This is a genomic window from Salipiger mucosus DSM 16094 (assembly GCF_000442255.1).
Lineage (GTDB): Bacteria > Pseudomonadota > Alphaproteobacteria > Rhodobacterales > Rhodobacteraceae > Salipiger > Salipiger mucosus.
The window spans coordinates 145044-198912 of the sequence record NZ_KE557277.1; the positions used below are offsets into that span (position 1 = coordinate 145044).

Here is a 53869-nt window from a genome sequence, read left to right on the forward strand (position 1 = left end):
CGATCAAGAGCTCCATCGGGCTGGGCCAGCTTCTGTGGATGGGCATCGGCGACACGCTGCGCGTGAGCCTCTCGGCCGATCCGGTCGAGGAGATCAAGGTCGGCTACGAGATCCTCAAATCGCTCGGTCTGCGCCACCGCGGCGTGAACATCATCTCCTGCCCCTCCTGCGCGCGGCAGGGCTTCGACGTGATCAAGACCGTCGAGAAACTCGAGGAGCGCCTGGAACACATAAAGACCCCGATGAGCCTTTCGATCATCGGCTGCGTGGTGAACGGTCCGGGCGAGGCGCTGATGACCGACGTGGGTTTTACCGGAGGGGGCGCCGGCAGCGGCATGGTCTACCTGGCGGGCAAGGCCAGCCACAAGATGTCGAACGACCAGATGATCGACCACATCGTCGAAGAGGTCGAGAAGAAGGCTGCCGAGCTCGAGGCCGACAACGGCCAAGCGCCGCAGGCTGCGGAGTGACCGAATGGCGGACGGGCTGAGGCCTGTCCCGTCCGCGCTTTCCGAGGCGCGCGGCCAATACGATTTCCGACCGCTCAAGCAGGTCGAGGCGGTGCATCCGCGTGACACGGGCTGGCGTTTCGGTCTGCTCGCCGTGATCTCCGTCATGGTCTTCTTCGCATACGGTGACCCGACTTTGCTGTGGTGGTTCGCCGTCTTCCTCGCGTCGTCGGGACTGCATTTCGCGGTTGTGCACAACCTGCCGGACCACGGGTCCTACCGCCTCCTTGCGCTGCCGCTGGGCAGTCTCATGCTGTCGGGCTGCGTCTACCTCTTCGCCGGGCTTTACCTCTGGGCCAGCCCGGACGTCGTCTTCAAGCTGATGTCGCTGTTTCTGCTGGTGGTGACGGGACTGAACGCGCTGGTGCGGCGCTCGCATCACCGGCCGCTTCTGCTGGCCGACATGGGGCTGATCGCGGTCGGCATCGGTGCGCGCATCTCGATCCTCTGGCTCGAAGCGCCCTGGCAGACCGACACGCTTGCGCTGTCGACGGTCCTTGTCGTGGTCGGGGCCTACTTCCTGCAGGTCGCGCTGGATGTGGCTGCCATGCGGGCCCGGCTCGACATCGCGCGACGGACCGAGGCGGCACGCGAGCGGCAGAAGGCCATGTCGCAGTTCACCGGAGGCGTGGCGCATGACTTCAACAACCTGCTGACCGCGGTGCTGGGCAACGTCGAGCTGGCGCGCCTGTCCGAGGCCCCGGGAGAACGCGACGAACTCATGGACGAGGCAGAGCGCGCCGCGCGACGCGGGGCCGAGCTCACGGGACGGCTGCTTGTCCTGTCGAGCGTGGCGCGGCTTTCGCCGGAACCCGTGCGGTCCGAACAGCTGCTTGCATCGCTGGACGGGGCCGCGCGCTCCATGCTGCCCGCGGGGGGCGCGCGACTGGCGATTGATGCCCCGGCGGAACTGCCGCAGGTTTGCGTCGATCCTGGGCGCTTCGAGACCGCAATGCTGGAACTGGTCGGCAATGCGGCGGCCGCCATGCCGCCAGAGGGCGGCGAGATTGTCATTCACTGCCGGGAAAGCACGTCGCGCGGGGTGCGCTACGTCCGCTTCGAGGTGCGCGATACTGGAAGGGGGATCGCCCCTGAGATCCAGGCCCGCGTCTTCGATCCCTATTTCACGACGCATCCTGTCGGGCAGGGCTCGGGTCTCGGGCTCGCCACCGTGCGCGGTTTCGTCGAACAGTCGGGCGGCCGGATCGAACTGGACTCGGCGCCGGGGCAGGGCACCACCTTGCGGATCGACCTGCCGGTCTTTGCCCAGGCCTAGGTCGCCGGTCCGGCGCAGGACGCGCGGACCGGCCTGCCATGCGGGCCCGGGGCGGGCTCAGCTTTCCGAGCGCGCCTGCTCGACCATCTCGCGCATCGCCTCGAGCGGGACGTAGCCGCGCACCATCTCGCCGCCCAGCACGAAGCTCGGCGTGCCATTGATCTGCATCTGGCTCGCCAGCTGCCGCGTTTCCTGGATGCGGCGCGTGATCTCCTCGTCGCCCATCCGGGCAAGGATCGCGTCCGCGTCGAGGCCCAGCGTCTCGGCAAGGCGCCGCAGCACCGGCTCGGAGGGGTTCTGCTCCAGCGTCATGAGCGCGTCGTGAACCTGTCCGTAGGCCTCGTCGCCTTCCTCCATCATCGTGGCGATGGCGAAGCGCGAGGAGGTGACCGAGGCCTCGCCGAGGATCGGGAACTCCTTGAGGACGAAGCGGATGTTTCCGTCGCTCTCGATCAGCTCGTTGACCTCGGGGAAGGCCTTGCGGCAGTAGCCGCAGCGATAGTCCGAGAATTCGACGATGGTCACGTCCCCATCCGGATTGCCGCCGACCCAGGAATAGCCGTCGCGGAAGAGCGCGTCGGCGTTGTCGGCCACGAGCTGATCGTCGGCCTGCGCCTGCTGTTCCGCCTGCCGCGCCTCGAGCTGGCTGACCGCCTCCATGATGACCTCGGGATTGTCGAGCAGGTAGGACCGGACCTCGGCCCGGAAGGCCTCGCGCTGCTCCGGCGTCATCTCGGCCGGGTCGAAGTCCTGCGCCATGGCGGCGCCCGCGGCCAGTCCCATCGTCAGGGCAAGTGCGGTGAGGCGGGTCGGTCGGGTAAGCATGTGCTGTTCCTTGTCTTGGGTTGGGGGCGCATCCGTGGCGCCCCGGCGTTATCGTTGCTTCTCGGCGCGCTCGGCCTCGGCCAGCACGTCCTGCGCGCGGCGCCAGGGCGCCGAGCCGCGCGGCAGCAGGCCGATGGCCCGACGGGCGTGGATGGCGGCATCCTCGAGCCTGCCCTGCAGGGCGTAGCGCTGCGCTGTGGCTTCCGATGCCATACCGTTGTTGCCGGTCCTTGCATAGGCGACCGAGAGGTCGCGCAGCAGCCGCGCATCACGCCAGTCGCGGCCGCGCGCCTCCTCGAGGGTCTTCAGAGCGGCGGAATACTGCCCCGCGGCCAGCTGCGCGCGGCCGAGCCCGCCCAGGATCTGCGGATTGCGCGGAGCGAGGCTGCGGGCGTTGGCGTAGACCTTGACCGCGACGTCGGCGCGGCGGGATTCCAGCAGGATCTCGCCCTTGAGGTCGCGGTAGAACGCGTCGCGGGGGCGGGCGGCGATGGCGGCGTCGATGGCGTGCATCGCGCCCGCGAGGTCCGACTGCCGGTGCCGCGCCACCGCCTCGCGCATCTGCGCGATGTCCGGCGTGACGCTGCGGTCGAGCCGGCGCAGCGTCCAGGCCGGGGCGCGCAGGAACGCGGTGAGCTTGCCCTTCGCCCGGCCGAACCAGTAGTCCGCCGTGGCATCGTTGTCCTCCGGCATGCCGGAGGCCGCGACCAGGCCGCGCAAACGGCGCAGGCGGTCGCTGGTCAGGGGATGCGTGCGGACGTAGGCATCCTGGCGGCGCGCGCCCAGAGCCTCCTGTCCGCGGAAGATTTCCTGCACCTCGACGGCCCCGCGCGGGTCGATGCCCGCCCGCGTCAGGTAGCGCACCGACGAGATGTCGGCCGAGCTTTCCTCGGCCCGCGTGTGGCCCATGAAATTGCCCATGATCGAGCTTTGCGTGCCCAGCATCACGCCTGCCACGGCGTCGCCGCGCCCGGTAGCGGCCCCGGTGGCGACGGCGAGCACCGCGCCAAGTGCGGTCGCGGTGCGCGCCGCGCGCATGTTGCCCAGACGCCGCGAGATGTGCCCGCCGGCGATATGCGCGGCCTCGTGGGCGATGACGGCCTGCAGCGCCTTGGCGCTGTCGACCTTCATGATCATGCCGGAATGGATGAAGACGTGCTGCGTGTCGACGATGAAGGCGTTGAGCGAGGTGTCGTCGACCACCAGGATGCGCACCGATCCGGGGTTCAGGCCTGCCGCGCGCAGCACCGGTTCGGCCAGCTGGCCAAGCGCATGCTCGATGCCCGCGTCCCGCAACAGCGTGACGGCGCGGGCCGGGGTGACGAACAAAAAGGCAGCGGCCAGGAGAGCGGCCAAAAGCCGGGCGGCGAACATTGACCCTCCTCAGTCTGCCCCGTAAGCCCCTAGGCTTAGCCACCATGGGAGAGCCGTATGCGAAACTCAAGCCGGGGCGAAGTCGATCCCTTCATTGTGATGGATGTGATGGAGGCCGCGCGGCTGGCCGAGGAAGAAGGGCGTCACATCGTCCACATGGAAGTGGGACAGCCGGCAACATCGGCCCCCCTCTCGGCCCGGCGCTCGCTGATGACCGCGATGGAGAACGACGCACTGGGCTACACGGTCGCGCTGGGGATCCCGGCGCTCCGCGAGCGCATCGCGCAGCACTACGGCGAATGGTACGACATCGACCTCGACCCCGGGCGGGTGATGGTCACGCAGGGCTCGACCGGGGCCTTCATCCTGGCCTTCACGGCGCTGCTGGACGCGGGGCAGACCATGGCGCTGGGGGCGCCGGGCTATCCGTCCTACCGCCAGATCCTCAAGGCACTGGACATCAAGGCGGCCGAAATACCGACCAGCGAGAAGAACGGCTACCAGCTGGTGCCAGATGACCTGAAGGGCGTGGACTACGACGGCATGCTGATCGCCTCGCCGGCCAATCCGACCGGCACGATGCTGGGGAAGGACGGCCTCGGCGCGCTGATCGGTGACGCGCAGGAGCGCGGCGCGGCCTTCATCTCGGACGAGATCTACCACGGCATCGAGTACGAGAAACGCGCGGTCAGCGCGCTCGAGATTTCGGACGATGTCTGCGTTATCAACTCGTTTTCCAAGTATTTCTCGATGACCGGCTGGCGCGTGGGCTGGATGGTCGTACCCGATGCGCAGGTCCGCCAGCTTGAGCGTCTCGCGCAGAACCTCTTCATCTGCGCACCGCACGCGGCGCAGATCACCGCGCTGGCGGCGATGGACGCGCGCGAGGAACTCGACGCCAACGTCGAGGTCTACCGCCGCAACCGCGAGCTGATGCTGGCGGGCCTGCCGGAAGCCGGTTTCGACCGCATCGCGCCGCCGGACGGCGCGTTTTACGTCTATGCCGACGTGAGCGATATCACCGATGACAGCCGCGCCTTCGCGCGCCGGATCCTCGACGAGGCGGGGGTCGCCGTGACGCCCGGGCTGGACTTCGACCCGGGCCGCGGCTCGCAGACGCTGCGGTTCTCCTACGCCACCTCGACCGAGGACATCGAACTGGGGCTCGAGCGGCTCAAGACCTTCATGGCGCGGCGCTGAGGCGCCGGGCCGTCGCTGCCGCAGGGCAGGCGGCTGGTGCATGGCAAGGGCCCGCATGCTAGCGTGCCTCAAAACAACGACTCGCGTGGCAGGCGCATGAGCAGGCTCATTCATTGGATCGCGGCGGCGTGGCTCGCCGCTACGGCCGTTTCCGCGCAGGAAATGGGCGGCCTCGCGCGCCTGGTCGACGGCGAGCTGCGCGATGCGGGCGAGGGGGCCGAGCTGTCGCTCTCGCTCAGCCAGGGGGTGCCGTGGCGCGCCTACACGCTGACCGAGCCCGCGCGCCTGGTGGTCGATTTCCGCGAAGTGGACTGGGACGGTGCCGATCCCGACGCGATGGACCTGGCCGAGGGGGTCTCGGCGCTGCGCGTGGGCGCCTTCCGCGAGGGCTGGTCGCGGCTGGTGGCGGAACTCGCCCGGCCGATGGTCATCGACGAGGCGGGTATGCGCGTCGACGAGGCCTCGGGCGGTGCGGCGTTGCACATGCGTCTTGCAACGGCGGACCCGCAGGAGATGGCCCGCCGCTCGGGCGCGCCACGCGATCCGGGCTGGGATCTGCCCGCGCCGAAACTCAGCGCCGCCGACACGGCGCGCGACCCGGCGGCACCGCTGAAGATCATGCTCGACCCCGGCCACGGCGGCATCGACCCGGGCGCACAGCGCGAGGGGGTCCGCGAGAGCGACATCATGCTGACCCTCGCACGCGAACTGCGCGACGTGCTGCGCCGGGCCGGCTACGACGTGACGCTGAGCCGCGACGCCGACGTCTTCGTCTCCCTGGAGGCGCGCGTGGCCCGCGCGCACGAGGCCGGGGCAGACCTCTTCGTCTCGCTGCATGCCGATGCGATCGAGGAGGGGGCCGCGCACGGCGCCACGGTCTACACGCTGGCCGAAGAGGCGAGCGACGCGGCCTCGGCGGCACTGGCCGAGCGGCACGACCGCGACCAGATCCTCGCGGGGCTGGACCTGAGCGCGACCGACGACCGGGTGGCAGACGTGCTGCTGGACCTCGCAAGGCTCGACAACGCCCCGCGCAGCCGCGCGCTGGCGCGCGAGCTGGTCGGCGGTATCCGAAACGCGGTGGGCACGGTGCACAAGCGCCCGCTGCGCCACGCGGGCTTTTCCGTGCTCAAGGCCGCCGACATCCCCTCGGTGCTGATCGAGGTCGGCTTCCTGTCGACCGAACGCGACCTGGAGCTTCTCCAGGACGCCGCATGGCGCGCCAGCATGGCCGCAGGTATCCGCGACGGGATCGCGGCCTGGGCGCTGGAGGATGCGGCACTCGCCCGGTTGCGGCGGCAGTAGCCCGCCGCCTCACGGGGGCTTGTGTTTTGACCCGTGCCCACGCGCGGTATATGGGGGAGGCCAACCTCAAGGGACGTCCATCGTGACTCGGTTCATTCTTTCCTTCTTCGGAGCCATCTTCAGCGTCGCCACGCTGGGGGTCATGATGGTCGCGCTGAGCATCGGCGCGGTCTTCTGGATCTATGGCCGCGACCTGCCGAGCCACGAGAGCCTTGCGCAGTACACGCCGCCGACGATCAGCCGCATCTACAGCCAGGAAGGCCGGATCATCGACGAGTTCGCGCAGGAGCGCCGTCTCTTCACGCCGGCGGACCAGATCCCCGACCTCGTGAAGCAGGCCTTCATCTCGGCCGAGGACAAGAACTTCTACCAGCACCAGGGCTACGATCTGCGCGGCATCGCCGCCGCCGGCTTCGAGGCCGTCCGCTCGCGCGGACAGAACGTGCGCGGTGCCTCGACCATCACGCAGCAGGTGATGAAGAACTTCCTGCTCTCGGGCGACCGCCGGGCCGAGCGCAAGATCAAGGAAATCATCCTCGCCTCGCGCCTTGAGGAGACGCTGTCGAAGGACAAGATCCTCGAGCTCTACCTCAACGAGATCTTCCTCGGGCAGAACTCCTACGGCGTCACCGCCGCCGCGCAGGTCTATTTCAACAAGACGCTCACGGAGCTTGCCCCGCACGAGGCGGCCTTCCTCGCCTCGATGCCCAAGGCGCCCTCCGACTTCCACCCGGTGCGCAACGCCGACCGCCTTCTGGCGCGGCGCAACTACGTGCTGCGCGAGATGGAAGAGAACGGCTACATCGACGAGGCGACCTTCAAGCAGGAGCTCTCGCAGCCGCTGCGCTCGGTGCAGGGGGGCGACTTCGAGCCCTACCAGAACTCGCTGCCGCCGCGTGACTATTTCACCGACGAGATCCGCCGCCAGCTGACGCAGGACTTCGGCGAGGGGGAGTTCTTCTCCGGGGGCCTTTCGGTGCGCGCAACGCTCGACCCCGAGATGCAGGAAGAGGCCGCCGAGAGCCTGCGCATTGCGCTCGAGCAATACGACCGTGGCCTCGGCCGCTGGCACGGCACCGGAAAGTCGATCCCGCAGGAGGCGCTGGTCTCGGAAGAGGCCTGGCGCGAGGCGCTCTCCGACGTGCGCGTGGCGCGCGACGTGATGCTCGAGAGCCAGTGGCGCCCGGCGGTGGTGCTCGAGGTCGGCGACCAGCAGATGCGGTTGGGGATCGAGGGTGTGCCCGTGGACGATCCGCGCGGCAACACCGTGCCGCGCGACGACATCTCCTGGGTGCGCGGCAGCTTCCGCGACAACTTCGAGCCCGGCGACGTCGTGCACGTGCGCGAGATGATCACCGACAGCGACGGCAGCTTCATCCGCTGGACCCTGCGGCAGGTGCCCAAGGTGCAGGGCGGCTTCATGGCGATGGACGTCAACACCGGCCGCGTGCTGGCCATGCAGGGCGGCTTTTCCTACCAGAACTCGGTCTTCAACCGCGCGACCCAGGCGCAGCGCCAGCCGGGCTCGTCCTTCAAGCCCTTCGTCTACGCATCGGCGCTGGATTCGGGGTACGCGCCTTCGACGATCGTCATCGACGCACCGATCGAGATCGACACCCCGCAGGGTGTCTGGCGGCCCAAGAACTCGTCCAACACCTACTACGGCCCGACGCCGCTGCGCACCGGGATCGAGCAGTCGCGGAACCTCATGACGATCCGCCTCGCGCAGGAGATCGGCATGGACACCGTCGGCCGCTACGCCGAGCGCTTCGGGGTCTACGACAACATGGGCCGGGTGCTGGCCAACGCGCTCGGCGCGGACGAGACGACGCTCTTCAAGATGATCTCGGCCTACGCCATGTTCGCCAACGGGGGCGAGCGGGTCGAGCCCACGCTGGTCGACCGGGTGCAGGACCGTTACGGCCGCACGGTCTACAACCACGAGGCCGAGCGCGGCAACGAGCGGGTCTGCATCAACTGTGACGACCCGAACCTGCCGCCGGGGCAGGGGCCGACGATCCGCAACAACCGCGACCGGATCATGGACGGGGTGACCGCCTACCAGCTCACCTCGATGATGCAGGGCGTGGTGAAGCGCGGCACCGCCTCGGGCGTGGTCGACCTGCCGGTGCCCACGGCGGGCAAGACCGGCACCACCAACGACGCCAAGGATGTCTGGTTCATCGGCTTCACCTCGAACATCGTGGCCGGCTGCTACATCGGCTACGACAATCCGCGCCCGCTGGGCCGCGGCGCCTACGGCGCCTCGATGTGCGGCCCGGTGTTCCAGCGCTTCATGACCAAGGCGGTGCAGAAGTTCGGCGGCGGGCCCTTCAAGGTGCCCGAGGCCTGCCAGTTCATCAAGATCGACCGCTTCACCGGCGCGCGCCTGTCCGACAGTGCCTCGGGGCCCAACGTGGTGTCGGAATGCTTCCGCCTCGGCGAGGAGCCCATGTTCGGCGTGCAGCTCGACGGCGGCTGGGCGATGTCGGGCAACTTCGACGTGATCCAGCCGGACGGCTCGACACGCTCGCGTGAGGTCACCACCTCTACGGGGCGCAAGGCCACTGTGGGGCCGAAGGCGAGCTTCGGTACGCTCAGCTCGGGCGGCTTGTACTGATCGCGCGGGCGGAGGGGCTCTGCCCCTCTGCGGCTGCGCCGCATTCACCCCGGGATATTTGTGGCCAGAAGATGCTTGGTGGCACGGGCTCTGCCTGCCGTCACGCATTGCGTTGTTGCGCGGAGCATGCCTGCTGGGGTGATGCGCGGTGTCGTCCCCGGAAACGCTTGCCATTTCCCGCTGACGCGTTTTCCTGGGGCAATGGTCAAGCTGGTTCTCTTGCACAAGGCCGACTCGATCTACGAGGATGAGCCTGACGTCGTTTACGATTTTCCGCGCTCCTACCTGAAGGCGGTCCGCGAGGGCGTCGGTGACTGGGCGATCTACTACGAGCCCGTGAAGGCCGGCCCGCGCGGCTATTTCGCGGTGGCGAAGATCGAGAGCGTGGAAGCCAAGCCCGGCGAGGAGGGGCGGTTCCTGGCCATGATCGAGCCGGGAAGTTTCCTGCCGTTCGACAGCGAGGTGCCGCGCCTCCTGGAGGGGCGGCCGCTGGAATCGGCTTTGAGCGAGACGGATGGCACACCGAAGACCGGCGGTGCGGTTCAGCGCGCCGTGCGGCGGCTGCCCGAAGCGGAGTTCGCCCGCATCGTCGGACTGGGCCTGCCGCAGGACCTCGAGCGGCGCGAGGCGACGCGCCATGATCCCACCGCATCGGAGTTCGACGACGAGGGGGTGCCCTTCGAGCGGCCGGTGCTCGAACGGCTCACCCGGCGCCCCTATCGCGACGTGGCCTTTCGCCGGAAGGTACGAGGCCTATGACTACCGCTGTGCCATGTCGGGGCTGCGGTTGCGCAACGGGGGCGGACGCCCGGAGGTCCAGGCGGCACATATCAAGCCGGTGGAGCAAAAGGGCAGCGACTCGGTGCGTAACGGCCTGGCGCTTTCGGGGACCCTGCACTGGATGTTCGATCGGGGCCTGATCTCTGTCGCCGAGGATTGCGAGACCATCCTCGTGTCGCGCAACAAGGTGCTGGGGGAGGTGGTCGACAGGTTGCTCCGGCCGAACCAGCGGCTCTGCCTGCCGCGCGATCCGCGCGACGCGCCGCACCCGGAGAACTTGCGCTGGCATCGCGAGAACGTCTTTGGCCGGGTGCTGACGGACGAGCAAGCTCCCTGGGAGTAGGAGCCGCGGCGGCGCCTCGGTGCGGGCGCGCTTGAAGGGGCGCCGGTGCTGGTTTATGTCCCTCTGACCGACGACCAGACCCCAGGACACTGCCATGCGCGCCGAGACCCAGAACACCGTCGAGAAGATCGAGAAATCGCTGGACCTGCTGGGTCAGCGGCTCGACTGGGAGACGGCGCCGCACCGGCTCGAGGAGTTCAACGCCCGTGTCGAGGACCCCAACCTCTGGGACGACCCGCAGGCGGCGCAGAAGCTCATGCGCGACCGGCAGCAGCTGGTCGATGCCATGGAGACTTACACCTCCATCAAGCAGGAGATGTCCGACCAGGTCGAGCTGATCGAGCTGGGCGAGATGGAGGAAGACGAGGAGGTCGTCTCGGAAGCGGAGAGCGCGCTGAAGGCGTTACAGGAGACCGCGGCCAAGAAGGAGCTCGAGGCGCTGCTCGATGGCGAGGCGGACGGCAACGACACCTTCCTCGAGATCAACGCGGGCGCCGGTGGCACCGAGGCCTGCGACTGGGCCGCGATGCTGCAGCGGATGTACGTCCGCTGGGCGGAAAAGCGCGGCTACGAGGTCGAACTGCAGTCGGAGGAGGCGGGCGCCGAGGCGGGCATCAAGTCGGTGGCCTACAAGATTTCCGGCCCCAACGCCTACGGTTGGCTGAAGTCCGAGAGCGGCGTGCACCGGCTGGTGCGGATCTCGCCTTTCGGGAAGGGCACGCGCGAGACCTCCTTCGCCTCGGTCTGGGTCTACCCGGTGGTGGACGACAACATCGAGATCGAGGTCAACCCGGCCGACATCCGGGTCGACACCTACCGGTCCTCGGGCGCGGGCGGCCAGCACGTGAACACCACCGACTCGGCGGTGCGGATCACCCACGTGCCCACCGGCATCGTCGTGACCAGCTCGGAGAAGTCGCAGCACCAGAACCGCGACATCGCCATGAAGGCGCTGAAATCGCGGCTCTACCAGCAGGAACTCGACAAGCGGCACGCCGCCATCAACGAGGCGCACGAGGCCAAGGGCAGCGCCGGCTGGGGCAACCAGATCCGGTCCTACGTGCTGCAGCCCTACCAGATGGTGAAGGACCTGCGCACCGCGCACGAGACCTCGGACACGCAGGGCGTGCTGGATGGCGATCTCGATCCTTTCATGGCGGCGACGCTCGCGCAGCAGGCCACGGGCAAGTCCCGCGCCGACGCCCGCGACGACGACTGATCCGGGCCGCCCGGCCGCCCGGGACTTGCCAGCCCCCCGCATTCCGGGGATAGGATATGTTCCGGGCAGGCAGAGGGGAGGCCGGGTCATGCCGGAGACGCCGCAACTGGGGGTACCCGCACTGCGGGATGTCGATCTCGCGATCATGAAGGAAGCGCTGCGCCGAGGGCTGGCCGACTGGCGCCGCACGCCGGGGTACGCGCTGGTCTTCGCCGGGGTCTACGTCGCGGCCGGCCTGCTGATGACCTGGATCACCCTCGCGACGGGCCAGAGCTACTGGCTGGTTCTCGCGGCGATCGGCTTTCCGCTGATCGGCCCCTTCGCCGCCGTCGGGTTCTATGATCTCAGCCGGCGTCTGGAATACGGCCGACCACTGGACTGGATGCAGGTCTTCTCGGTGATCCTGCGGCAGTCGCGGCGGCAGCTTCCGTCGATCTGCGCGGTGATCGTGATCGTCTTCCTGTTCTGGTTCTTCATAGCGCACATGATCTTTGCCCTGTTCCTGGGGCTGGCCCCGATGACCAACGTCTCGTCCAGCTTCGAGGTCTACCTCACGCCGAACGGGCTGGCGATGCTGGGCATGGGCACGCTGGTCGGGGCGGGCTTCGCGACGCTGCTCTACATGATCACGGTGCTGGCGCTGCCACTGCTGCTGGACCGCGAGGTGGATTTCGTGACCGCGATGATCACCTCGTTCCAGTACGTGGCGGCTCACCCGCTGCCGATGCTGGGCTGGGGCGCTTTCATCGCGGTGGCGACGCTCGTTTCGATGCTGCCGGCCTTTCTGGGGCTCTTCGTGACCCTGCCGGTGCTGGGGCATGCGACGTGGCACCTCTACGACCTGCTTTCACGGCCCGCGGGCGCCGACCGCGTGCCACAGCCGGCGGCAGCTCAGAAGGTCTGAAGCGAAGCATCGCTCACTGGCCCGTTCAGGCGAAAGGCTGGTCGAGACGCAATTGCTGACGGTGGAAGGGCACGAGCTCTTCGGCGGCGCGAAAGCCGCTCGTGCGCGCAGCGGCGAGAACGCGCCCGGTGTCGTGCCCGAGATGCTCGAAGACCATACGTGTCGCCCGGCGCCCGGTGATGCCTTCCGGGGCAGTGCGCACGCTGTACCCGGCGAAAAAGTGGTTCGAGAGAGTCGAGACTCTCGAGAGGTAGTTGAAGGAGGTCGTGGCGGACTCGCGCCGGCTGACCAGGGCCGCGATGCCTTCGGCCTGGGGCAGAACCACGCCGCGGTATTCCCGGTTGCGCGCATTGGCCGGCATGTCGAGGTGGGCCATGGACTCCTTCGGTTCGAGCCCGCGCAGGAACGTTCGCCCGCCGTCGCGAGTGACAAGCGCGAGACCCACCACGAAGCGGGTTTCGTCGGTAAAGGAGCCGCGAGAGAAGCGGTAGAAGCCGGAAGGAAAATCCTCTTCCGACAGCTCCGTGAGGCTGGGGCCGAGGAAATCGGCGACGTATGGATGCGTCAGCAGGCTGCCCGGCTTGTTGCGGAGATCCTCGACCGGTTCGAGCAGGATGCGCGCATCGACACCGAAGAAAGCGCAGATGCGATGCAGGATGTCGGGCCGGGGAAAGCTCTCGCTCGCGAGGTAGCGGTTGAACTGTGTCCGGTTGATGCCGAGGTCGCGGCAAAGCGCCGAGATCGACACGGCGCTTTGCGAAAGTTGTCGCAGGTTGGCACCGAAGATGCCCCGCAGCTCGGCCGGGTTCGGCTGTGTCTTGCTGCGCTGTCCTGATTGCCTTCGCTGGACCTCGGCTGGCTGTGGCATGGTCTTCATTCGTTCGTTCCGTGCTGTTGAGTCGAACCGACTATGCGGTCTCTTGCGCCTGTCTTCCCCGAGTTGACGCCAGTTAGCATCAGACTTGCTGCGAAGTAGCGACAATTTTGGGCGCATCCGACACAAAACGCAAGCGCCGGAGGCGGTTGCATGGATCGGCCTTGACGCCAAAATGCGTCAAGCTCAGCCAAAGGGAGTGGCGAGGGGGAATACCGATGGCGCGGAAGATGTACGGCGTCGTCCTCTGGATCGACCGGATGGCGCCGAAGGCGGTCATCTGGTGCGAGGATCAGGGCGACCTGGCGCTTTGCGAGGAGGAGGATCTGGCGGGACCTGCGGAGGCCCTTCCGGAAGCCGGCGACCTCGTGGCCTTCGACGTGTCTCAGGAGGCAGGGCTACGGCGCGCTCGCAACCCCGAGCCGCTGATCGCGCGGCGGTTCGACGGTCTTGGCGCTGCACGCCAAGGCTTCCGTCCCGATGCGGTCCGCCCGGCCGCGCAGCCCGCCTGAGCGCGCGCCCGGACGGGCCGGAACAGGCTCAGGTATCGCCGCGCGAGAGGGCGGCGACGCCGGTGCGCGCCACCTGGATGAGCCCGAGCGGGCGCATCAGGTCGGCGAAGGCGTCGATCTTTTCCGGGCTGCCGGTGAGCTGGAAGATGAAGCTCGAGAGCGTGCTGTCGACCACGTTGGCGCGGAAGATGTCGGCGAGGCGCAGCGCCTCGACGCGCTTGTCCCCGGTGCCCGAGACCTTCATCAGCGCCAGTTCCCGCTCGACCGAGCTGCCCTCGGCGGTGAGGTCGTGCACGTCGTGAACCGGCACGATGCGGCCCAGCTGCGCCTTGATCTGCTCGATCACCTGCGGCGTGCCGGTGGTCACGATGGTGATGCGCGACAGGTGCCCCTCGGGGTCGACCTCGGCCACGGTGAGGCTGTCGATGTTGTAGCCGCGGCCCGAGAAGAGGCCGATGACCCGGGCCAGCACGCCGGGTTCGTTCTCCACCAGCACGGTGATCGTGTGGGTTTCCTGCACGTCCGAGAAGGTGGGGCGGAGGTTGTAGGCCGAATGCTTGCTCGAGCCCTTCTTGATCTGTAGCGCCGACATCGGCTGTCCTTTCCGGTGGGATGCGCGGAATTTCCGGGCGAAAATTCCGCGCAGGAAGTTGGAGGCGAGGGCCGCAGAATTCTCTTGCGAGAATTCTGCGCGCGCCATCTCAGACGAGCACCGCGCCCTTGCCGGCGATGGCGTCGGTGGCCTTGGCGTCGCCCAGCAGCATCTTGTTGTGCGGCTCGCCCGACGGGATCATCGGGAAGCAGTTCTCGTGCTTCTCGACGAGGCAGTCGAAGATCACCGGGCCGTCGTGCTCGATCATCTCCATGATCGCGTCGTCCAAGTCCGCCGGGTCCTTGCAGATGATGCCCTTGGCGCCGAAGGCCTCGGCCAGCTTCACGAAGTCGGGCAGGGCCTCGGACCAGGAGTGCGAGTAGCGCTCGCCGTGCAGCAGCTGCTGCCACTGGCGCACCATGCCCAGCCGCTCGTTGTTGAGGATGAACTGCTTGACCGGCAGGCGGAACTGCACCGCGGTGCCCATCTCCTGCATGTTCATGAGCCAGCTCGCCTCGCCTGCGACGTTGATGACCAGCGAGTCCGGGTGCGCCACCTGCACGCCGATCGAGGCCGGGAAGCCGTAGCCCATGGTGCCGAGGCCACCGGAGGTCATCCAACGGTTGGGATCCTCGAAACCGAGGTACTGCGCGGCCCACATCTGGTGCTGACCGACTTCGGTGGTGATGTAGCGGTCGTGCCCCTTGGTCAGGGCCTCGAGCCGCTGCAGCGCGTGCTGCGGCTTGATCGTGGTCTCGGAGGGCTTGAAGCTCAGGCAGTCCTTCTGGCGCCACTCCTCGATCTGGCGCCACCACTTGGCCAGCCCCTCGCGGTTGACCTTGCGGCCGCGCGCCTTCCAGACCTTGAGCACGTCCTCGAGCACGTGGCCAACGTCGCCCACGATGGGGTAGTCGGTCTTGATCACCTTGTTGATCGAGCTCGGGTCGATGTCGATATGCGCCTTCTTCGACTTCGGCGAGAAGGCATCGAGCCGGCCGGTGATCCGGTCGTCGAAGCGCGCGCCGATGTTGATCATCAGGTCGCAGCCATGCATCGCGAGGTTGGCCTCGTAGAGCCCGTGCATCCCCAGCATGCCCAGCCAGTTCTTTCCCGAGGCCGGGTAGGCGCCGAGGCCCATGAGCGTCGAGGTGATCGGCACGCCCGTGGCCTCGACCAGCTCGCGCAGGAGCTGGCTGGCGGCGGGGCCCGAGTTGATCACGCCGCCGCCGGTATAGAACACCGGGCGCTCGGCGGTCTCGATGGCCTCGACCAGCTGGGTGATCGTCTCCATGTCGCCCTTGACCTGCGGCTGGTAGTGACCCAGCGGCGCCTTGGGCTTGGGCGTGTAGGCCGCCGAGGCGAACTGCACGTCCTTGGGAATGTCGACGAGCACCGGGCCGGGACGGCCGGCGGTGGCGACATGGAAGGCCTGGTGGATCGTGGTCGCAAGCTTCTCGGTGTCCTTCACCAGCCAGTTGTGCTTGGTGCAGGGACGGGTGATGCCGACTGTATCGGCCTCCTGGAAGGCGTCCGAGCCGATCATGAAGGTCGGGACCTGTCCCGAGAGGACGATGATCGGGATCGAGTCCATCAGCGCATCCGTCAGCCCGGTGACCGCGTTGGTCGCGCCGGGCCCCGAGGTCACGAGCGCGACGCCCGGCTTGCCGGTGGCGCGGGCATAGCCCTCGGCCGCATGGATCGCGCCCTGTTCGTGGCGCACCAGGATGTGGCGGATGTCGTTCTGCTGAAAGACCTCGTCGTAAATCGGTAGCACGGCGCCGCCGGGGTAGCCGAATACCGTGTCCACACCCTGGTCTCTCAGGGCCTGAACCACCATCTTCGCGCCTGTCATCTGACGTGTCATGCCGTGTCTCCGTTTACGACGTCCGTGTTTCGCGTTGCGCACAAAAAAGCCCCCGAGCTGGTCGGGGGCGCATGGGGTACCGTTATGGTGTCCGGTCTACCGGCCCATGCGCCAAGGTCCTACGATCAGTACAATGCGTGCCACCTGAGGGACTCCTTCGTCTGCGGGGCGGACATTATGACGGCGCCGCCGGGGCGTCAACCTCGCTTGGCCGGAAAAAGCTCCGGAAACCGGGCAAAATCTTTCCGAAAGTTGCTTCCGGCCGCCTCGGGCTGACATTTTCGGAAAGTTGAGTGCTCGTCGTGGGCAGGATCACGCTGTCGCGCGCGACTTCGTGACTTGCGTGAAACATGGCCTCGCGGCAATCTGAACCCGACGGTTCACTTCGGGACAGGAGGACGACATGCCCATTCGCAGACGCAGGACCGGCTTCGGGCTGCCCAAGGCGGCCATCCTCGTGGCGGCCATGGCCGCGGTGCACCTTCTGGGGGCCTGGCAGGCGGCGCATGACTCGGCGTCGGCGCAGGATGCCGCGCCGCAGGTTGTCCCGGCGTCGGCCTCGCAGGAGCATGGCGCGGTGGAGACCGGCTCGCTCATCTGACGGGCGACAGCGGCAATGCGCGCCGGAGGGCCGGGCATTTCCCGCCGACCACAGCTCGCAATCGTGTAGACTTGTCGCAACGGCATGGCAGACGGAGGACCGCGCGTGGTCATTGAGTTCTGGTTTTCCATCGGCAGCACCTACAGCTACCTGACAGTCATGCGTATCGAGGACGTGGCGCAGGAAGCCGGCGCCGAGGTGCGCTGGCGGCCCTTCGACGTGCGGCACGTCATGGTCACGCAGAACAACGTGCCCTTCAAGGACAAGCCCGTGAAGGCCGCCTACATGTGGCGCGACATCGAACGCCGCGCGCCGCGCTACGGTTTGTCGCCGCGACTTCCGGCGCCCTATCCACTGGCGGAGCTGGTCTTCGCGAACCGGGTCGCGACGCTCGGCGCGCAGCAGGGATGGGTCGCGGACTACACCCGCGCCACCTACCGTCGCTGGTTCGAGGCGGGGCAGCCCGCGGGCGAGGAGCCGAACCTGTCCGAGAGCCTGGCCGAGATCGGGCTCGACCCGGAAACGGTGATCCGCGAGGCGGGCACACCGGACATCGAGGCGCGCCTGCAAGAGGCGACCGCCGAGGCAATGGACCTCGGCGTCTTTGGCGCGCCGAGCTTTGTCGTCGGGGAGGAGGTTTTCTGGGGCGACGACCGGCTGGAGGATGCGCTGGACTGGGCGCGCCGGGGCCGCCTGGACCAAGCACGCCACGGCGGAGGCGCGAGGCCGCCTGGCCTCAGCCGTTGACGCCGGTGCCCTGAAGCACGCCGTGTTCCAGCGCGTAGCGCGTCAGCCCGGCGGTCGAGCTGATGCCCAGCTTTCGCTTGATGTTCTTGCGGTGCGTCTCGACCGTGCGCACCGAGATGTCGAGCGCCTGCGCCACCGCCTTGTTCGATTTGCCCTGGGCCAGCTGCAGCAGGATCGTCTGTTCGCGGTTGGTGAGCTGCTCGCGGCCGCCCGAGAGCACGGGCTGGAGCGCGCCCTCGGCGCCGGTGCAAAGGTAGCGCTCGCCCGCCATGACGCTGTCGATGGCGCGCTTGATCTCGTCGGTGGGCACGTCCTTGAGCACGTAGCCGCAGGCGCCGTGGCTGAGCGCGTTGGCGACGTATTCCGGCGAGTCGTGCATCGACAGCACCAGCACCCGCGTGGCCGGGCGGCGTTCGCGGATCATCTCGGTTGCCGAGAGACCGCCCAGCCCGGGCATGTTCAGATCCATCAGCACCACGTCGGGTGCCAGTTCATCGAGCCGGTCGATGATCGCCTGACCGTCCGAGAGCGTCGCCAGCACGTCGAGATCCGGATAGCCCTCGAGGATCGCCTCGATGCCCTCGGCGACGAGTGGGTGGTCGTCGACGACGACGACGCGAGTGGGGGCAGGGTGATCGCTCATGCCTGGGCCTTCGATATCGGTTCGCCGCGCCGCTCCGGCGGCAGCAGGTGCGAAAGCGGGATCTGCGCCTCGATAACGGTGCCCGCGCGCGACGACAAGATCCGCAGCGTGCCGCCGAGCTGTTCCATGCGCTCCTGCATGTTTCGCAGGCCGATGCCCGGACCCGGCGCACCTCCGCCGGCGCTGCGTGCCAGGCCGCAGCCGTTGTCCGAGATCCGCAGGGTCGCGCCCTTCCGGTGCCCGCGCAGGTCGATCTCGACCCGGCTGGCGCCGGAATGCCGCTCGACGTTGGTGAGGGCCTCCTGCGCGATGCGGTAGAGCGCGATGCGCCCCTCCTGGTCCAGCCGGTTGCGGAAGACCACGGTTTCGAAGGCCACCTCGATCCCGGTGCGGGCGCGGAAATCGTCGGTCAGCGCCTTGAGCGCGGGGCCGAGCCCGAGGTCGTCCAGCACGCCCGGTCGCAGGTCGCGGCTGATGCGGCGCACCTCCTGGATCGCGCCCGAGAGGTTCTCGAGCCCGCGGTCCAGCGTCTCGACCGAGCGTGGATCGCCGCGCGTGACGCGGCGGCGCGCGATGTCGAGCGCGTATTTCACGCCCACGAGGATCTGGCTGATGCCGTCGTGCAGCTCGCGCGCGACGCGGCCGCGTTCCTCTTCCTGCGCGTCGAAGACGCGCTGCGTCAGTTCCTTGAGCTTGGCGTCGGCCAGCCGCCGCTCGCGGATGTTGAGGAACAGCCCCGAGAGGAAGACGCTCAGCAGCGCCACGAGGGTGATGGCCCCGATGTAGACAAACGTGCGCCGGATGCGGGACTGCACTTCGGCGCGGCTGGTGGCCACCGTGTCGAGAATGTCGTCGATGAAGACGCCTGTGCCCACCGCCCACTGCCAGTCCTGGAAGCCCAGCACGAAGGTGATCATCCGCGCCTCCTCGCCGGTCGAGGGCTTGGGCCAGAGGTAGGAATGATAGCCCGACCCCTGCCGCGCGATCTCGATCAGGCGGTCGGTGATCGGCGTGCCCTCGCTGTCGGTCATGCCCGACATGTCCTGGTTGATGAGTTCGGTGCGCCGCGGCGAGACGAGGTTGGTGCCGTCGTATTCGTAGACAAAGAAAGACCCGTCGTCGCCGTAGATCATCGCCGCAAGGATCTGGGCGACGCGGGTCTTGGCCTGCTCGTCGTCGGGTGCCGCGCCGCCGTAGATGAAGTAGAAGCCGTTGCGCGCCTGGGTGACGTAGTTTCGCAGCTCCTGCTTCTTGGCCGCGATCAGCTCGCGCTCCAGCCCCTCGATCTCGCGTTCGGCAAGGGCGCGCGACTGGTGCGCGACCAGAACCGCGATCGCGGCGGCCGACAGCACGAGCGGCAGAGCGGCCAGAAGGAACATCTTCTGCCCGTAACTCGGTCGCCATCTGTTCAGCCAGTCGCGCATGCCCCGGAATAGGCCGCGAATCGTGCCGAGGCAAAGCCGAATGCGCCGGCCAAGGGGCGCTGCGGGCAGGCGACGCTGCGGAAACCCGGTGAAAAAGACCCTGATTTCCGTAACTCTGGGTATTCCGTCCCGGCACGCCCGGCACTACGCTGCCGGCACTCAAACGATCCGTGCGGGCTCTGAGGAGACGCTCGCACAATAACACCTAAGGGGAGGATTTTTATGGATCGTCGTTCCTTTTTGAGGGCGTCCACCGCAGGTGGTGCCGCCGCGGCCGCATCCGCTCTGGCCGCTCCGGCCTACGCGCAAGGCCGCCGCACGCTGACGCTCGTCACGACCTGGGGCCGCGGCCTCGCCGGCGTGCATGACAGCGCCCAGTATTGCGCCGACCAGATCACTGCTGCCACCGACGGCCAGTTGACTGTCGAGCTCAAGGCGGCGGGCGAACTCGTGGGCGCCTTCGAAGTCTTCGACGCCGTCTCGGCCGGCCAGGCCGACATGTACCACGGCGTGGACTACTACTTCCTCGGCCAGCACCCGGCGCTGAGCTTCTTCAGCCAGGTGCCCTTCGGCATGAACTTCATGGAATACGCCAACTGGTATTACCACGACGGCGGCATGGAGCTGGCAGACGAACTCTACTCGATCTTCGGCCTCAAGGCTTTCCCCTCGGGCAACACCGGCCCGCAGTCGGGCGGCTGGTTCGCAAGCGAGATCACCTCGCCCGAGGACTTCCAGGGCCTCAAGTTCCGCATGCCGGGGCAGGGTGGCCAGGTGCTGGGCAAGCTGGGCGCATCGGTTCAGAACCTGCCGGGCGCAGAGGTCTACCAGGCGCTGTCCTCCGGCGCGATCGACGGCACCGAGTGGATCGGTCCCTGGGCGGACGAGAAGGCCGGCTTCCAAGAGATCACCAAGACCTACTACACCGCCGGCTTCCACGAGCCCGGGCCGAACCTGAACCTAACCATGAACCTCGAGGTCTACGAGAGCCTGACGCCCGCGCAGCAGGAAATCGTGGCGCAGGTGTCGCGCGCCTCGAACATCTGGACGATGTCGCTGTTCATGGCGAACAACTCGTCGGCGCTTCAGCGCCTGCAGTCGGGCGGCGTTCAGCTGGCCGAGTTCCCCGACAGCGTCTGGGACGCCTTCGGCGCCGCGGCGCAGGAAGTCGTGCAGGAGCCGATGGACGACGACATCTACAAGCGCTGCTACGACAGCTACATGGAATCGCTGCGGTCGTCGGCCCAGTGGATCAGCCGTTCCGAGGGCGCCTTCTCGGCGCAGCGGAACCGCGTCATGGGCATCTGATCCGGCGAAAACAGCAACTTGCAGCGCCCCCGCGACCCGCGGGGGCGTCTGCCTTGAAGGGGGTCGTCCGCAGCGGGGCGGGTCGTGACGCCGCGGTCGACAGGACAGGACGAGGGTTCGGGCCATGGAACAAGAGGCTGCCACGGGCGGCGTAGCCGGTACGATACTGGACGCCGTGATCGGCTTGATCGGCAACATCTTCATGTCTTTCTACAATCTCGGCTACGCGCTGACCCATCCGGCCAGCTGGCTGAACTGGTCGGATCCCGAGGCGGTCATGCGGTTCGTCTACTACGGCGGATCGGCAGAGCTGTTCTTCGTCGTCCTGACGATCTTCTTGGTGCTCACCGGCATCGGCATGTGGCGTCACAAGATCATGTGGGGCATGGTTCGCGGCCTCGAGGCGCTGCACAACAGCGTCGGCCGCGTCGCGGCCTGGGCCGGCCTGCTCATGGTGCTGCAGCAGGTCGTCATCATCTTCATCCAGCGGATCTTCGCCCGGCCCGACATCGGCCTGGGCTTCGGCATACCGCTCAGCTTCGACGTGAGCTGGTGGTCGGAAGAGCTCAAGCTCTACAACGCCATGGTCGTCGCGCTCTGCCTCGCCTACACCTTCGTGCAGGGTGGGCACGTTCGGGTCGACCTGCTCTATTCGCCCGCACGCTACCGCGTGAAGAAGGCCATCGACATGTTCGGCAGCCTCGTCTTCATGCTTCCGATGGCCACGTTGATGTGGCTCTACTCGTGGTTCTTCCTCTGGCGGCACCTGATCGTGCCCAAGCCCTCGGCCTCGGAAGGACTCGACCGGCTGCTGATGAAGTCGCGGGCACTGCGCTGGAACGTCGAGACCATCGGCTTCAGCCCCAACGGCTTTTCCGCCTACTTCCTGTTCAAGATCCTGATCGTCGTGATGTGCGCCTTCATCTTCCTGCAGGGCGTCACCTTCTTCTGGCGCAGTTACCTCGAATGGAAAGAGGGTGAGGAAAGCGACGGCAAATATCTGGATCACGACCGGGTCGAAGCAGGCGAAGAAGCCTACGACCACGCGGAATTCTGAGAGGGACAGGGTAAATGCTTTTCGGACTCGATGGCGTCGAGATCGGCCTGATCATCGTCTTTCTCACGCTTTTCTCCGCGATCCTTTCGGGCTTTCCGGTGGCCTTTGCCATCGGTGGCGCGGGGGTCATCTCCTTCGGCATCATTGCCGCGCTCGACAGCGCGGGGCTGCTGGTACACCAGGCCATCGACACCACGTCGCAAGCCTATGACGCGCTGATCGCCTCGGGCGTGAAGGCGGACGACATCTCGGTCTTCCGATACCCGGAACTGCCGCGCTACGCGATGCCGGTCTTCGACCGGGGCTGGGAGATGGCGCTCGACCGCAACGTGTCGTTCATCGTCAACCGCGTGAACGAGCGCGTCATCGCGGGGCAGAGCATCGAGACGCTGCTCGCGGTGCTGATGTTCGTGATGATGGGCATCGTGCTCGAGCGGTCCAAGATCGCCAACGATCTGCTGACCACCATGGCGCGGGTCTTCGGCCCGCTGCCGGGCGGTCTCGCGGTGTCGATCGTCGTCGTGGGCGCCTTCCTCGCGGCCTCGACCGGGATCGTCGGCGCGACCGTGGTGACCATGGGTCTGCTGGCCCTGCCCACCATGCTGCGGAACAACTACTCGCCCGAGTTGGCGACGGGCGTGATCGCCGCCTCGGGCACGCTGGGGCAGATCATCCCGCCGTCGATCGTGATCGTTCTGCTGGGCACGCTCGCGGGCGATCTCTATGCCACGTCGCAGGAGGCGCGCGCCCAGGCGGCGGGCTGCACCGACGCGCTCACGCTGCTGGGCGAGCCGGCCGTGGTCTCGGTCGGCACGCTCTTCCAGGCCGCGCTGCTGCCGGGCATCCTGTTGGCGGGTCTCTATGCCGCCTATGCCTTCGGCTACGCGATGTTCAATCCGTCCAAGGCGCCGCCGGTGCAGCTGGGCGGCGACACTGGCGAGGCGGTGACGCGCGGCGAGGCCGTGACCTGGTATCTCTTCGTGCCGGCGCTGATCGTGGCGGGGACCATCGGCCTTGGTCAACTGGGCGTCGTGGGCTCGCAGTCGGTGGATGTCGACCGCTTCTCGGAAGCGGGCGAGGTCGCCAGCCTGCGCACCAACGTCTCCGAAGAGTGCCAGGCCGCGATGATCGACCTGCACGGCCAGTCCGCCTGGGACCAGGCGGTCGAGGAGCAGGCGGCCATCGACGAGGCCGGCGGCTTCGAGCAGGCGGAGGAGCTGAGCGAGGAGCAGATCGCCCAGAACCGCGCCGCCGCCATCGAGAGCGCGGCGCCCATCGGCACCGGCATCGCGGTCATCGCGGTGATCCTCGGGATCGTGCTGGCCATGGCGCGAGGCGTGTCGCCCTCGTCCGAGCCGCTGCCGCTGGTGGTGGGGGCCGCGGGCCTCGTGCTGGGGCTGGCGGTCGACTGGCTGCTCATCGCGCCCGACATGTCGGCGATGTCGACGGTGCTGCTGATGCTGATCCCCTGGGTCATCGCGCTTTGGGGGGCAAAGCACGCCGCGCAGCGGCTGGGCCAGAACGAGCTGATCCGTGTGGTCTTCCCGCCGCTGGTGCTGATCGTGGCGGTGCTGGGCTCGATCCTGGGCGGCATCACCAACCCGACGCCGGCGGCGGCGCTGGGGGCGGCGGGCGCCATCATGCTCGCGGCCTACCGGAAACTCGGCGAGCAGGAGCGCAGCCCGCGCATCATCCTGTGGGCGACCTTCGCGGTGGTCATCATGATCCTCGTGGGCATCAACTTCGACCTGCGGATCACCGGCGAGACGGTCGATGCGGAGACCTGGATCGCCTTCATCGTGGCGCACGCGGCCTATCTCTTCGCCTTCTTCGGGCTGCTCTACGCCTGCTGGATCCTGCTGCGCGCGGGCGTGCTGGGACCGGCGGTGCGCGAGACCGCGAAGGTGACCTCGATGGTCTTCACGATCCTCGTGGCCTCGCAGCTGCTGAACCTCGTGGTGATCTCCTTCGGGGGCGAGCACTACATCCAGCAGTTCCTCATGAGCTTCGATGACGAGCACAAGGTCTTCCTGATCGTCATGCTGGTGCTCTTCATCCTGGGCTTCGTTCTGGATTTTCTCGAGATCATCTACATCGTGGTGCCCATCGTGGGCCCGGTGATCTACGGCGGCTCCTTCGATCCCAAGTGGGTGACGATCATGATCGCGGTGAACCTGCAGACCTCGTTCCTGACCCCGCCTTTCGGCTTCGCGCTGTTCTACCTGCGCGGCGTGGCCCCGGCGAGCGTGACGACGGGACAGATCTATCGCGGGGTGCTTCCCTTCGTGCTGATCCAGGTGGCCGGCCTCGCGCTGCTGTGGTTCGCGCCCGGCATCGTGACCATCGTGCCGGACCTGATCCCGAACTGATCCCTGACCGCCGCCCGCCGGAGCCTCCGGCGGGCGGTGCAGCCATCCGCGCCCGGCGCGGCGCGTTCCCGTGAAAGGACCCGCAAGGGAACCTTCCACCGCTGGAACGCCGTTTCTCCCTCAGCACCCCACGCAGACGGGAGATCCGCAATGCCCTTCGATGACACCTCGAAAACCGCGACGCTTTACCGGATGGTCATGCCCGGCCACCTCTGTCCCTTCGGTCTCAAGACCAAGGATCTGCTCGAACGGGAGGGCTATACCGTCGAGGATCACCCGCTCGAGACGCGTGAGCAGACCGAGGCCTTCATGGACAAGCACGGGGTGAAGACCACGCCGCAGGTCTGGATCGGAACCGAGCGCATCGGCGGTTACGAGGAGGTGCGCGAGTTCTTCGGCAAGCGCGTGAAGGCCAGCGACGAGACCTCCTACCGGCCGGTCGTCGCGATCTTCGGCATCGGCCTGCTCATGGCGCTGGCGGTCAGCTGGGCGGCCGAAGGTGCGCTGCTGACCCTGCGCACCTTCGAATGGTTCATCGCGATCTCGATGACACTGCTCGGCATCCAGAAACTGCAGGACGTCGAGAGCTTTTCGACCATGTTTCTCAACTACGACCTGCTTGCCCGGCGCTGGGTGCGCTACGGCTACATCTATCCCTTCGCCGAGACGCTGGCGGGCGTGCTGATGATTGCCGGGGCGCTGGTCTGGATCTCGGCGCCCGTTGCGCTTTTCATCGGGACCGTGGGGGCGGTGTCGGTCTTCAAGGCGGTCTATATCGACAAGCGCGAACTCAAGTGTGCCTGTGTCGGCGGTGGCAGCAACGTGCCGCTTGGCTTCGTGTCGCTGACCGAGAACCTGATGATGATCGCGATGGGCCTGTGGATGCCGGCCAAGGCCCTGCTGTTCTGAGGCACCTCCGGGGCCTTGCGGCCCCGGGTCAGCTCCGGCTGTCGGGCAGCGAGATGTTGGCCACCTGCTCGGCAATGGGGTCGGTCGAGAGGGGGTGCATCTCCATCTCGTAGTCGCGCGTGTCGTGCATCCGCTCCCAGCGGCCGCGACGATAGACCTCGAGCGCGTCGAACTGCGCCTTGTAGCCCATCTTGGGCGAATTCGGCACCCAGTAGCCCAGGTAGACGTAGGGCAGCCGCGCCTCGCGCGCGATCTCGATGTGATCGAGGATCATCCAGGTGCCCAGGCTCTGGCGGTGCAGCTCGGGGTCGTAGAAGGAATAGACCATCGACACGCCGTCATCGAGCACATCGGTCAGGCAGACCGCCTTGAGATCGCCGCTCTCGCGGTCGGTGTATTCCACCACGCGGCTGCGGATCGGGGTTTCCTCGATCATCGCGGCGAACTCGAAGATGTCCATGTCGGCCATGCCGCCATCGGCGTGCCGCGCGTCGAGATAGCGGCGGAAGAGCGCGAACTGCTCCTCGGTCGCCCAGGGGCTCGAGGCGCGCCGCGCGAGGTGGCCGTTGCGCTTCACGAGGCGCCGCTGGCTCTTGGAGGGCGTGAACCGGTCAACGGCGATGCGGGCCGACAGGCAGGCCGCGCAATCCGAGCAGGACGGCCGGTAGAGCACGTTCTGCGACCGGCGGAAGCCCTGCTTCGAGAGGCTGTCGTTCAGCTTCTCGGCGGTGTCGCCCTGCAGCGCGGTGAAGAGCTTGCGCTCCATCCGGCCGGGCAGGTACGGGCAGGGTTGAGGAGCCGTCACATAGAATTGCGGCGCAAGTGGCAGCGAGTGTCGCATTAGGTTCCCGTCGGCGGCGTTGGCGAACGAAAACGTAGCAACGAAAATTCGCTCCGCCAACCCCCCGGATATGGGGATCGGCGGCCCCGCGCGCGCTCTGCCGCCGCGTCGCGTGCGGCTGCGGTCAGGCGCGCCGGTTGAGCGCGGTGGTGCCCAGCACCAGGTCGGTCAGGCCCTGGCCGCGTTCGGTCACGCACATGCAGACGATCGAGATCAGCTGCAGGGGCATGAAGGCGACGGAGACCGAGTAGCCCAGCGTGTGCAGGAAGGCCTGCATCCCGTCGAGCCGCTGGCCGCGCCAGTCGCGGAACTCGATCGCCATGAGGCGCATGCCCCAGGTGGCCGAGCCGCCGGCAATGGTGATGACCCGGTAGGCGAAGCCGACCACCATCCAGAGCGCGAAGAAAACGAAGGCGCCCAGGAAGGCGGTGAAGACGAGGGCGATCAGCACGAGCACCGCCACGACGAGGGTGTCCACGACCCAGGCGAGGCCGCGCTTGAGCGGCACGCTGTCGTAGAAGCCGCTCTGGCGCTGCGGGTCGGGCAGGTGCGAATAGGCGTCGTCGGGATACATGGACTGGCTCATCACTCGTGGGGGCTGTTGGATCATAGCCCATGGCCCCGGGTCGGGGCCATGGGGGAAGCGCGCTCAGGCGCCTTGGGTTTCGGCTTCGTCCATGTCACGCGGCGCGCGGCTGCGCTCTTCCATGAACTGGTCGAACTCGGCCTTGTCGCGAGCTTCGCGCAGGCGCTGGAGGAAGTCCTCGAAGCTCTTCTGCTCGTCCTCGAGCCGCTTCAGCGTGTCGGCCTTGTAGGCGTCGAAGGCGGCGTTGCCGGTCGGCCGCATGGCGTGGAAGCCGTGTGCATAGGCGTTGCGGTGGCGGGTGCAGGACTTCGAGAACATGCGATTGCTCCAGATCATGTAGGCGAGGAGGGCGAGGCCCACCGGCCAGAAGGCGATGAAGCCGAGAACCATGGCGACGATCCATGCGGGCTTGCCGCGGGCGTCGAGCCACATCTCGGCACGCTTCAGCCAGCCGGGACGGGCGGCGGTATCAAGGTGCGCGGTTGCGGTCATCTGTTGGTGTCCTTTGCTCTCGTGTGTGATGTGAATGCCTTTCACATTACGAGAGATGGGAAGCGGACGGCCGGGCCGCAAGGGGTGATGTGAATGTTTTTTACATTCGATTTCTGTCCGTTTGCGGGACCGCAGCCGTTTGATCATTGACAGCGGCAAGCCTCGGCTTGCAGCCTGACGTTACGGAAAAGGAGAACCCATGATGTTTCAACGAGTAAGATCTTTTGCCGCCTTGTCGGTCATTGCCCTGGGCCTGTCCGCTTGCGTCGAGTCAGAGCCGATGCAGACCGGCGCGACCAACAGCTCTTCGACAATGATGACCCGCGCCGAGACGGTCGCCGGTGGCTCTGTCACGCAGGCTGAACTCGCCTCCGCCTATGCGGAGGGCGAAGACCTCAAGACCGTGGCAGACCAGCCGGCTGGCCAGAATTTCGGCGCCGCGTGCAGGCGGCTGTTCAGCGCGACAAATTCACCGAGCGAACTGAATTCGCTGGAGGCCTCGACCTCGATCACGATGGCGAAGTGTGCTGGCTACATGAGCTGATGGCGGGCGCTGTGCGCCCGTGCGGCAGGGCGGGATGAGCCCGCCACCTGGCGAGAGACCGCCGTGACCCGCGTAGGCCCGTTCCGCGCGGGTCCTTCATTCCGGGCCCGATCGTGGGCGGAGGCGCACGGCCGGGCCGCCCGGCTCGTTCGCCCCGCCTGAGACTATTCCGTGAACCCGGCGACCTGGGCCCCAGTCAGGGCTACCAGAGACGCGGAACTGATCGCGAAGACGTGCCGCGGGGTGCCGGCCGCGGCCCAGACAGTGTCGAACTCGAGGAGCCGCGGATCGAGCCAGGCCCGGATCGGCGAGAGATGCCCCAGCGGCGCGACGCCGCCGATGGCAAAGCCCGTCTGCTCGCGGATCAGCGCGGCGTCCGCCTTGCCCAGCGGCTCTCCGGCACAGTCAGAGGCGAGTGCGTCGCAGACGCGGTTGCCGCCGGCCGTGAGAAAGAGCACCGCGTCGCCGCTGCGCTCGGCGCGGAAGATGATCGACTTGGCAATCTGGTCCACCTCGCAGCCGACGCTGTCGGCGGCCTCCTGCGCGGTCCGGGCCTGGCCCACCTCGCGGATCTCGGGGGTGACCCCCGCCGCCTCCAATGCCGCGCGCACGCGCTTCAGGCTCTTGCTCATGCCGTGTCTCCGGATCGTTCGGCGCGCAGGTAACCCCGGCCTTGAGCGAAGGGCAACCTGTTCGGTTGCACATCCGCCCGCTGCATGGCCATCTGTGCCCATGAATTTTGCATCCCGCATCACCCGGCTGCCCCGTGCCGTCGACCCCGACCTTGGCCGCGAAGCGCGCGATGCCGCGCCCTGGGCCGATGGCGACCTGGCCGAGCTGCTCGTCGGCGCGGGCGGGTCGAGCCCCTACCTCTCCGGGCTCATCCAGAAGGAAGCCGGCTGGCTCGAGGGGGCGCTCGACGATCCCGAAGCCGCTTTCGATGCGCTCTGCGCCGGCCTGCCGGGCGAGGAGGCGGTGGGCGCGGTGCTGAGGCGTGCCAAGCGGCGGGTGGCCCTGCTGGTGGGGCTGGCCGATCTTGCCGGGGTCTGGCCGCTGGAGACCGTGACCGGGCGGCTGACGGACTTTGCCGATACCGCCGTGCGCCACGCGCTCGAGGCCGCCATCGCGCGCGAAGTGGCTCGGGGAAAGCTGCCGGGTGCCACCGAGGACGACATCGCGGGCGCCGGTGGGCTCACCGTGCTGGCCATGGGCAAGATGGGCGCGGGCGAGCTGAACTATTCCTCGGACATCGACCTGATCTGCCTCTTCGACGAGACGCGCTACGACCGCGACGACTACCACGCCGCGCGGTCCTCGCTGGTGCGGGCGACGCGCAACATGGCCGCGACGCTGAGCGATCTCACCGGCGAGGGTTACGTCTTTCGCACTGACCTGCGGCTGCGGCCCGACCCCTCGGTCACGCCGGTCTGCATGGCGATGGAGGCGGCCGAACGCTACTACGAGAGCCTTGGCCGTGCCTGGGAACGCGCGGCCTACATCAAGGCGCGGCCCTGCGCGGGCGACATCGCGGCGGGCGAGCAGTTTCTCGAGACGCTGCGGCCCTTCGTCTGGCGGCGGCACCTCGATTTCGCGGCGATCAAGGACGCCCATGACATGCGCCTTCGTTACCGTGACGCCAAGGGGCTCTCGGGCGAGATCACCCTGCCGGGGCACAACATGAAGCTCGGCCGTGGCGGCATCCGCGAGATTGAGTTCTTCACCCAGACGCGGCAGATCATTGCCGGCGGGCGCGACCCGGACCTGCGGGTGCGCGGCACGGTCGAGGGGCTGAGCGTGCTGGCCGACAAGGGCTGGATCCCGCGCGATGTTGCCGACCGTCTGACCGGGCACTACCGCGCGCACCGCGAGGTCGAGCACCGCGTGCAGATGGTCAACGACGCACAGACCCACCAGTTGCCGGGCTCGGACGAGGGCATGGAGCGCATCGCCGCACTCATGGGGCGCGAGGCCGGGGATCTGCAGGCCGAGATCCGCGAGCGGCTCGAGGACGTGCACGAGCTGACCGAAGGGTTCTTCGCCCCCGATCAGCGCGCCTCGAGCAGCGCGGCGGTGCCCGAGGAGCTCGAATGCAGCCCCCTGGTGGCGCGCTGGCCGAGCTACCCGGCGCTGCGCTCCGGGCGCGCGGTCGAGATCTTCGATCGTCTCAAGCCCGAGATCCTCCGCCGGCTGGGCGAGGCCGCGCGCCCCGAGGAGGCGCTTGCGGCCTTCGACGGCTTTCTCGCCGGGCTGCCGGCGGGGGTGCAGCTTTTCTCGCTCTTCGAGGCCAATCCGCCGCTGGTGGACCTGCTGGTCGACATCGTCACGACCTCGCCCGATCTCGCGCGCCACCTGTCGCGGAACGCGGGTGTCTTCGACGCGGTGATCGGCGGCGATTTCTTCGCCGACTGGCCCGGGCGCGCGGCGCTCCAGGCCGATCTGTCCGAGGCGCTCGACCGCGAGGACGACTACGAGCGCCGGCTCGACATGGCGCGGATCTGGACGCGGGAGTGGCATTTCCGCGTGGGCGTGCACCTTCTGCGCGGCCTGAGCGAGCCCGAGGAGGCCGGGCAGCAATACGCCGATCTGGCCGAGGCGGTGATCGCGGCGGTCTTCCCCGTGGTGCAGGAGGAATTCGCCCGCAAGCATGGCCCGCCGCCGGGGCGCGGCGCGGTTGTCATGGGCATGGGCAGCCTCGGCTCGCGGCGGCTGCATGCGCTCTCGGACCTGGACATGATCGTGATCTACGACCCTGCGGGTGTTGAAAGCTCCGAGGGGCGCCGCCCTCTCGCCGCGCGGACCTACTACGCGCGGCTGACGCAGGCGCTCATCACGGCGATGAGCGCACCGATGGCCGAGGGCAAGCTCTACGAGGTCGATATGCGTCTGCGTCCCTCGGGCAACCAGGGGCCGGTGGCGACCTCCTTTGCCTCTTTCAGCCGCTACCAGCGCGAAGAAGCCTGGGTCTGGGAGCACCTGGCGCTGACCCGCGCGCGGGTGGTTGCGGGGCCTGCGGACCTGGCGGGCGAGGTCGAGGCCTGCCGGGCCGAGGTGCTGGCCATGCCGCAGGACCGCGACCGCGTGCTGGGCGAACTGGCGCGGATGCGAGCGCGGATCGCCGCGGCCAAGGGGCCGGGCGGGCTGTGGGACCCGAAGCTCGGTCGCGGCCGGATGCAGGACATCGAACTGGCGGCACAGGTGGGCGCGCTTCTTGTCGAACGGCCGCCCCGGCGCACGGCGCAGGGGTTGCGCGCGGCGTTGCGGGCCGGCTGGCTCGACGCTGAGGCGGCCGAGACGCTGACCTCGGCCTACCGGCTGTGCTGGAACCTGCAGATCGGCGCGCGGCTGATCACCGAGGGTGAGCTGGACCCCGAGACGCTGGGTGCCGGCGGCCGGGCCTTCCTGGCACGGTTGACGGGTTGCGACGACATGGAGGCGCTAGCCGAGGCGCTGCGCGAGTGCAGTGCGCGTGCGGCCGGGATCATAGACGAGGCACTGCCGGAGGTGGAGGCATGAGCAAGGGCGACGAGGCGGATCCGAAGGGGCTGATCGCCGAGGCCTACCGGATCGACGGGATCAGCGCGGGCGAATGCCGGACGATATTCCTCGACTGGGCGCTGTCGGTTCCGGGGAATGCCGATGTGCCGGCGCTGATCGAGCGCTTGCTCGCGCGGCACGGTGTGCCGGGTCATCCGATGACCGAGGTGCTGGCCGATGGGCGCGCGGCGGGTGCGCAGCCGCGCCGCCGAGGTGGCGCGCGCGGGCGCCGCAGCTGACTGAGGCGGGCCCCGGGACGATCCGGACGATATGTCCCGGGGGTGCCAGTCGTGGGAGATGCCCGGCGTTGGCGGGCGTCAGTCGCGGGGCAGGGCGGCCGCCTCTGCGGCCAGGGCTTCGATCGCGGCCCAGTCGCCGGCCTGGACCTTGTCCTTGGGCGCGACCCAGGAGCCGCCGACGCAGAGCGTGTTGGCGAGTCCGAGGTAGTCGCCCGCGTTCTTCAGGCTGACCCCGCCGGTGGGGCAGAAGCGGATCTGCGGCAGCGGCGCGCCGATGGCCTTGAGCGCGGGTGCCCCGCCCGAGGCCTCTGCCGGGAAGAACTTCTGCACCGTGTAGCCGCGCTCCAGCAGGCGCAGGGCCTCGGTCGCGGTGGCCGCGCCGGGCAGAAGCGGCAGGTCGGCCTCTTCGCAGGCGTCGAGCAGCCGGTCGGTCGCGCCGGGCGAGACGCCGAACTTGGCGCCGGCCTCCACGGCCTTCTTGACGTCGTCGGGCGTGACCAGCGTGCCTGCGCCTACGATGCCGCCCTCGATCTCGGACATCGCGCGGATGACCTCGAGCGCGGCGGGCGTGCGCAGCGTGACCTCGAGCACCGGCAGACCTCCGGCGACCAGGGCTGCGGCCAGCGGGCCGGCATGGGCCACGTCGTCCACGACGAGCACCGGGATCACCGGGGCCATGCGGCAGAGCTTTTCGGATTCGATGCTGGCGGCTTCGGGTGTCATCGCGTCTGGGTCTTTCTGTTGATGGAGATTCGGTGTCGCGGTGTCACACGACCACCGCAGCCCCGTTGGAGGCAAGGCCAACGTTCTGGCGGAAGGCCTCGAAGAGTTCTCGGCCGACGCCGTGGTCGTTGTCGGCCAGATCGGCCGTCACCGGCGTGCGACTGTCGAAATCGGGTGCGAGACAGCTCAGCGTGCCCGCCGTCGCGTCGACCCGGACCACGTCGCCGTCCCGCAGCTTGGCGAGCGGCCCGCCGTGCGCCGCCTCGGGGCACACGTGGATCGCCGCGGGAACCTTGCCCGAGGCGCCGGACATGCGCCCGTCGGTGACCAGCGCCACCTTCAGGCCGCGATCCTGCATCACCGCGAGGGTCGGCGTCAGGCCGTGCAGTTCGGGCATGCCGTTGGCACTCGGGCCCTGGAAACGGACGACGACCACGGTGTCGCTCGTGAATTCGCCGGCCTTGAAGGCCGCCTTGACCGCCTCCTGGTCCTGGAAGACCCGCACCGGCGCCTCGATCACGTGGCGCTCGCGCTCGACGGCCGAGACCTTCATGATGCCGTGGCCGAGGTTACCGTCCAGCTGCGCAAGCCCGCCGGTCGGCTGGAAGGGATCGGCCGCAGGGCGCAGGATGCGGTCGTTCTGCGTCTCGCGGGCGGCCTCCCGGTAGGTGACCTCGCCGTCGGTGAGCTTGGGCTCCTGCGTGTAGTGGCGCAGCCCGTCGCCTGCGACGGTGGTGACATCCTCGTGCAGCAGGCCCGCATCGAGCAGCTCGGCCATCATGTACTGCAGCCCGCCCGCCGCGTGGAAGTGGTTCACGTCGGCCAGCCCGTTCGGGTAGACCTTGGCCATCAGCGGTGTGACGTTCGAGATCGCGTCGAAATCCTCGAGCTCGAGCACGATGCCCGCCGCCCGCGCCATGGCGGGCAGGTGCAGCACGAGGTTGGTCGAGCCGCCGGTCGCCATGAGCCCCACGATGCCGTTCACGAAGGCCTTTGCGTCGAGCACGTCGCAGACCGGGCGATAGTCGTTGCCAAGCTTGGTGATCTCCAGCGCGCGCTGCGCCCCGGTCGTGGTCAGCGCGTCGCGCAGCGGCGTGTTCGGGTTCACGAAGGAGGCACCCGGCAGGTGCAGCCCCATGAACTCCATGAGCATCTGGTTGGTGTTGGCGGTGCCGTAGAAGGTGCAGGTGCCGGGGCCGTGATAGCTTGCCATCTCGGCCTTCATCAGCTCGTCGCGGCCGATCTCGCCCGTGGCGAACTTCTGGCGCACCTTGCTCTTCTCGTCGTTGGGCAGCCCGCTGGTCATCGGGCCCGCCGGCAGGAAGATGCCCGGGATGTAGCCGAAGGTCGCCGCCGCGATCACCAGCCCGGGAACGATCTTGTCGCAGACGCCCAGGTAGACGGCCGCGTCGAAGGTGTTGTGCGAGAGCGCGACGCCCGCCGCCAGCGCGATCACGTCGCGCGAGAACAGCGAGAGCTCCATGCCGACCTGGCCCTGGGTGATGCCGTCGCACATCGCGGGCACACCGCCCGCGACCTGCGCGGTCCCGCCCGAGGCGCGTGCCGCCTCGCGGATGAGATCGGGAAAGCGCTCGAACGGCTGGTGCGCCGAGAGCATGTCGTTGTAGGCGGTGACGATGCCGAGGTTGGGCGCGCGGCCGCCGGCCAGTGCGTCCTTGTCGGCGCCCGAGGCGGCGTAGGCATGGGCCTGGTTGCCGCAGGTCAGGTGCGCGCGGCGCGGGCCCTCGTCGGCGGCGCGGCGCATCCGGTCGAGATAGCTGGCGCGCCGGGCGGCAGAGCGTTCCTCGATGGCTTCGGTGACCCGGGCGATGGTGGCGTCGAGCGGCATCGTGACCTTCCTTTCCGACAAAGCGCCGATCCGTTGGGCGACGTCTGCCTCGGGATGTAGCGCAGTTAGCGCTAACCGTAAAGCCGTCGTGGCATGTGTGGCCGTGACCGGCAGGCCTTTGCACGCCTGCCGATCCGAAACTGCGCGAGAGGCGCTTTCCTTGGCAGAACCGCGGCTCGGCAGAGGGCCACGCGGGTGTCCGGGGTCCTGTATCGCGTTCGATTTTTGCCGGCGATCACGACCGGGCGGATCGGCGCTTTCCCTCGGCAAGGGGCACGGGCTATAGGGAGCTCCATGACTGCTGCCTCGCTTCCCGTGATCCGCCTCAAGCCCAAGGCCAACGCCCGCGCCATTCGCCGCGGCTTCCCTTGGGTCTATGCCAACGAACTGGTGCTCGACCGCCGCACGAAGGCGCTCGCGCCCGGCACGGTGGCGCTGCTCGAGGACCAGGACCGCAAACCGCTGGGGCTCGTGGGCCTCACGCCCGCCTCGCGCATCGCCGCGCGGATGCTCGACCGCGACACCGGGGCCGAGATCGGGCGCGACTGGCTGGCCGCGCGGCTGACCCGTGCGCTGGCGCTGCGCGAGCGGCTCTATGAGGCGCCCTACTACCGCCTCGTGCATGCCGAGGCCGACGGGCTGCCCGGCGTCATCATCGACCGTTTCGGCGATACCGCCGTGGTGCAGCCGAACGCCGCCTGGGCCGAGGCGCTTCTGCCCGAGCTGGCGCAGGCGCTGGTCGAGGTCGCGGGCGTGACCAACGTGCTCAAGAACGCGGGGTCGCGCGGGCGCTCGCTCGAAGGGCTGGACGACATCGACGCGGTGCTTGCAGGCGCCGCGCCCGAGGCGCCGGTGCCGGTCGATATGAACGGCGCCACCTACATGGCGGACGTGACCGGCGGGCAGAAGACGGGCCTTTTCTACGACCAGCGACCGAACCAGGCCTTTGCCGCGCGGCTGGCGCGCGGGCAGCGGGTGCTGGACGTGTTTTCCCACGTCGGAGGCTTCGCGCTGGCGGCGCTGGCGGGCGGCGCGACGAGCGCGCTGGCGGTCGACGGCTCGGCCCCGGCGCTCGCGCTGGCCGAGGAGGGCGCGGCGCGCATGGGCGCCGCGGAGCGCTTCGCGACCCGCAAGGGCGACGCCTTCGATACGCTCACGGCGCTGGGGGACGAGGGCGAGCGCTTCGGCCTCGTGATCTGCGATCCGCCAGCCTTTGCCCCGGCCAAGCCCGCGCTCGAGGCCGGGCTGCGCGCCTACGAGCGTGTCGCGCGCCTTTCGGCGCCGCTGGTCGAGGAGGGCGGCTTTCTCGTGCTCTGCTCCTGCAGCCATGCTGCCGACCTCTCGGTCTTCACCGGCGCCTGCCTGCGCGGCATCGGGCGCGCGGGGCGGCGGGCGCAACTGCTGCATACGGGCTTTGCCGGGCCGGACCACCCTCTGCTGCCGCAACTGGCCGAGTCGGGCTATCTCAAGGCGCTGGTCTTCCGCCTGTGAAGGTGCTGCTCGACACCAACGTGATCTACCCGACGGTGATGCGCGAGGTGCTGCTGGGCGTGGCCGCGACCGGCGCCTTCACCCCGCTCTGGTCGGGGCGCATCCTCGAGGAATGGGCGCGCGCCGCGCGCAAGCTGGGCCCCGACGGCGAGGCGCAGGCCCGCGCCGAGATCGCCCAGGTGCGCGCCGCCTGGCCGGCGGCCGAGGTCGCCTGGGCGCCCTCGCTGGAATCCCGCCTCTGGCTGCCCGATCCCGCCGACCTGCACGTGCTGGCCGCGGCCATCGCGGGGTCTGCGGATGTGATCGTGACGGTCAACGCCAAGGACTTCCCGCGCAACATCCTTGCCGACGAAGGGCTCAGCCGAGCCGATCCCGACGGCTTCCTGCTGGGCATCTGGCAGGCGCAGCCGGGCATGGTGGCCGAGGTCTGCGCGCGGGTCCGGGCCGAGGCCGAGCGGCTCTCGGGCGAGCCCTGGCCGATGCGCAAGCTGCTCAAGAAGGCGCGGCTGCCGCGGCTCGGCAAGGCGCTTTCGGACTGAGCCTTGCGGCCCTGCGGCGGGGTTGCTAAGTCGCGTGCAAGTTTCCCGATGAATTCCATCGGAATAAGGGCGAGGCAGGCGTGGACACCCCCACACCCAGACTTGAAATCCGGGACCTGGTCCGGCGGTTCGATGGCCGCGCGGTGGTGGACCACGTCTCGCTGACCATCGCGCCGGGCAACGTGACCTGCCTGCTGGGGCCCTCGGGCTGCGGCAAGTCCACGACCCTGCGCATGATCGCCGGCGTCGAGATGCAGGATGAGGGCACGATCCACGTCGACGGCAACCTCGTCTGCGATACCGTCTTCCGCATCCCGCCCGAGCGGCGGAACATCGGGCTGATGTTCCAGGATTTCGCGCTCTTCCCGCACCTTTCGGTTGGCGACAACGTGGCCTTCGGGCTGAAGGGCGACCGCGCCGCCAAGCGCAAGCGCGCGGGCGCGCTGCTCGAAAGGGTGGGGCTGTCACACTTCATCGACGAGTTTCCGCACCAGCTGTCGGGCGGTGAGCAGCAGCGCGTGGCGCTGGCCCGCGCTCTGGCGCCGCAGCCGCGCATCATGCTGATGGACGAGCCGTTTTCCGGGCTCGACAATCGCCTGCGCGACGGCATCCGCGACGAGACGCTGGCGCTGCTCAAGGAAGAGGGCGCCTCGGTCCTGCTGGTGACGCACGAACCCGAAGAGGCCATGCGCATGGCCGACGAGATCGCGCTGATGCGCGACGGTCAGATCGTGCAGCGCGGCGCGCCCTACAACATCTACAACGCGCCGGCCGACAAGGCCGCGGTCGCGTTTTTCAGCGACGTCAACGTGTTGCGCGGCAAAGTTGAAGGTGCGCTGACCGATACGCCCTTCGGCGTCTTCCTCGCGCCCGGCGTGCCGGACGGGGCCGAGGTGGACATCGTCTTCCGCCCGCAGCACGTGAACATCGACTTCGATCGCAACGGGCGCGGCCCGCATCCGACCGAGATCGCCGGCACCCCGGCGCGCGGCGTGGTGCAGCGGGCGCGTTTCCTCGGCTCGGAAAGCCTCGTGGAATTCCGCATGGAGTTCGACGGCGGCATCATCCGCGCCAGTGTGCCCGACGTCTTCCTGCCCGCGGCAGGCACGCCGATGTGGCTCAGCGTGCGTCGGAACCGCTGCTTCGTCTTCCAGGCGGCGGACTAGGCGCGCGGAGGGCTCACGCCAGCCAGGCCAGCGAGAAGAGCGAGAGCGCCGAGGTCCAGATGATGACCGGCGCCACCGCGTCGGTTCGCACCCCGTTGAGTAGCGCCAGCGCAAAGGCCATGGCCCCCGAAGGACCGGCGGCGTTCAGCACGAAGAGGTCGAACCAGCGCCCTTCGGTCCCCGTCATCATCAAGGCGGCGAAGACGAGCGCGGGAAAGGCCAGCAGCTTCATCCCCGAGATCGCCGCGACCACGGGCGAGGGCACGAGGCTCTGGCCCGAGAGGATCACGCCAAGCGCGAAGAGCGTCAGCGGGGCTGCGCCCGCACCGGCGAAGTCGGCTGCGGTCAGCAACGGCTCGGGCACCGCGATACCGCCGAGGTTCACCGCCGCGCCCAGCACGATGGCGATCAGGATCGGGTTGGTGACGATCCGTTTCACCGGCGCCGCGATCCCGGCGGAGGGATTGGCGATCAGGTCCGTCGTGATGATGAAGAAGGCGAAGCTCACCGAGGCGTCCCAGGCCACGATGGCGGTGATCGGCAGGGCGGCTTCCTCACCGTAGATCAGGTAGGAGATCGGCCAGATGTAGAGCAGCGAGTTGACGAAGATCACCGCCATGGCCAGCAGCCAGGCCTCTGCCAGCTCGCGCCGGAAGATCCAGCGCGCGACGGCGAAGGCCGCGACGAAGGCCACCACCTCGCAGAGCGCGTAGACCGCGAGCGCGCCGAGCTGGAACTCGTGGAAGGGCACCGAGGCGATAAGCGGGAAAATCAGCGCCGGTTGCAGCAGCAGGAAGGCCACCCGGTTCACCGCGCCCGCCTCCTCGCGCGAGAACTTGCCCACGCGGCCCAGGATGAACCCCAGCGCGAGCATGGAAAAGACCGGCAGGATGTTGTGGGTGAGGACGTGAAGCATGGGACCGCGCACTTGGTATACCAGTTGCGGCGGAGCCTGCGCGGCTTTCTCGCCGCGGTCAACCGATCCGGGTGGCGGTGCCGCGAGGGGCGCGGCTTTTCCGGGGAGAGGGGGTTGAACCCGACCCGCCGCATATGTTTGCAACGGAGGCTTTGGAGACCCGCCCGAGGACGAACCGCCCATGACCGAGCTGACACTCCGCCGCAACGACACCCGCGATCTCGCCCCGCTGGGCCGGCTGCTGGCCGATCCCGACGACCTGGCGCTGGTGAACCCCAGTGCCAAGCATCCCTTCGATGCCGCCGAATGGTCCGAGAAATGGCTCAACGAGCTCGACGACGAGTCCTTTTTCATCGTCGATCCCGAGGGCCGCGAGGTGGGCTTTTTCGCCCTGCGTGTGGGCGTCGGCCCGGAGGTGCGGCACCTGACCTACGTCTTCGTGGAGGAGGAGATGCGCGGCGGCACCGGCCACCAGATGGCCGGCTGGATCGAGCGGGCCGCGCGCGACCTTGGCGCGCTGACCATCACGCTGAAATGCGAGACCGACAACGAGCCGGCGCTGCGCGTCTACCAGGCTGCGGGCTACGAGGAGCTCAGCCGCAAGGGCGGCATGGCAACCATGCGGCTGGACCTCGACTGAGGCCCCGCCGCCGCGTCACCGTCCGCGGCGCGCCATGAAGGCCAGCCGCTCGAAGAGGTGCACGTCCTGCTCGTTCTTGAGCAGCGCGCCGTGCAGACGGGGCAGGGCGCTGGCACCGTCGCGCTTGAGGTCGGCGGCGTCGAGATCCTCGGCCAGCAGCAGCTTGAGCCAGTCCAGCACCTCGGAGGTCGAGGGCTTCTTCTTGAGGCCCGGCTGATCGCGCAGCTCGTAGAACTGCGTCAGCGCGGTATCGAGCAGCGCGCGCTTGATGCCGGGATGGTGCACCTCGACGATCTGGCGCAGAGTCTCGTGGTCGGGGAACTTGATATAGTGGAAGAAGCAGCGGCGCAGGAAGGCGTCGGGCAGTTCCTTCTCGTTGTTCGAGGTGATGATGACGATGGGCCGCTGGCGCGCGCGCACCGTCTCGCCGGTCTCGTAGACGTGGAACTCCATCCGGTCGAGTTCCTGCAGCAGGTCGTTGGGGAACTCGATGTCCGCCTTGTCGATCTCGTCGATCAGCAGGACGGTCTTGTGATCCGCCTCGAAGGCCTGCCAGAGTTTGCCCTTGCGGATGTAGTTGGCGACGTCGTTCACCCGCTCGTCGCCGAGCTGACTGTCGCGCAGACGGCTGACCGCGTCGTATTCGTAAAGCCCCTGCTGCGCGCGGGTGGTGGACTTGATCGACCATTCGATCATCTCCAGCCCCAGCGCGGAGGCCACCTGGCGGGCCAGCTCGGTCTTGCCGGTGCCGGGCTCGCCCTTGACCAGAAGCGGGCGTTCGAGCGTGATCGCGGCGTTCACCGCCATGGTCAGGTCGTCGGTCGAGACGTAGTCGGTCGTGCCGTCGAAACGTGCCGTCATGTGTGGCTCCTTTCGGGGTATACCCCTTTGGCTACCGGGCACCCGGACGCATTGCAAGCCGCCGCAGGGCAGCTGTGCAAAGGTCGGCGGGATGCTGTGCCAAAGCATTGTGCGACCGCCGCGATTTCGCCCGAAAGCCCCACTATTGTGTAGTGACATCCCTGCGGGGCTGGGGTAAGTGCAGCGGCGCAAGGGGTGCCGGATCTTGAAAGGTTGTGGACTTGTCGGAATCCGGCTTTGAAGAGGGAGCAGCCATGAAGCCCGAAACCTTTCTTCCAGACGATTATCGTCCGGCCGAAGACGAGCCGTTCATGAACGACCGTCAGACCGAGTACTTCCGCCGCAAGCTGATCGCCTGGAAGAACGATCTGCTTGCCGAGAGTCGGGACACGATCGAGGCGCTGCAGGAGGCCACGCGGAACATTCCCGACGTGACCGACCGTGCCAGCGAGGAGACCGACCGCGCCCTCGAACTTCGCACCCGTGACCGCCAGCGCAAGCTGGTCGCCAAGATCGACTCGGCCCTGCGCCGGATCGAGGAAGGCGAATACGGCTACTGCGAAGTGACCGGCGAACCGATCTCGCTCAAGCGGCTCGATGCCCGCCCGATCGCGACCATGAGCCTCGAGGCTCAGGAACGCCACGAGCGGCGCGAGAAGGTGCACCGCGACGACTGACACATCGCGGAAAGGCACGAACAGGATACCGGAAACGCCGGGGCATAAACGCCCCGGCGTTTCCGTCTCGGGGAAGTGGAAATGACGCTGCAAGGCAGGCAGACCGTCGTCGTCGGCGGAGGGATCGGGGGACTGGCCGCGGCGCTGGCGTTGGCGCGCCGCGGGGCCGAGGTCACGGTGCTGGAACAGGCCGAGACGATCTCCGAAGTGGGCGCCGGCCTTCAGTTCAGCCCCAACGGCATGCGGGTGATCGAGGCGCTTGGGCTGGGCGCGGCGCTGCGCGCGCGCGCCTGCGCGGCTGGCGCGGTCAGTCTTCGTGACTACCGCCGCGGGAGCGAGGTGGTGCGCCTCGATCTCGGTCGGCTGCCCCTCGGCTGGGACTACTTCTTTGTCCATCGCGCCGATCTCATCGACATGCTTGCCGGCTCAGCGCGCGCCGCAGGTGTGCGACTCCGCCTGCTTCAAAAGGTGTCACGCGTCCGCCCGGGCAAGCGGGTCGCGCTGGAACTGGCCAACGGCGACGCATGCGAGGCCGATCTGGTGGTGGGGGCGGATGGTCTGCACTCGGTCGTGCGGCAGGGGCTGAACGGAGTCGTGGCGCCCTTCTTCACGCACCAGGTGGCCTGGCGGGCGGTGGTGCCGAACGTGGTGGATCATCCCGACGAGGCCCGCGTGCACATGGGGCCCGGGCGGCACGTCGTGAGCTATCCGCTGCGCGAGGGACGGATGGTGAACCTCGTCGCCGTCGAGGAGCGGCGCGACTGGACCGCGGAAAGCTGGTCGCAACAGGACGACCCGCAGAACATGCGAAGGGCCTTTGCCGGTTTCTGCGAGCCGGTGCAGCGCCTGATGGAGGCGGCCGAGAGGCCCGGGCTCTGGGGACTCTACCGCCACCCGGTCGCGCGGCACTGGTCGGCGCCTGGCGTCGCGATCCTGGGTGACGCGGCGCACCCGACGCTGCCCTTCATGGCGCAGGGTGCGAACATGGCGCTGGAGGATGCCCTCGTGCTGGCGCAGTGCCTCGAGGCCGAACCGGACCAGGAGGCAGCGCTGACGCGCTACCGCGAGTTGCGCCGTGACCGCTGCGTGCGCGTGGTCGAGGCGGCCAATGGCAACGCGTGGAAATACCATCTGCGCAATCCGCTGGTGCGCGGCGTGGCGCACCTAGGCATGGGCGCGTTGGGGCGGCTGGCGCCGGACAGGTTGCTGCACCAGTTCGACTGGATCTATGGCTACGACGCGGGCCACGTTCTTTAGGGGCCGGCAACGGCGCTCGCTCCTGCGGAGCATCGCCCCGCCCGCCGTCCCCGGCGTGTCTCACTCGGCGTCGCTGCCGTAGAGGGGCACCGTCGAGATCGCGAGCTTGGCCGAACCGTCCGCGACCTCGCGCGCGTGCACAAGGTAGATCAGCGTGCGGTTCGCCTCGTCGTAGATGCGTTTCACGCGCAGTGATTTCAGGATGATGGAGCGCGAGGCGCGGAAGACGTCCTCGCCGTCGTCGTCGCGGTCGATGTCGCCGATCTCGATCGGCCCGGTCTGGCGGCAGGCGATGGAGGCATTGGAGGGATCCTCGAACCAGTTGCCCTTGGTCAGCCGGTCGACAAGACCGCGTTCGAAGTAGGCGACATGGCAGGTGACGCCCGCCACGTCGGGGTCGGCAACGGCCTCGATGATGATGTCGTTGCCGGTCCAGTCCACGCCGACCTCGCCGACCTGCTCGGCCCTGGCCATGAGGGGAACCAGGCAAAGCAGAGCGGCGAGGGGGCGTAATTTCATCGGTCGGATCTCCGGATCAGAACGTCACGCGGGCGTGCTCACCCACGTCGGGCGTGCCGCCCTTCACGTTGGCACGGGCGATCTCGTAAAGGAAGCTCGCGCCGCCGTCACCGGCCCAGACCTCGGCATCGTGCGGCGTCATCTTGACCAGTCGCACCGACTCGTCGTCGCGGCCGTTCTCGAACCAGGCACCGGCCACGGCGCTCCAGATCTCGTCGAGCTTCTTGGAATCGTCCGAGATGTCGATCTTGCCGAAGACGTTGGCAAAGACGTTGGCCTTGGAGTCGGCCACGTGGAACGAGGCTTCGCCACCGCTGTGTGCCGCGCGGTCGGCGGCCGAGCCGCGTGCGGTGATGAACCAGATCGCGTTCTCGTCGGGATCGGCATGCGGCGACATGGGCACCGGGCGCTCGCCGTCCGCGGCCAGCAGGCCGGCCCGGACGTCGTCGAGGCGCTTCCAGAAGGCTTTCCTGACGTCGCTGGTTTTCACGTCCGTCGACATGGTGTCTCCTTTCATTCGTGTCGTTCGCGGGGCCAACGCCGTGACGTCGCGGCGCGTTCCGCGGGACTTGACGCACGGCGGCGACACTGCGTAGATTTGAACAAGCGTTCAATAACCGCCGGGGGAGGGCGAAGGATGTTCAACGCGGTCATGAAATTCGATCTGGGCGAGGACGTGAACGCGCTGCGCGACATGGTCCACCGCTGGGCGCAGGAGCGGGTGAAGCCCATGGCGGCCGAGGTCGACAGCTCGAACGCCTTTCCGAACGATCTGTGGCGCGAGATGGGCGAGCTTGGCCTGCTGGGCATCACCGTGCCCGAGGACATGGGCGGGGCCGGTATGGGCTATCTCGCGCATGTCGTCGCGGTCGAGGAGATCGCCCGCGCCTCGGCCAGCGTCTCGCTGTCCTACGGCGCGCATTCCAACCTCTGCGTGAACCAGATCAAGCTCAACGGCGACGACTCGCAGCGCGCGAAGTATCTGCCCGGGCTGATCTCGGGCGTGCATGTCGGCGCGCTGGCCATGTCCGAGGCGGGCGCGGGCAGCGACGTGGTCTCGATGTCGCTGCGGGCCGAGAAGAAGAACGACCGCTTCGTTCTGAACGGCAACAAGTACTGGATCACCAATGGTCCCGACGCCGATACGCTGGTGGTCTATGCCAAGACCGAGCCCGAGGCCGGCGCCCGGGGCATCACCGCCTTCCTGATCGAGAAGGACATGCAGGGCTTTTCCAGCAGCGCGCATTTCGACAAGCTGGGAATGCGCGGCTCCAACACGGCCGAGCTGATCTTCGAGGACGTGGAGGTGCCCTTCGACAACATCCTCGGCGAAGAGGGCAAGGGCGTGCGCGTGCTCATGTCGGGTCTCGACTACGAGCGCGTGGTGCTCGCGGGGATCGGCACCGGCATCATGGCGGCCTGTCTTGACGAGATCATGCCCTACATGGTCGAGCGCAAGCAGTTCGGCCAGCCGATCGGGAACTTCCAGCTCATGCAGGGCAAGATTGCCGACATGTACACCGCGATGAACTCGGCCCGCGCCTATGTCTACGAGGTCGCCAAGGCCTGCGACCGGGGCGACGTCACCCGACAGGACGCGGCGGCCTGCTGTCTCTATGCCTCCGAGCAAGCCATGGTCCAGGCGCACCAGGCGGTGCAGGCCATGGGCGGGGCGGGTTTCCTGGCCGACGCCCCGGTGGCGCGGCTTTTCCGCGATGCCAAGCTCATGGAGATCGGCGCGGGAACCTCGGAAATACGCCGCATGCTGGTGGGGCGCGAGTTGATGGCGGCCATGGGATGAGCCGTGGCCTGCGCCTCTTTGCCCCGGTGGCTTTGCTCGCGGCGGTTGCCGCGGTGCTGGCCCTGAGGGCAGGGCGCGAGGCGGCGGAGCTGAGCGAAACGGACGTGATCGAGGCGATGGTGGCACGTTACCTGGACGAGGGCGGAGACGACGCGCAGCGCAGCGACTGCACCGGGCGGCCGGGGACTGCGCCCGCCTGGGTCGTGGTGACCTGCGCGGGCGAGGCCGAGACGCTGCGCTACGCGGTCGATCGCGCCGGGCGGCTGCTGTCGCGTGACGTGACGCGGAGGCCCGAGGCATGAATGGCGTGGAGGAGATGACCACGGCACGGCGCGTGCTTGCGGGCGATGACTACGCGGCGCTCCGGCGCGATTTCCGTTGGGACTTGCCCGCCCGGCTGAACATGGCGCGCGAGGTCTGCGACGACTGGGCGGAGGCGGCACCCGAGCGGACGGCGATCATCGACCTGAGCGACGGCGCGGCCCGCGTCACCACCTACGGCGAGCTGCAGGCCCTGTCGCGGCGGGTCGAGGCCTGGCTGCGGACGCAGGACGTGACGCGCGGCGACCGGGTGGGCGTGCTGCTCTCGCAGGGGGCGCTCTGCGCGGCGGCACACATCGCGGCCTGGCGGATGGGCGCGATCTCCGTGCCGCTCTTCAAGCTTTTCAAGCAGGGCGCGCTGCACAGCCGGCTCGACGACGCCGGCGCGAAGGCGGTCATTACCGATGCCGGGGGGCGCGAGCTGCTGGCGGGCTTCGACCTCGTCGCCGGGATAGAGGCGGACCTGCCCGCCACGGGCATGACCGAAGCGCCCGCCGAGACCGGACCCGAGGACCCGGCCGTGCTGATCTATACCTCCGGCACCACCGGCAAGCCCAAGGGTGCGCTGCATGGCCACCGCGTGCTGCGCGGTCACCTGCCGGGAGTCGAGATGAGCCACGACCTGCTGGGCCAGCCGGGTGACGTGCTCTGGACGCCGGCGGATTGGGCCTGGATCGGCGGCCTGTTCGACGTGGCAATGCCGGCCCTCTGTCTCGGCGTGCCGGTGGTCGCCGCGCGGCTGGCAAAATTCGACGCCGAGGCCTGCCAGCACATCGTCCGCGAGGGCGGGGTGCGCAACGTCTTCTTTCCGCCGACGGCGCTGCGGATGCTCAAGGCGGCGGACGCGACCTTGCCGGGCCTGCGCTCGGTCGCGAGCGGCGGCGAGCCGCTGGGTGCCGAGATGCTGGCCTGGGGCCGCGAGGCGCTTGGCGTGACGATCAACGAGTTCTACGGCCAGACCGAGTGCAACATGGTGGCCAGTTCCAGCAACGCGCTCTTTGCGCCGCGCCCGGGCTGCATCGGCAAGCCGGTGCCCGGGCACGAGGTCGCCGTGATCGACGCCGAGGGCCGCGAGACCGACGGTGAGGGCGACGTTGCGGTCAGGAGAGGATCGGCCTCCATGTTGCTGGAATACTGGAACAATCCGTATGCCACGGCAGAGAAGTTTCGCGGCGACTGGCTGGTGACCGGCGACCGGGGCGTCTTTGACGGGGACGGCTACCTGCGCTTCGTGGGACGGGAGGATGACGTCATCACCTCGGGCGGCTACCGGATCGGTCCGGCCGAGATCGAGGATTGCCTGCTCACGCATCCCGCGGTCGCGACGGTGGGCGTCGTGGGCAAGCCCGACGCGCTGCGCACCGAGATCGTCAAGGCCTACGTGGTGCTGAAGCCCGGCGTCGCCGCGACCCCGGGCGACCTTCAGGAATGGGTTAAGGAACGCCTGGCAAGCTATTCCTATCCAAGGGAAATTTCCTTTCTTGATGAGCTTCCGATGACCGTCACCGGCAAGGTGATCCGCAAGGAGCTGAAGGCCCGCGCAGCCGAGGAGACAGGGGCATGAGCGGGCGCTGGCACATCGGGGCCCTGTCCTCGGCCCTTCTTCTGGTCGCGCCGCTGTCCAGCGAGGCTGTCGCGGACCCCGAGCCGCTGCCCGCGTTCGCCACCTGCATGAATATCGAGATCGCGCGCTACGAACGCGCGCTCAAGCGGCTGCGCGAGGGGCCCGAGGACGGGTTCGAGATCGGAGAGACCTATGGCACCGAGTTCTGCGGCACCGTCGGCATCGTCCGCTGCGATCGTTCCGAAGCGCCCTTGCCCTGCCAGCACGCGCTGGCGGAGACGCAGGACGAGATGACGGCGGAAGTCATGGCGACGCTGCCCGAGCCGGCCGAGGTCGCGGGGCGGGACGGCACCGAGTCGGACGCGCTTTACCCCGCGCTTTGGGCACTCGCGCGGGATCGCTCGGCTGGCGACGATTGCGCCGGGTCCACCGAGGTCATGGAGGCCTGGTGCGAGGCGCGCGAGGCCAATCGCCGGCTGGGCTCGGCGGTCCTGGCCTGGCAGATGGCGCGGTTCCTGGGCGCCGCGCCGCGTGCGACAGAGGCCGGATGGGCGCAGAAGCCGCCGCCGCTGCGCCCGATGGCGCGGCCGGGATCAACGGGAGATACGCGATGAAACTTGTCTCGCAGGCGATTGCGGGCTCCGAGGAGTTCAAGGCCAACCGCAGCGGCCATCTCGAGGCGCTGCGCGTGGTCGAGGAGGCCGCCGCGCTGGCCGCGGCGGGGGGCGGCGAGCGTGCGCGCAAACGGCACCTCGACCGCGGCAAGATGCTCCCGCGGGAGCGGGTGGCGAACCTGCTCGACCCCGGCTCGCCCTTCCTCGAGGTGGGCGCGACAGCGGCGCACGGGCTCTACGACGGGGCGGCGCCCTCGGCCGGCGTGATCGCCGGCATCGGGCGGGTGCAGGGGCAGGAGGTCATGGTCGTCTGCAACGACGCCACCGTGAAGGGCGGCACCTACTACCCCATGAGCGTCAAGAAGCACCTGCGCGCCCAGGAGATCGCCGAGGAGAACCGGCTGCCCTGCGTCTACCTCGTGGACAGCGGCGGGGCGAACCTGCCGAACCAGGACGAGGTTTTCCCCGACCGCGATCATTTCGGCCGGATCTTCTACAACCAGGCGCGGATGAGCGCGAAGGGCATCGCCCAGATCGCGGTGGTCATGGGGTCCTGCACGGCGGGCGGCGCCTACGTGCCGGCCATGTCGGACGTGACAATCATCGTGAAGGAGCAGGGCACCATCTTCCTGGCCGGCCCGCCGCTGGTGAAGGCCGCGACGGGCGAGGTGGTGAGCGCCGAGGACCTGGGCGGCGGCGACGTGCACACGCGGCTCTCGGGCGTGGCGGACTACCTCGCAGAGGACGACGACCATGCGCTCGCGCTGGCGCGCCGCGCGGTGGGCGGACTCAACCGCGAGAAGCCTGCGACCGTGGCCTGGCAGAGCCCCGAGGAGCCGGCCTACGACCCCGACGAGATCCTCGGCGTGGTGCCCGCCGACCTGCGCACGCCCTACTGACATCCGAGAGGTCATCGCCCGCGTGGTCGACGGCTCGCGCTTCGACGAGTTCAAGCCGCGCTACGGCGAGACGCTGGTGACGGGCTTTGCCCACGTGAAGGGCTGCCCGGTGGGGATCGTGGCCAACAACGGCGTGCTCTTCTCCGAGGCGGCGCAGAAGGGGGCGCATTTCGTCGAGCTCTGTTCGCAGCGCGGTATCCCGCTGGTCTTCCTGCAGAACATCACCGGTTTCATGGTGGGGCGGCGCTACGAGAACGAGGGCATCGCACGGCACGGCGCCAAGATGGTGACCGCGGTGGCGACGACCTCGGTGCCGAAGATCACCATGCTGGTGGGCGGCTCCTTTGGCGCGGGCAACTACGGCATGGCGGGCCGGGCCTACCAGCCGCGGTTCCTCTGGACCTGGCCCAACAGCCGGATCTCGGTCATGGGGGGCGAGCAGGCGGCGGGCGTTCTCGCCACCGTCAAGCGCGACGCCATGGAGCGCGCCGGCGAGAGCTGGACCGAGGAGGAGGAGGTCGCCTTCAAGCGGCCCACCGTGGAGATGTTCGAGCGGCAGTCGCACCCGCTCTACGCCTCGGCGCGGCTCTGGGACGACGGCATCGTCGATCCGCGCAAGACGCGCGAGGTGCTGTCGCTGTCGCTGTCGGCGGCGCTGAACGCGCCCATCGAGGAGACGCGCTTTGGCGTGTTCCGGATGTGAGACTTCCGTGGTCCCGGGTGCCGCGCGCCATGCCCCGCCCCGTCGAAGCCGCGCCCGCCCGCCCACCCCGCGCCTTCGCCGGGGCGGGGCGGTGAGCCTGTCGGTCGAGGCGGCACTGACGCGCTGGCCGGGCGCCGTGACCTTTCGCTACGGTGACAGCGCCGCGTTGAATGCCGAGATCCTGGCGCTGGTGCGCAGCGGTGCCAAGACCGTGAGTTGCGACGCGCTGGCGGGTTTCGAGGCGCGCGGCGAGGTGCTGCCCGAACCGGGCAGGGTGGACATCGCGCTGGACTGGACCGGGCGGCCGGCCTGCGCGGTCAAGACGCTGGCCGTGGAGCACCTGCGGTTTTGCGACATGGACGAGGATCGCGTCGCGCCGCAGGGCGAGTTCCGCGATCTTGCGCACTGGCGGCAGGGCTATGAAGCCTACCTGCGGCGTGCCGGGGTGTTCTCACCGGAGGCCGTGATGGTGGTGGAGCGCTTCCGGGTCGTGGAGGATTTCGGATGACGCGCTCGGCAGGGGAGGCACTCCGGGTGTGGAGGTGGCGCCGATGCGTACTTTGGGAAAGATGAAAGGACGGGAGGGCTTGAGATGTTCGACACGGTTCTGATCGCCAACCGCGGCGAGATCGCCTGCCGCGTCATCGAGACGGCGCGGGGCATGGGGCTGCGGACGGTGGCCGTCTACTCGGATGCCGACGCCGGCGCGAAGCACGTCGCGCTGGCGGACCGGGCAGTGCACATCGGGGGCGCGGCGCCGTCGGAGAGCTATCTTCGCGGCGATGCCATCGTCGAGGCGGCGCTGGCCACCGGGGCGCAGGCCGTTCATCCGGGCTACGGGTTCCTCTCGGAGAACCCCGAGTTCGTCGAGCAGGTCGAGGCGGCGGGGCTGCGTTTCGTCGGGCCCTCGGCCTCGGCGATCCGGGCCATGGGGCTCAAGGATGCAGCCAAGCGGCTGATGCACGAGGCCGGCGTGCCGGTGGTGCCCGGCTATCACGGCGACGAGCAGGATGCGCAGTTCCTCGCGGGGGAGGCCGATGCCATCGGCTACCCGGTGCTCATCAAGGCCGTGGCGGGCGGCGGTGGCAAGGGGATGCGCGTCGTGCGCGAGCCCGGGGAGTTCGCGCCCGCGCTGGAGAGCGCCCGGGCCGAGGCGCGCGGTGCCTTCGGCAACGACGCCGTGCTGATCGAGAAGTTCGTGCAGGCGCCGCGCCACATCGAGGTGCAGGTCTTTGGCGACGGCACGCGGGCGGTGCATCTCTTCGAGCGGGATTGTTCGCTGCAGCGCCGGCACCAGAAGGTGATCGAGGAGGCCCCGGCGCCGGGCATGTCCGAGGAGATGCGCGCCGCCATGGGCCAGGCCGCCGTGCGCGCGGCGGAGGCGATCGGCTATCGCGGCGCGGGCACGGTTGAGTTCATCGTCGATGGGTCCGAGGGGCTGCGGCCCGACCGGTTCTGGTTCATGGAGATGAACACGCGTCTGCAGGTCGAGCACCCGGTGACCGAGCTGGTGACCGGGGTCGACCTCGTGGAATGGCAGTTCCGCGTGGCGGCGGGGGAGCCGCTGCCGGCGCGGCAGGAGGATCTGTCGATCACCGGCCATGCCTTCGAGGCGCGGCTCTATGCCGAGGACGTGCCGGCAGGCTTTCTGCCCGCGACGGGGCGGCTCTCGCATCTTGCCTTCCCCGAGGGCCTGCGCGCCGACAGCGGGGTGCGTGCGGGCGACGCGATCTCGCCGCACTACGACCCGATGATCGCAAAGCTCATCGTGCACGGGCCCACGCGGGCCATCGCGCTGCGCAAGCTGGCACGCGGGCTTTCGGAAACGCAGGTGGCCGGGACGGTGACGAACCTTGCCTTCCTTGGCGCGCTGGCCGTGCATCCGGGCTTTGCGCGCGGCGAGGTGGATACCGGGCTGATCGAGCGCGACCTCGACGCCCTGACCGAGGCGCCGGAGACGCCGCCGCGTGTCGTGGCGCTGGCCGCGCTGGCCGCCGCCGGCCTGCTGGAGGAGACGGCGCCAGCGACGGGTTTCACGCTCTGGCAGCCGCTGCGGCGCAGCCTGCGGCTTGACCACGCGGGCGAGGAGCTGCGCTGCTACCTGAAGATGCTCGGGCCGGATCGTGCCGAGATCGAGGTGCCGGGCGCGACGGTCGAGGCGCTTCGCCGCGACGGTGGCTGGCGGTTCGATGGCGTGCCGGCCGAGCCGGTGGCGCAGGACGCGGACACCATCACCGTGTTTGCCGGTCACGGGCTGCGCTTCGGCGTGGTCGATCCGCTGCGGCGCGCCATCGAGGGTGCCGGCGGCTCGGGCGTGATCGAGGCGCCGATGCCCGGCAAGGTGGTTGCGGTGCTGGCCGAGCCGGGGCAGACCGTGGGGGCGGGCGACCGTCTGGCGGTGCTCGAGGCCATGAAGATGGAACACACGCTCACCGCGCCGCGCGACGGGGTGATCGCCGAGGTGCTGGTCGAGGCCGGTGCCCAGGTCGAGCACGGCGCGGCGCTGATCCGGTTCGCCGAGGACGACGAGGAGGCCGCATGATCCGACTGCACCACGTGCCGCAATCCCGCTCGATGCGGGTGCTCTGGCTGCTGCACGAGCTGGGCATTCCCTTCGAGGTGGTGCCGCATCCCTTCGACAAGAGCCTGCGCGAGCCGGACTACCTCGCGCTGTCGCCGGCTGGCCGGGTGCCCGCGCTGGAAATCGAGGGCGAGCGCATGTTCGAGTCGGGCGCGATGATGGAATACCTCTGCGAGCAGTATCCCGACGCGGGGATGGGGCGGATGCCGGGGGCGCCGGACCGCATGGCCTGGCTCTGCTGGCTGCACTTCGCCGAGACCATCTCGCAGCACGTCGCTGCGCTCACCCAGCAGCACATCATGCTGCGCGAGGACGCGCAGCGCTCGCCCATCGTGATGAAGCTCGAGGCGGCGCGCCTTGGCAAATGCTATGACGCGATCGAGGCGCGGCTCTCGGCCCCGGTCCAGCGGCCCGATCACATCCTGACCTCGGGGTTCTCGGCGGTGGACATCGCCGTGGGGCAAGCGGTCTACATGGCGCGGCATTTCCGGCGGCTGGACGGCTGGCCAGAGACCGAGGCCTGGTATGCGCGCATCACCGAGCGCGAGGGTTTCGCTCGCTCGCTGCCGCAGCTCGAGGAGCAGCAGAGGGTCTACGCACAGGATTTCTACCCGGCCTGGGAGACCTGAGCCGGAGCCGCAGGCAGGGAGGACGAGATGGCCGAGAGGGTCGAGATCTTCGAGGTGGGCCCGCGCGACGGGCTGCAGAACGAGAAACGGCAGATCCCGGCGGCGGACAAGATCGCGCTGGTCGACTGCCTGAGCCGCGCGGGCTTTCGCCGGATCGAATGCGCGAGCTTCGTCTCGCCCAAATGGGTGCCGCAGATGGCCGACTCGGGCGCGGTGCTGACGGGCATCACGCGGGTGCCGGGCGTCTCCTACGCGGCGCTGACGCCGAACATGCGCGGCTTTGAGGCGGCCATGGAGGCCGGCGCCGACGAGGTGGCGATTTTCGGCTCGGCCTCGGAGGGGTTTTCGCGCGCGAACATCAACGCCAGCATCGCCGAGAGCCTGGAGCGCTTTGCGCCGGTGGCCGAGGCGGCCCGCGAGCGAGGTGTGCCGGTGCGGGGGTACGTTTCCTGCGTGGTGGAGTGCCCCTACGACGGCGCGGTGCCGCCCTCCGAGGTTGCGCGGGTCGTCTCGGCCCTGCGCGACATGGGCTGCTACGAGATATCGTTGGGCGACACCATCGGGCAGGGCGTGCCCGAGGCGGTGGATGCCATGCTCTCGGCCGTGCTAGCAGAGGTGCCGGCAGACCGGCTGGCGGGGCATTTCCACGACACCGCCGGCCGGGCGCTGGAGAACATCGAGGTGTCGCTGGGCCGCGGGCTACGGGTCTTCGACGCGGCAGTGGGCGGCCTGGGCGGCTGCCCCTACGCACCCGGCGCGGCGGGGAACGTGGCGACCGAGAGAGTGGCGGCGCGCCTGGCCGAGCTGGGCTACGAGACCGGGCTCGACATGGCAGTGCTGAGCGAGGCCGCCGAGATGGCGCGGGCCATGCGGGGCTGATGCCGGTGATGGTGGCGCTCTCGGGCCTGCCAGGCGTCGGCAAGAGCGCCGTGGCGCGGGCGCTCGCCGCGCGGACCGGGGCGCTCTGGCTGCGGATCGACGCCATCGAGCAGGCGCTGCGGGACTCTTTCTTGCGCACGGACGATATCGCCGACGGCGGCTATGCCGCGGCACGCGCGGTGGCCGAGGGTGCGCTGGGGCAGGGGATCGACGTGATCGCCGACGGCGTGAACCCGCTGGCGCTGACGCGCGAGGCCTGGCGTGCTGCGGCGGGAAACGCCGGGGCGCGGTGCATCGACGTCGAGCTGGTCTGCGGCGACCGCGCCGAACACCGCCGCCGCGTCGAGACGCGGCATGCCGAAGTGGCGGGGCTGTCTCTGCCGACTTGGGCGGAGGTCGAGGCGCGCGACTACGAGGCATGGACGGCGCCGGTGCTGCGCATCGACACGGCGGCGGTCGGGCCCGAAGACGTGGCGACGCGGATCGCGCAAAGGATGGAGGGTACAGGATGACGACGATCAGGGTGGAGCGCGAGGCGCGCGGCGTGGCTTGGATCTGGCTGGCGCGCCCCGAGAAGCACAACGCGCTCTCGGCGGAGATGATGACCGAGCTCGAGGCCGCAGCCGAAGAGCTTGCTGCCGACGACGACGTGCGCGTGGTCGTGCTGGCGGCCGAGGGAAAGAGTTTCTGCGCCGGCGGCGATCTTGCCTGGATGCGCGAGCAGTTCGGCATGGACGCCGGCACCCGGCGCAGCGAGTCGCGGCGCATCGCCACCGCTCTGGGGGCGCTCGCGGCGTTGCCGCAACCGCTGATCGGGCGTATCCACGGCAATGCCTTCGGCGGCGGGCTCGGGCTGATCTCGGTCTGCGACATGGCCCTGGGCGGTCAGGGCATCAAGCTTGGCCTCACCGAGGTCAAGCTGGGCCTGATCCCGGCCAACATCGGGCCCTACGTCGTCGCGCGCATGGGCGCGGTGCGTGCGCGCGAGGTCTTCATGAACGGGCGCATCTTCGGGGCCGAGGAGGCCGTACGCCTGGACCTTCTCAACCGTACGGTTGCGCCCGAGGACCTGGACGCAGCCGTGGCGGACGAGATCGCGGCCTATCTCGCCTGCGCGCCGGGGGCCGTGCGGGCCGGGAAGGCGCTGCTGAACGACCTCGCCGGCCGGGTCTCGACCGCCCAGGTCGACGAGGCCATCGACGCGCTGGCACGCCGCTGGGAGAGCGACGAGGCACGGGAGGGCATCAGTGCCTTCTTCGACAAGCGTCCGGCACCCTGGGCCTGATCCCTTGGCGGTGCAGCTGGCTCACCTGCACGCGACGCTCTGCCTTGCGGGCATCTTCTTCCAGGTGGGGCTGATCCTCGGGCTGCCACTGGCGGAGTGGGCGCAGGGTGCGCAGGGCACGGGGGCGCTGCCGCCGCGCCGCCGCGTCCTGGCCGGGCTGGCGGCAGCGGTGCTGCTGTTTCAGGCGCTGGCGCTGATCTCGGCGGCAGGTTTTCCGGGCCTCGACTGGCCGCGCTGGACGGGATGGGTCGCGATGGGCGTGCACGGCGCCGCACTTGCGCTCGACTTGGCCTCCGGCGCGGCCGTCGAGCGCCGGCTCTGGGCGCCGATCAACGCGGTGTTGGCGGCGCTCGCGCTGGCGGTCATGACATCGTGAAACCCCGCCGCTGCCCGCGCGGTATGCACCGGTCGACTGAAAAAATGTCGCAACTTCAGGCGGCCACCCGGCGATCAAGGGCTAGGCC

General features: G+C 68.8%; 53 protein-coding genes and 1 pseudogene (1 of these 54 running past the window's edge). 37 read left to right on the forward strand and 17 right to left on the reverse strand.

The genetic code is table 11. The features are described from left to right. Both ispG and SALMUC_RS28290 read left to right on the forward strand, forming a co-directional pair. A protein-coding gene (ispG, locus tag SALMUC_RS14615) for a flavodoxin-dependent (E)-4-hydroxy-3-methylbut-2-enyl-diphosphate synthase (protein ID WP_020038769.1) crosses the window boundary here: on the forward strand, positions 1–470 show its 3' portion. It extends 664 nt beyond the left edge of the window; the window shows 470 of its 1134 coding nt (coding positions 665–1134); its start codon lies off the left edge, out of view; the stop codon is at positions 468–470. A 4-nt stretch (positions 471–474) separates the two neighbouring features. Further along, positions 475–1785, forward strand: coding sequence for a sensor histidine kinase (locus SALMUC_RS28290; protein WP_020038768.1), 1311 nt, complete (start codon positions 475–477; stop codon positions 1783–1785). Between the two features lie 57 nt (positions 1786–1842). On the opposite strand, the gene SALMUC_RS14625 is transcribed toward SALMUC_RS28290, so the two are convergent. After that, complete coding sequence (locus tag SALMUC_RS14625; protein WP_020038767.1) at positions 1843–2610, reverse strand: DsbA family protein; 768 nt, start codon at positions 2608–2610, stop codon at positions 1843–1845. Between the two features lie 48 nt (positions 2611–2658). After that, a complete protein-coding gene (locus SALMUC_RS14630) occupies positions 2659–3984 on the reverse strand; it encodes a M48 family metalloprotease (protein WP_020038766.1) in 1326 nt (441 codons plus the stop codon). Between the two features lie 57 nt (positions 3985–4041). Between SALMUC_RS14630 and SALMUC_RS14635 the strand changes: the two genes are divergently transcribed. The 7 genes from SALMUC_RS14635 (at position 4042) to SALMUC_RS14660 (ending at position 12355) form a co-directional block, all read left to right on the forward strand. Then, positions 4042–5184, forward strand: a complete 1143-nt coding sequence (locus SALMUC_RS14635; RefSeq protein ID WP_020038765.1) for a pyridoxal phosphate-dependent aminotransferase — start codon at positions 4042–4044, stop codon at positions 5182–5184. A gap of 96 nt (positions 5185–5280) precedes the next feature. After that, complete coding sequence (locus tag SALMUC_RS14640; RefSeq protein ID WP_037372018.1) at positions 5281–6489, forward strand: N-acetylmuramoyl-L-alanine amidase; 1209 nt, start codon at positions 5281–5283, stop codon at positions 6487–6489. A gap of 82 nt (positions 6490–6571) precedes the next feature. After that, the gene (locus SALMUC_RS14645) at positions 6572–9109 is read left to right on the forward strand and encodes a penicillin-binding protein 1A (protein WP_020038763.1); all 2538 of its coding nucleotides are present in this window, start codon (positions 6572–6574) and stop codon (positions 9107–9109) included. Positions 9110–9328: 219 nt separating this feature from the next. Beyond that, on the forward strand, positions 9329–9868 hold the full coding sequence (locus SALMUC_RS31155) for a hypothetical protein (RefSeq protein WP_245584708.1): 540 nt from the start codon (positions 9329–9331) through the stop codon (positions 9866–9868). A gap of 13 nt (positions 9869–9881) precedes the next feature. Continuing rightward, a complete protein-coding gene (locus SALMUC_RS31160) occupies positions 9882–10232 on the forward strand; it encodes an HNH endonuclease (RefSeq protein ID WP_020038761.1) in 351 nt (116 codons plus the stop codon). 94 nt (positions 10233–10326) lie between these two features. Next, positions 10327–11451, forward strand: a complete 1125-nt coding sequence (gene prfB / locus SALMUC_RS14655) for a peptide chain release factor 2 (RefSeq protein WP_020038760.1) — start codon at positions 10327–10329, stop codon at positions 11449–11451. Between the two features lie 88 nt (positions 11452–11539). Beyond that, the gene (locus tag SALMUC_RS14660; RefSeq protein ID WP_020038759.1) at positions 11540–12355 is read left to right on the forward strand and encodes a DUF2189 domain-containing protein; all 816 of its coding nucleotides are present in this window, start codon (positions 11540–11542) and stop codon (positions 12353–12355) included. 25 nt (positions 12356–12380) lie between these two features. Here the strand turns inward: SALMUC_RS14660 and SALMUC_RS14665 are convergent, their stop codons facing one another. Next, positions 12381–13232, reverse strand: coding sequence for a helix-turn-helix domain-containing protein (locus tag SALMUC_RS14665; protein ID WP_020038758.1), 852 nt, complete (start codon positions 13230–13232; stop codon positions 12381–12383). A 215-nt stretch (positions 13233–13447) separates the two neighbouring features. Between SALMUC_RS14665 and SALMUC_RS14670 the strand changes: the two genes are divergently transcribed. Then, positions 13448–13741 carry a hypothetical protein gene (locus tag SALMUC_RS14670; RefSeq protein ID WP_020038757.1) on the forward strand — a complete coding sequence of 98 codons (294 nt, stop codon included), beginning with the start codon at positions 13448–13450 and terminating at the stop codon, positions 13739–13741. Between the two features lie 28 nt (positions 13742–13769). Here the strand turns inward: SALMUC_RS14670 and ilvN are convergent, their stop codons facing one another. After that, a complete protein-coding gene (ilvN, locus tag SALMUC_RS14675; RefSeq protein ID WP_020038756.1) occupies positions 13770–14333 on the reverse strand; it encodes an acetolactate synthase small subunit in 564 nt (187 codons plus the stop codon). A gap of 109 nt (positions 14334–14442) precedes the next feature. After that, positions 14443–16197, reverse strand: a complete 1755-nt coding sequence (locus SALMUC_RS14680; RefSeq protein WP_020038755.1) for an acetolactate synthase 3 large subunit — start codon at positions 16195–16197, stop codon at positions 14443–14445. 403 nt (positions 16198–16600) lie between these two features. On the opposite strand from SALMUC_RS14680, the gene SALMUC_RS28295 reads away from it, so the two are divergent. Together SALMUC_RS28295 and SALMUC_RS14690 are read left to right on the forward strand one after the other, a co-directional pair. Beyond that, entirely contained in the window at positions 16601–16798 is a 198-nt protein-coding gene (locus SALMUC_RS28295; protein ID WP_020038754.1) for a hypothetical protein, read from the forward strand. Between the two features lie 105 nt (positions 16799–16903). Beyond that, positions 16904–17545, forward strand: coding sequence for a 2-hydroxychromene-2-carboxylate isomerase (locus SALMUC_RS14690; RefSeq protein ID WP_020038753.1), 642 nt, complete (start codon positions 16904–16906; stop codon positions 17543–17545). On the opposite strand, the gene SALMUC_RS14695 is transcribed toward SALMUC_RS14690, so the two are convergent. Both SALMUC_RS14695 and SALMUC_RS14700 read right to left on the reverse strand, forming a co-directional pair. Continuing rightward, complete coding sequence (locus SALMUC_RS14695) at positions 17535–18188, reverse strand: response regulator transcription factor (protein ID WP_020038752.1); 654 nt, start codon at positions 18186–18188, stop codon at positions 17535–17537. The two genes, SALMUC_RS14690 and SALMUC_RS14695, sit on opposite strands and share 11 nt — an antisense overlap. Further along, positions 18185–19567, reverse strand: a complete 1383-nt coding sequence (locus SALMUC_RS14700) for a cache domain-containing protein (protein ID WP_020038751.1) — start codon at positions 19565–19567, stop codon at positions 18185–18187. The genes SALMUC_RS14695 and SALMUC_RS14700 overlap by 4 nt, the downstream gene beginning before the upstream one ends. 267 nt (positions 19568–19834) lie before the next feature. On the opposite strand from SALMUC_RS14700, the gene SALMUC_RS14705 reads away from it, so the two are divergent. From SALMUC_RS14705 to SALMUC_RS14720, 4 genes are all read left to right on the forward strand, one after another. After that, positions 19835–20920 (forward strand): TRAP transporter substrate-binding protein, encoded by a 1086-nt coding sequence (locus SALMUC_RS14705; protein ID WP_021120439.1) that lies wholly within the window; start codon positions 19835–19837, stop codon positions 20918–20920. 124 nt (positions 20921–21044) lie between these two features. Further along, positions 21045–21977, forward strand: coding sequence for a TRAP transporter small permease subunit (locus SALMUC_RS14710; protein ID WP_020038749.1), 933 nt, complete (start codon positions 21045–21047; stop codon positions 21975–21977). A 14-nt stretch (positions 21978–21991) separates the two neighbouring features. Continuing rightward, positions 21992–24346: a TRAP transporter large permease gene (locus tag SALMUC_RS14715; protein ID WP_020038748.1), complete on the forward strand. Its 2355-nt coding sequence runs from the start codon at positions 21992–21994 to the stop codon at positions 24344–24346. A gap of 150 nt (positions 24347–24496) precedes the next feature. Then, positions 24497–25255: a MauE/DoxX family redox-associated membrane protein gene (locus SALMUC_RS14720; RefSeq protein ID WP_020038747.1), complete on the forward strand. Its 759-nt coding sequence runs from the start codon at positions 24497–24499 to the stop codon at positions 25253–25255. 28 nt (positions 25256–25283) lie between these two features. On the opposite strand, the gene SALMUC_RS14725 is transcribed toward SALMUC_RS14720, so the two are convergent. The 3 genes from SALMUC_RS14725 to SALMUC_RS14735 form a co-directional block, all read right to left on the reverse strand. Next, positions 25284–26096 carry an arginyltransferase gene (locus SALMUC_RS14725; protein WP_037372020.1) on the reverse strand — a complete coding sequence of 271 codons (813 nt, stop codon included), beginning with the start codon at positions 26094–26096 and terminating at the stop codon, positions 25284–25286. A 124-nt stretch (positions 26097–26220) separates the two neighbouring features. Continuing rightward, positions 26221–26670: an RDD family protein gene (locus tag SALMUC_RS14730; RefSeq protein WP_020038745.1), complete on the reverse strand. Its 450-nt coding sequence runs from the start codon at positions 26668–26670 to the stop codon at positions 26221–26223. 75 nt (positions 26671–26745) lie between these two features. Beyond that, on the reverse strand, positions 26746–27174 hold the full coding sequence (locus SALMUC_RS14735; RefSeq protein ID WP_020038744.1) for a DUF2852 domain-containing protein: 429 nt from the start codon (positions 27172–27174) through the stop codon (positions 26746–26748). 199 nt (positions 27175–27373) lie between these two features. Here SALMUC_RS14735 and SALMUC_RS14740 point away from each other — a divergent pair, with 199 nt between their 5' ends. Continuing rightward, positions 27374–27718, forward strand: a complete 345-nt coding sequence (locus tag SALMUC_RS14740) for a hypothetical protein (protein ID WP_020038743.1) — start codon at positions 27374–27376, stop codon at positions 27716–27718. A gap of 164 nt (positions 27719–27882) precedes the next feature. On the opposite strand, the gene SALMUC_RS14745 is transcribed toward SALMUC_RS14740, so the two are convergent. Continuing rightward, the gene (locus SALMUC_RS14745) at positions 27883–28350 is read right to left on the reverse strand and encodes a YbaK/EbsC family protein (protein WP_020038742.1); all 468 of its coding nucleotides are present in this window, start codon (positions 28348–28350) and stop codon (positions 27883–27885) included. Between the two features lie 100 nt (positions 28351–28450). Between SALMUC_RS14745 and SALMUC_RS14750 the strand changes: the two genes are divergently transcribed. Further along, positions 28451–31231: a bifunctional [glutamate--ammonia ligase]-adenylyl-L-tyrosine phosphorylase/[glutamate--ammonia-ligase] adenylyltransferase gene (locus SALMUC_RS14750; protein ID WP_021120440.1), complete on the forward strand. Its 2781-nt coding sequence runs from the start codon at positions 28451–28453 to the stop codon at positions 31229–31231. Continuing rightward, the gene (locus SALMUC_RS14755) at positions 31228–31491 is read left to right on the forward strand and encodes a hypothetical protein (RefSeq protein ID WP_020038740.1); all 264 of its coding nucleotides are present in this window, start codon (positions 31228–31230) and stop codon (positions 31489–31491) included. Before SALMUC_RS14750 ends, SALMUC_RS14755 begins: the two co-directional genes overlap by 4 nt. A gap of 78 nt (positions 31492–31569) precedes the next feature. Here the strand turns inward: SALMUC_RS14755 and eda are convergent, their stop codons facing one another. Together eda and edd are read right to left on the reverse strand one after the other, a co-directional pair. Further along, complete coding sequence (gene eda, locus SALMUC_RS14760; protein ID WP_020038739.1) at positions 31570–32214, reverse strand: bifunctional 4-hydroxy-2-oxoglutarate aldolase/2-dehydro-3-deoxy-phosphogluconate aldolase; 645 nt, start codon at positions 32212–32214, stop codon at positions 31570–31572. 43 nt (positions 32215–32257) lie between these two features. Continuing rightward, positions 32258–34063, reverse strand: a complete 1806-nt coding sequence (edd, locus tag SALMUC_RS14765) for a phosphogluconate dehydratase (RefSeq protein ID WP_020038738.1) — start codon at positions 34061–34063, stop codon at positions 32258–32260. Positions 34064–34357: 294 nt separating this feature from the next. On the opposite strand from edd, the gene SALMUC_RS14770 reads away from it, so the two are divergent. The 3 genes from SALMUC_RS14770 (at position 34358) to SALMUC_RS14780 (ending at position 37259) form a co-directional block, all read left to right on the forward strand. After that, positions 34358–35554, forward strand: a complete 1197-nt coding sequence (locus SALMUC_RS14770) for an RSP_2647 family RNA methyltransferase (RefSeq protein ID WP_020038737.1) — start codon at positions 34358–34360, stop codon at positions 35552–35554. Beyond that, complete coding sequence (locus SALMUC_RS14775; RefSeq protein WP_020038736.1) at positions 35551–36093, forward strand: RSP_2648 family PIN domain-containing protein; 543 nt, start codon at positions 35551–35553, stop codon at positions 36091–36093. The genes SALMUC_RS14770 and SALMUC_RS14775 overlap by 4 nt, the downstream gene beginning before the upstream one ends. An 80-nt stretch (positions 36094–36173) precedes the next feature. Continuing rightward, positions 36174–37259, forward strand: a complete 1086-nt coding sequence (locus SALMUC_RS14780; RefSeq protein ID WP_021120442.1) for an ABC transporter ATP-binding protein — start codon at positions 36174–36176, stop codon at positions 37257–37259. A 13-nt stretch (positions 37260–37272) separates the two neighbouring features. On the opposite strand, the gene SALMUC_RS14785 is transcribed toward SALMUC_RS14780, so the two are convergent. After that, a complete protein-coding gene (locus tag SALMUC_RS14785) occupies positions 37273–38175 on the reverse strand; it encodes an AEC family transporter (protein ID WP_020038734.1) in 903 nt (300 codons plus the stop codon). 181 nt (positions 38176–38356) lie between these two features. On the opposite strand from SALMUC_RS14785, the gene SALMUC_RS14790 reads away from it, so the two are divergent. Then, positions 38357–38815 (forward strand): GNAT family N-acetyltransferase, encoded by a 459-nt coding sequence (locus SALMUC_RS14790; RefSeq protein WP_020038733.1) that lies wholly within the window; start codon positions 38357–38359, stop codon positions 38813–38815. A 15-nt stretch (positions 38816–38830) separates the two neighbouring features. On the opposite strand, the gene SALMUC_RS14795 is transcribed toward SALMUC_RS14790, so the two are convergent. After that, a complete protein-coding gene (locus tag SALMUC_RS14795) occupies positions 38831–39676 on the reverse strand; it encodes an AAA family ATPase (RefSeq protein ID WP_020038732.1) in 846 nt (281 codons plus the stop codon). 254 nt (positions 39677–39930) lie between these two features. On the opposite strand from SALMUC_RS14795, the gene dksA reads away from it, so the two are divergent. Together dksA and SALMUC_RS14805 are read left to right on the forward strand one after the other, a co-directional pair. Next, positions 39931–40353 carry an RNA polymerase-binding protein DksA gene (dksA, locus tag SALMUC_RS14800; RefSeq protein ID WP_020038731.1) on the forward strand — a complete coding sequence of 141 codons (423 nt, stop codon included), beginning with the start codon at positions 39931–39933 and terminating at the stop codon, positions 40351–40353. A gap of 81 nt (positions 40354–40434) precedes the next feature. Next, on the forward strand, positions 40435–41610 hold the full coding sequence (locus SALMUC_RS14805; RefSeq protein WP_020038730.1) for an FAD-dependent monooxygenase: 1176 nt from the start codon (positions 40435–40437) through the stop codon (positions 41608–41610). Positions 41611–41670: 60 nt separating this feature from the next. Here the strand turns inward: SALMUC_RS14805 and SALMUC_RS14810 are convergent, their stop codons facing one another. Together SALMUC_RS14810 and SALMUC_RS14815 are read right to left on the reverse strand one after the other, a co-directional pair. Further along, positions 41671–42129: a CreA family protein gene (locus SALMUC_RS14810; protein ID WP_020038729.1), complete on the reverse strand. Its 459-nt coding sequence runs from the start codon at positions 42127–42129 to the stop codon at positions 41671–41673. 16 nt (positions 42130–42145) lie between these two features. Next, complete coding sequence (locus SALMUC_RS14815; protein WP_020038728.1) at positions 42146–42631, reverse strand: pyridoxamine 5'-phosphate oxidase family protein; 486 nt, start codon at positions 42629–42631, stop codon at positions 42146–42148. A 135-nt stretch (positions 42632–42766) separates the two neighbouring features. Here SALMUC_RS14815 and SALMUC_RS14820 point away from each other — a divergent pair, with 135 nt between their 5' ends. From SALMUC_RS14820 to SALMUC_RS14875, 12 genes and pseudogenes are all read left to right on the forward strand, one after another. Beyond that, on the forward strand, positions 42767–43930 hold the full coding sequence (locus tag SALMUC_RS14820) for an acyl-CoA dehydrogenase family protein (protein WP_020038727.1): 1164 nt from the start codon (positions 42767–42769) through the stop codon (positions 43928–43930). Beyond that, positions 43927–44232 (forward strand): hypothetical protein, encoded by a 306-nt coding sequence (locus tag SALMUC_RS14825; RefSeq protein WP_020038726.1) that lies wholly within the window; start codon positions 43927–43929, stop codon positions 44230–44232. The genes SALMUC_RS14820 and SALMUC_RS14825 overlap by 4 nt, the downstream gene beginning before the upstream one ends. Continuing rightward, positions 44229–45815: an AMP-binding protein gene (locus SALMUC_RS14830; protein ID WP_020038725.1), complete on the forward strand. Its 1587-nt coding sequence runs from the start codon at positions 44229–44231 to the stop codon at positions 45813–45815. Before SALMUC_RS14825 ends, SALMUC_RS14830 begins: the two co-directional genes overlap by 4 nt. Next, the gene (locus SALMUC_RS14835; protein WP_020038724.1) at positions 45812–46429 is read left to right on the forward strand and encodes a hypothetical protein; all 618 of its coding nucleotides are present in this window, start codon (positions 45812–45814) and stop codon (positions 46427–46429) included. The genes SALMUC_RS14830 and SALMUC_RS14835 overlap by 4 nt, the downstream gene beginning before the upstream one ends. Next, a pseudogene (locus SALMUC_RS31690) lies at positions 46426–48031 on the forward strand (carboxyl transferase domain-containing protein). The gene SALMUC_RS14835 and the pseudogene SALMUC_RS31690 overlap by 4 nt, the downstream one beginning before the upstream one ends. 91 nt (positions 48032–48122) lie before the next feature. Beyond that, positions 48123–48539, forward strand: a complete 417-nt coding sequence (locus SALMUC_RS14845) for an ASCH domain-containing protein (RefSeq protein ID WP_020038722.1) — start codon at positions 48123–48125, stop codon at positions 48537–48539. Between the two features lie 84 nt (positions 48540–48623). Further along, positions 48624–50573, forward strand: a complete 1950-nt coding sequence (locus SALMUC_RS14850; RefSeq protein WP_020038721.1) for an acetyl/propionyl/methylcrotonyl-CoA carboxylase subunit alpha — start codon at positions 48624–48626, stop codon at positions 50571–50573. Further along, positions 50570–51241, forward strand: coding sequence for a glutathione S-transferase family protein (locus SALMUC_RS14855; protein WP_020038720.1), 672 nt, complete (start codon positions 50570–50572; stop codon positions 51239–51241). Before SALMUC_RS14850 ends, SALMUC_RS14855 begins: the two co-directional genes overlap by 4 nt. Before the next feature lie 27 nt (positions 51242–51268). Continuing rightward, positions 51269–52120, forward strand: coding sequence for a hydroxymethylglutaryl-CoA lyase (locus SALMUC_RS14860; RefSeq protein WP_020038719.1), 852 nt, complete (start codon positions 51269–51271; stop codon positions 52118–52120). Next, positions 52120–52632: a P-loop nucleotide/nucleoside kinase family protein gene (locus tag SALMUC_RS14865; RefSeq protein WP_020038718.1), complete on the forward strand. Its 513-nt coding sequence runs from the start codon at positions 52120–52122 to the stop codon at positions 52630–52632. The genes SALMUC_RS14860 and SALMUC_RS14865 overlap by 1 nt, the downstream gene beginning before the upstream one ends. Then, positions 52629–53405 (forward strand): crotonase/enoyl-CoA hydratase family protein, encoded by a 777-nt coding sequence (locus SALMUC_RS14870; RefSeq protein WP_020038717.1) that lies wholly within the window; start codon positions 52629–52631, stop codon positions 53403–53405. Before SALMUC_RS14865 ends, SALMUC_RS14870 begins: the two co-directional genes overlap by 4 nt. 10 nt (positions 53406–53415) lie before the next feature. Further along, positions 53416–53781, forward strand: a complete 366-nt coding sequence (locus SALMUC_RS14875; protein ID WP_245584716.1) for a hypothetical protein — start codon at positions 53416–53418, stop codon at positions 53779–53781. Positions 53782–53869 lie beyond the last annotated feature (88 nt).

What these genes read in the sequence shown, in the direction of transcription:
- SALMUC_RS14790 (WP_020038733.1), top strand. Translation starts at nt 38,357, where the DNA reads ATGACCGAGCTGACACTCCGCCGCAACGACACCCGCGATCTCGCCCCG.
- SALMUC_RS14715 (WP_020038748.1), top strand. Translation starts at nt 21,992, where the DNA reads ATGCTTTTCGGACTCGATGGCGTCGAGATCGGCCTGATCATCGTCTTT.
- SALMUC_RS14625 (WP_020038767.1), bottom strand. Translation starts at nt 2,610, where the DNA reads ATGCTTACCCGACCGACCCGCCTCACCGCACTTGCCCTGACGATGGGA.
- SALMUC_RS28295 (WP_020038754.1), top strand. Translation starts at nt 16,601, where the DNA reads ATGCCCATTCGCAGACGCAGGACCGGCTTCGGGCTGCCCAAGGCGGCC.
- SALMUC_RS14720 (WP_020038747.1), top strand. Translation starts at nt 24,497, where the DNA reads ATGCCCTTCGATGACACCTCGAAAACCGCGACGCTTTACCGGATGGTC.
- SALMUC_RS14805 (WP_020038730.1), top strand. Translation starts at nt 40,435, where the DNA reads ATGACGCTGCAAGGCAGGCAGACCGTCGTCGTCGGCGGAGGGATCGGG.
- SALMUC_RS14705 (WP_021120439.1), top strand. Translation starts at nt 19,835, where the DNA reads ATGGATCGTCGTTCCTTTTTGAGGGCGTCCACCGCAGGTGGTGCCGCC.
- SALMUC_RS14635 (WP_020038765.1), top strand. Translation starts at nt 4,042, where the DNA reads ATGCGAAACTCAAGCCGGGGCGAAGTCGATCCCTTCATTGTGATGGAT.
- SALMUC_RS14810 (WP_020038729.1), bottom strand. Translation starts at nt 42,129, where the DNA reads ATGAAATTACGCCCCCTCGCCGCTCTGCTTTGCCTGGTTCCCCTCATG.
- SALMUC_RS14725 (WP_037372020.1), bottom strand. Translation starts at nt 26,096, where the DNA reads ATGCGACACTCGCTGCCACTTGCGCCGCAATTCTATGTGACGGCTCCT.
- SALMUC_RS31160 (WP_020038761.1), top strand. Translation starts at nt 9,882, where the DNA reads ATGTCGGGGCTGCGGTTGCGCAACGGGGGCGGACGCCCGGAGGTCCAG.
- ilvN (WP_020038756.1), bottom strand. Translation starts at nt 14,333, where the DNA reads ATGTCGGCGCTACAGATCAAGAAGGGCTCGAGCAAGCATTCGGCCTAC.
- SALMUC_RS14820 (WP_020038727.1), top strand. Translation starts at nt 42,767, where the DNA reads ATGTTCAACGCGGTCATGAAATTCGATCTGGGCGAGGACGTGAACGCG.
- SALMUC_RS14835 (WP_020038724.1), top strand. Translation starts at nt 45,812, where the DNA reads ATGAGCGGGCGCTGGCACATCGGGGCCCTGTCCTCGGCCCTTCTTCTG.
- SALMUC_RS14865 (WP_020038718.1), top strand. Translation starts at nt 52,120, where the DNA reads ATGCCGGTGATGGTGGCGCTCTCGGGCCTGCCAGGCGTCGGCAAGAGC.
- SALMUC_RS14770 (WP_020038737.1), top strand. Translation starts at nt 34,358, where the DNA reads ATGACTGCTGCCTCGCTTCCCGTGATCCGCCTCAAGCCCAAGGCCAAC.
- SALMUC_RS28290 (WP_020038768.1), top strand. Translation starts at nt 475, where the DNA reads ATGGCGGACGGGCTGAGGCCTGTCCCGTCCGCGCTTTCCGAGGCGCGC.
- SALMUC_RS14640 (WP_037372018.1), top strand. Translation starts at nt 5,281, where the DNA reads ATGAGCAGGCTCATTCATTGGATCGCGGCGGCGTGGCTCGCCGCTACG.
- SALMUC_RS14855 (WP_020038720.1), top strand. Translation starts at nt 50,570, where the DNA reads ATGATCCGACTGCACCACGTGCCGCAATCCCGCTCGATGCGGGTGCTC.
- SALMUC_RS14680 (WP_020038755.1), bottom strand. Translation starts at nt 16,197, where the DNA reads ATGACACGTCAGATGACAGGCGCGAAGATGGTGGTTCAGGCCCTGAGA.
- SALMUC_RS14710 (WP_020038749.1), top strand. Translation starts at nt 21,045, where the DNA reads ATGGAACAAGAGGCTGCCACGGGCGGCGTAGCCGGTACGATACTGGAC.
- SALMUC_RS14795 (WP_020038732.1), bottom strand. Translation starts at nt 39,676, where the DNA reads ATGACGGCACGTTTCGACGGCACGACCGACTACGTCTCGACCGACGAC.
- SALMUC_RS14700 (WP_020038751.1), bottom strand. Translation starts at nt 19,567, where the DNA reads ATGTTCCTTCTGGCCGCTCTGCCGCTCGTGCTGTCGGCCGCCGCGATC.
- SALMUC_RS14830 (WP_020038725.1), top strand. Translation starts at nt 44,229, where the DNA reads ATGAATGGCGTGGAGGAGATGACCACGGCACGGCGCGTGCTTGCGGGC.
- SALMUC_RS14735 (WP_020038744.1), bottom strand. Translation starts at nt 27,174, where the DNA reads ATGACCGCAACCGCGCACCTTGATACCGCCGCCCGTCCCGGCTGGCTG.
- SALMUC_RS14665 (WP_020038758.1), bottom strand. Translation starts at nt 13,232, where the DNA reads ATGAAGACCATGCCACAGCCAGCCGAGGTCCAGCGAAGGCAATCAGGA.
- SALMUC_RS14740 (WP_020038743.1), top strand. Translation starts at nt 27,374, where the DNA reads ATGATGTTTCAACGAGTAAGATCTTTTGCCGCCTTGTCGGTCATTGCC.
- SALMUC_RS14695 (WP_020038752.1), bottom strand. Translation starts at nt 18,188, where the DNA reads ATGAGCGATCACCCTGCCCCCACTCGCGTCGTCGTCGTCGACGACCAC.
- SALMUC_RS14730 (WP_020038745.1), bottom strand. Translation starts at nt 26,670, where the DNA reads ATGTATCCCGACGACGCCTATTCGCACCTGCCCGACCCGCAGCGCCAG.
- eda (WP_020038739.1), bottom strand. Translation starts at nt 32,214, where the DNA reads ATGACACCCGAAGCCGCCAGCATCGAATCCGAAAAGCTCTGCCGCATG.
- SALMUC_RS14630 (WP_020038766.1), bottom strand. Translation starts at nt 3,984, where the DNA reads ATGTTCGCCGCCCGGCTTTTGGCCGCTCTCCTGGCCGCTGCCTTTTTG.
- SALMUC_RS14825 (WP_020038726.1), top strand. Translation starts at nt 43,927, where the DNA reads ATGAGCCGTGGCCTGCGCCTCTTTGCCCCGGTGGCTTTGCTCGCGGCG.
- SALMUC_RS14755 (WP_020038740.1), top strand. Translation starts at nt 31,228, where the DNA reads ATGAGCAAGGGCGACGAGGCGGATCCGAAGGGGCTGATCGCCGAGGCC.
- SALMUC_RS14815 (WP_020038728.1), bottom strand. Translation starts at nt 42,631, where the DNA reads ATGTCGACGGACGTGAAAACCAGCGACGTCAGGAAAGCCTTCTGGAAG.
- SALMUC_RS14850 (WP_020038721.1), top strand. Translation starts at nt 48,624, where the DNA reads ATGTTCGACACGGTTCTGATCGCCAACCGCGGCGAGATCGCCTGCCGC.
- dksA (WP_020038731.1), top strand. Translation starts at nt 39,931, where the DNA reads ATGAAGCCCGAAACCTTTCTTCCAGACGATTATCGTCCGGCCGAAGAC.
- SALMUC_RS14870 (WP_020038717.1), top strand. Translation starts at nt 52,629, where the DNA reads ATGACGACGATCAGGGTGGAGCGCGAGGCGCGCGGCGTGGCTTGGATC.
- SALMUC_RS14750 (WP_021120440.1), top strand. Translation starts at nt 28,451, where the DNA reads ATGAATTTTGCATCCCGCATCACCCGGCTGCCCCGTGCCGTCGACCCC.
- prfB (WP_020038760.1), top strand. Translation starts at nt 10,327, where the DNA reads ATGCGCGCCGAGACCCAGAACACCGTCGAGAAGATCGAGAAATCGCTG.
- SALMUC_RS14860 (WP_020038719.1), top strand. Translation starts at nt 51,269, where the DNA reads ATGGCCGAGAGGGTCGAGATCTTCGAGGTGGGCCCGCGCGACGGGCTG.
- edd (WP_020038738.1), bottom strand. Translation starts at nt 34,063, where the DNA reads ATGCCGCTCGACGCCACCATCGCCCGGGTCACCGAAGCCATCGAGGAA.
- SALMUC_RS14785 (WP_020038734.1), bottom strand. Translation starts at nt 38,175, where the DNA reads ATGCTTCACGTCCTCACCCACAACATCCTGCCGGTCTTTTCCATGCTC.
- SALMUC_RS14670 (WP_020038757.1), top strand. Translation starts at nt 13,448, where the DNA reads ATGGCGCGGAAGATGTACGGCGTCGTCCTCTGGATCGACCGGATGGCG.
- SALMUC_RS14660 (WP_020038759.1), top strand. Translation starts at nt 11,540, where the DNA reads ATGCCGGAGACGCCGCAACTGGGGGTACCCGCACTGCGGGATGTCGAT.
- SALMUC_RS14745 (WP_020038742.1), bottom strand. Translation starts at nt 28,350, where the DNA reads ATGAGCAAGAGCCTGAAGCGCGTGCGCGCGGCATTGGAGGCGGCGGGG.